At 39.0% G+C, this 57,671-nt stretch carries 42 protein-coding genes and 1 tRNA gene (1 of these 43 only partly in view); 18 read left to right on the top strand and 25 right to left on the bottom strand.

The genetic code is table 11. The features are described from left to right. Positions 1–1,478: the 3' portion of an OmpA family protein gene (locus ADHAQ_RS0113530; RefSeq protein WP_051359917.1), read on the top strand. It extends 502 nt beyond the left edge of the window; only the last 1,478 of its 1,980 coding nucleotides appear in the window; the start codon falls outside the window, past its left edge; the stop codon is at positions 1,476–1,478. A gap of 347 nt (positions 1,479–1,825) precedes the next feature. On the opposite strand, the gene ADHAQ_RS0113525 is transcribed toward ADHAQ_RS0113530, so the two are convergent. From ADHAQ_RS0113525 to ADHAQ_RS25675, 6 genes are all read right to left on the bottom strand, one after another. Next, entirely contained in the window at positions 1,826–2,377 is a 552-nt protein-coding gene (locus tag ADHAQ_RS0113525; protein WP_026463389.1) for a DUF4136 domain-containing protein, read from the bottom strand. Positions 2,378–2,585: 208 nt separating this feature from the next. Further along, positions 2,586–5,510: an aminomethyl-transferring glycine dehydrogenase gene (gene gcvP / locus ADHAQ_RS0113520; RefSeq protein WP_026463388.1), complete on the bottom strand. Its 2,925-nt coding sequence runs from the start codon at positions 5,508–5,510 to the stop codon at positions 2,586–2,588. Between the two features lie 594 nt (positions 5,511–6,104). Next, positions 6,105–7,046, bottom strand: a complete 942-nt coding sequence (locus ADHAQ_RS0113510; protein ID WP_026463386.1) for a J domain-containing protein — start codon at positions 7,044–7,046, stop codon at positions 6,105–6,107. A gap of 152 nt (positions 7,047–7,198) precedes the next feature. After that, positions 7,199–7,393 carry a hypothetical protein gene (locus ADHAQ_RS0113505; RefSeq protein ID WP_026463385.1) on the bottom strand — a complete coding sequence of 65 codons (195 nt, stop codon included), beginning with the start codon at positions 7,391–7,393 and terminating at the stop codon, positions 7,199–7,201. A 183-nt stretch (positions 7,394–7,576) separates the two neighbouring features. After that, positions 7,577–7,804, bottom strand: a complete 228-nt coding sequence (locus ADHAQ_RS0113500) for a hypothetical protein (RefSeq protein WP_026463384.1) — start codon at positions 7,802–7,804, stop codon at positions 7,577–7,579. 222 nt (positions 7,805–8,026) lie between these two features. Continuing rightward, positions 8,027–8,260, bottom strand: coding sequence for a hypothetical protein (locus ADHAQ_RS25675; protein ID WP_051359916.1), 234 nt, complete (start codon positions 8,258–8,260; stop codon positions 8,027–8,029). 253 nt (positions 8,261–8,513) lie between these two features. Between ADHAQ_RS25675 and ADHAQ_RS0113485 the strand changes: the two genes are divergently transcribed. Next, the gene (locus ADHAQ_RS0113485; RefSeq protein WP_051359915.1) at positions 8,514–9,863 is read left to right on the top strand and encodes an amidohydrolase; all 1,350 of its coding nucleotides are present in this window, start codon (positions 8,514–8,516) and stop codon (positions 9,861–9,863) included. A gap of 155 nt (positions 9,864–10,018) precedes the next feature. On the opposite strand, the gene ADHAQ_RS0113480 is transcribed toward ADHAQ_RS0113485, so the two are convergent. Together ADHAQ_RS0113480 and ADHAQ_RS0113475 are read right to left on the bottom strand one after the other, a co-directional pair. After that, complete coding sequence (locus ADHAQ_RS0113480) at positions 10,019–11,383, bottom strand: hypothetical protein (RefSeq protein WP_026463381.1); 1,365 nt, start codon at positions 11,381–11,383, stop codon at positions 10,019–10,021. Positions 11,384–11,426: 43 nt separating this feature from the next. Further along, the gene (locus ADHAQ_RS0113475; RefSeq protein ID WP_026463380.1) at positions 11,427–14,204 is read right to left on the bottom strand and encodes a TonB-dependent receptor; all 2,778 of its coding nucleotides are present in this window, start codon (positions 14,202–14,204) and stop codon (positions 11,427–11,429) included. 235 nt (positions 14,205–14,439) lie between these two features. On the opposite strand from ADHAQ_RS0113475, the gene pncA reads away from it, so the two are divergent. From pncA to ADHAQ_RS0113455, 4 genes are all read left to right on the top strand, one after another. Further along, entirely contained in the window at positions 14,440–15,045 is a 606-nt protein-coding gene (gene pncA, locus ADHAQ_RS0113470; RefSeq protein ID WP_026463379.1) for a bifunctional nicotinamidase/pyrazinamidase, read from the top strand. A 138-nt stretch (positions 15,046–15,183) separates the two neighbouring features. After that, positions 15,184–16,806: a glycerol-3-phosphate dehydrogenase/oxidase gene (locus tag ADHAQ_RS25670; protein WP_051359914.1), complete on the top strand. Its 1,623-nt coding sequence runs from the start codon at positions 15,184–15,186 to the stop codon at positions 16,804–16,806. Between the two features lie 26 nt (positions 16,807–16,832). Beyond that, positions 16,833–18,371 (top strand): glycerol kinase GlpK, encoded by a 1,539-nt coding sequence (glpK, locus tag ADHAQ_RS0113460; protein WP_026463378.1) that lies wholly within the window; start codon positions 16,833–16,835, stop codon positions 18,369–18,371. Then, positions 18,368–19,099, top strand: coding sequence for an MIP/aquaporin family protein (locus ADHAQ_RS0113455; protein ID WP_026463377.1), 732 nt, complete (start codon positions 18,368–18,370; stop codon positions 19,097–19,099). Before glpK ends, ADHAQ_RS0113455 begins: the two co-directional genes overlap by 4 nt. A 175-nt stretch (positions 19,100–19,274) precedes the next feature. Here the strand turns inward: ADHAQ_RS0113455 and ADHAQ_RS0113450 are convergent, their stop codons facing one another. Beyond that, positions 19,275–20,618: a UDP-glucose dehydrogenase family protein gene (locus ADHAQ_RS0113450; RefSeq protein WP_026462953.1), complete on the bottom strand. Its 1,344-nt coding sequence runs from the start codon at positions 20,616–20,618 to the stop codon at positions 19,275–19,277. Positions 20,619–20,823: 205 nt separating this feature from the next. After that, positions 20,824–21,891 (bottom strand): Gfo/Idh/MocA family oxidoreductase, encoded by a 1,068-nt coding sequence (locus ADHAQ_RS0113445; RefSeq protein WP_026463376.1) that lies wholly within the window; start codon positions 21,889–21,891, stop codon positions 20,824–20,826. A gap of 133 nt (positions 21,892–22,024) precedes the next feature. On the opposite strand from ADHAQ_RS0113445, the gene ADHAQ_RS0113440 reads away from it, so the two are divergent. Further along, positions 22,025–22,576 (top strand): cupin domain-containing protein, encoded by a 552-nt coding sequence (locus ADHAQ_RS0113440; protein WP_026463375.1) that lies wholly within the window; start codon positions 22,025–22,027, stop codon positions 22,574–22,576. Positions 22,577–22,763: 187 nt separating this feature from the next. On the opposite strand, the gene rfbA is transcribed toward ADHAQ_RS0113440, so the two are convergent. Further along, positions 22,764–23,624 (bottom strand): glucose-1-phosphate thymidylyltransferase RfbA, encoded by an 861-nt coding sequence (gene rfbA, locus ADHAQ_RS0113435; RefSeq protein ID WP_026463374.1) that lies wholly within the window; start codon positions 23,622–23,624, stop codon positions 22,764–22,766. Positions 23,625–24,212: 588 nt separating this feature from the next. After that, positions 24,213–25,292: a mannose-1-phosphate guanylyltransferase gene (locus ADHAQ_RS0113430; RefSeq protein ID WP_026463373.1), complete on the bottom strand. Its 1,080-nt coding sequence runs from the start codon at positions 25,290–25,292 to the stop codon at positions 24,213–24,215. Positions 25,293–25,648: 356 nt separating this feature from the next. On the opposite strand from ADHAQ_RS0113430, the gene ADHAQ_RS25665 reads away from it, so the two are divergent. The 4 genes from ADHAQ_RS25665 to ADHAQ_RS25660 all read left to right on the top strand — a co-directional run bounded on the left by ADHAQ_RS25665 (position 25,649) and on the right by ADHAQ_RS25660 (position 30,908). Next, positions 25,649–26,392, top strand: coding sequence for a DUF4184 family protein (locus ADHAQ_RS25665; RefSeq protein ID WP_071781113.1), 744 nt, complete (start codon positions 25,649–25,651; stop codon positions 26,390–26,392). Between the two features lie 472 nt (positions 26,393–26,864). Continuing rightward, positions 26,865–27,977 (top strand): GDP-mannose 4,6-dehydratase, encoded by a 1,113-nt coding sequence (gene gmd, locus ADHAQ_RS0113420; RefSeq protein ID WP_026463372.1) that lies wholly within the window; start codon positions 26,865–26,867, stop codon positions 27,975–27,977. A gap of 17 nt (positions 27,978–27,994) precedes the next feature. Beyond that, the gene (fcl, locus tag ADHAQ_RS0113415) at positions 27,995–28,936 is read left to right on the top strand and encodes a GDP-L-fucose synthase (protein ID WP_026463371.1); all 942 of its coding nucleotides are present in this window, start codon (positions 27,995–27,997) and stop codon (positions 28,934–28,936) included. A gap of 475 nt (positions 28,937–29,411) precedes the next feature. After that, positions 29,412–30,908 (top strand): capsule assembly Wzi family protein, encoded by a 1,497-nt coding sequence (locus ADHAQ_RS25660; protein ID WP_034256812.1) that lies wholly within the window; start codon positions 29,412–29,414, stop codon positions 30,906–30,908. A 382-nt stretch (positions 30,909–31,290) separates the two neighbouring features. Here the strand turns inward: ADHAQ_RS25660 and ADHAQ_RS0113405 are convergent, their stop codons facing one another. From ADHAQ_RS0113405 to ADHAQ_RS0113365, 9 genes are all read right to left on the bottom strand, one after another. Further along, positions 31,291–32,091 (bottom strand): WecB/TagA/CpsF family glycosyltransferase, encoded by an 801-nt coding sequence (locus ADHAQ_RS0113405; protein ID WP_245590615.1) that lies wholly within the window; start codon positions 32,089–32,091, stop codon positions 31,291–31,293. A 483-nt stretch (positions 32,092–32,574) separates the two neighbouring features. Next, on the bottom strand, positions 32,575–33,672 hold the full coding sequence (locus ADHAQ_RS0113400; protein WP_026463369.1) for a glycosyltransferase family 4 protein: 1,098 nt from the start codon (positions 33,670–33,672) through the stop codon (positions 32,575–32,577). A gap of 188 nt (positions 33,673–33,860) precedes the next feature. Further along, entirely contained in the window at positions 33,861–34,346 is a 486-nt protein-coding gene (locus ADHAQ_RS28880) for a serine O-acetyltransferase (RefSeq protein ID WP_026463368.1), read from the bottom strand. Then, on the bottom strand, positions 34,346–36,694 hold the full coding sequence (locus ADHAQ_RS0113390; RefSeq protein ID WP_026463367.1) for an O-antigen ligase family protein: 2,349 nt from the start codon (positions 36,692–36,694) through the stop codon (positions 34,346–34,348). The genes ADHAQ_RS28880 and ADHAQ_RS0113390 overlap by 1 nt, the downstream gene beginning before the upstream one ends. Positions 36,695–36,713: 19 nt before the next feature. Continuing rightward, positions 36,714–37,571: a UDP-N-acetylmuramate dehydrogenase gene (murB, locus tag ADHAQ_RS0113385; RefSeq protein WP_026463366.1), complete on the bottom strand. Its 858-nt coding sequence runs from the start codon at positions 37,569–37,571 to the stop codon at positions 36,714–36,716. Beyond that, a complete protein-coding gene (locus ADHAQ_RS0113380) occupies positions 37,568–38,899 on the bottom strand; it encodes an oligosaccharide flippase family protein (RefSeq protein WP_245590614.1) in 1,332 nt (443 codons plus the stop codon). The genes murB and ADHAQ_RS0113380 overlap by 4 nt, the downstream gene beginning before the upstream one ends. Next, the gene (locus ADHAQ_RS0113375; protein WP_026463364.1) at positions 38,871–40,172 is read right to left on the bottom strand and encodes a UDP-N-acetylglucosamine 1-carboxyvinyltransferase; all 1,302 of its coding nucleotides are present in this window, start codon (positions 40,170–40,172) and stop codon (positions 38,871–38,873) included. The genes ADHAQ_RS0113380 and ADHAQ_RS0113375 overlap by 29 nt, the downstream gene beginning before the upstream one ends. 192 nt (positions 40,173–40,364) lie before the next feature. Next, positions 40,365–42,740 carry a GumC family protein gene (locus ADHAQ_RS25655; RefSeq protein ID WP_034256810.1) on the bottom strand — a complete coding sequence of 792 codons (2,376 nt, stop codon included), beginning with the start codon at positions 42,738–42,740 and terminating at the stop codon, positions 40,365–40,367. 11 nt (positions 42,741–42,751) lie between these two features. Then, entirely contained in the window at positions 42,752–43,537 is a 786-nt protein-coding gene (locus ADHAQ_RS0113365) for a polysaccharide biosynthesis/export family protein (protein WP_026463363.1), read from the bottom strand. A 673-nt stretch (positions 43,538–44,210) separates the two neighbouring features. On the opposite strand from ADHAQ_RS0113365, the gene ADHAQ_RS0113360 reads away from it, so the two are divergent. Next, positions 44,211–45,623, top strand: coding sequence for a DUF5723 family protein (locus tag ADHAQ_RS0113360; RefSeq protein WP_157433414.1), 1,413 nt, complete (start codon positions 44,211–44,213; stop codon positions 45,621–45,623). A gap of 26 nt (positions 45,624–45,649) precedes the next feature. Here the strand turns inward: ADHAQ_RS0113360 and ADHAQ_RS0113355 are convergent, their stop codons facing one another. The 4 genes from ADHAQ_RS0113355 to ADHAQ_RS0113340 form a co-directional block, all read right to left on the bottom strand. Then, entirely contained in the window at positions 45,650–46,798 is a 1,149-nt protein-coding gene (locus tag ADHAQ_RS0113355) for an acyltransferase family protein (protein WP_026463361.1), read from the bottom strand. Between the two features lie 353 nt (positions 46,799–47,151). After that, positions 47,152–47,225: transfer RNA gene (locus ADHAQ_RS0113350), tRNA-Asn, on the bottom strand. A 126-nt stretch (positions 47,226–47,351) separates the two neighbouring features. Next, positions 47,352–47,768, bottom strand: coding sequence for a Rieske (2Fe-2S) protein (locus ADHAQ_RS0113345; RefSeq protein ID WP_026463360.1), 417 nt, complete (start codon positions 47,766–47,768; stop codon positions 47,352–47,354). 144 nt (positions 47,769–47,912) lie between these two features. Beyond that, entirely contained in the window at positions 47,913–48,926 is a 1,014-nt protein-coding gene (locus ADHAQ_RS0113340; protein WP_026463359.1) for a phenylalanine--tRNA ligase subunit alpha, read from the bottom strand. 295 nt (positions 48,927–49,221) lie between these two features. On the opposite strand from ADHAQ_RS0113340, the gene ADHAQ_RS0113335 reads away from it, so the two are divergent. The 6 genes from ADHAQ_RS0113335 to ADHAQ_RS0113310 all read left to right on the top strand — a co-directional run bounded on the left by ADHAQ_RS0113335 (position 49,222) and on the right by ADHAQ_RS0113310 (position 57,609). Further along, positions 49,222–49,836 carry a TetR/AcrR family transcriptional regulator gene (locus tag ADHAQ_RS0113335; protein ID WP_026463358.1) on the top strand — a complete coding sequence of 205 codons (615 nt, stop codon included), beginning with the start codon at positions 49,222–49,224 and terminating at the stop codon, positions 49,834–49,836. 12 nt (positions 49,837–49,848) lie between these two features. Beyond that, the gene (locus tag ADHAQ_RS0113330; RefSeq protein ID WP_026463357.1) at positions 49,849–51,225 is read left to right on the top strand and encodes a TolC family protein; all 1,377 of its coding nucleotides are present in this window, start codon (positions 49,849–49,851) and stop codon (positions 51,223–51,225) included. Between the two features lie 32 nt (positions 51,226–51,257). Beyond that, complete coding sequence (locus tag ADHAQ_RS0113325; protein WP_026463356.1) at positions 51,258–52,394, top strand: efflux RND transporter periplasmic adaptor subunit; 1,137 nt, start codon at positions 51,258–51,260, stop codon at positions 52,392–52,394. A 138-nt stretch (positions 52,395–52,532) separates the two neighbouring features. Then, positions 52,533–55,925 (top strand): efflux RND transporter permease subunit, encoded by a 3,393-nt coding sequence (locus ADHAQ_RS0113320; protein ID WP_026463355.1) that lies wholly within the window; start codon positions 52,533–52,535, stop codon positions 55,923–55,925. 11 nt (positions 55,926–55,936) lie between these two features. Next, positions 55,937–56,194 carry an acyl carrier protein gene (locus ADHAQ_RS0113315; RefSeq protein WP_051360192.1) on the top strand — a complete coding sequence of 86 codons (258 nt, stop codon included), beginning with the start codon at positions 55,937–55,939 and terminating at the stop codon, positions 56,192–56,194. A 470-nt stretch (positions 56,195–56,664) separates the two neighbouring features. Beyond that, on the top strand, positions 56,665–57,609 hold the full coding sequence (locus ADHAQ_RS0113310; RefSeq protein ID WP_051359912.1) for a hypothetical protein: 945 nt from the start codon (positions 56,665–56,667) through the stop codon (positions 57,607–57,609). Positions 57,610–57,671 lie beyond the last annotated feature (62 nt).

The raw sequence follows: 57,671 nt of genomic DNA, 5'->3' as shown, positions 1-57,671 counted from the left end.
ACAAAGATGGTATAATCTTTACCTCTGATAGAAGCACAGGTGAAAAAGACGAAAAAATTTATGGTTGGACAGGTCGCCCGTATTTAAAGCTTTTTTCCAGTACCAAAACCGGAGATACCACTTATAGCAGCCCGACTATACTTCCGCAAAGTATAAATGGCGAGTACCACAATGGACCTGCTATTTTGCCTGCCGACAATAACCGGATGTATTTTACCCGAACCAAACAAGTCCGGAAGAAAAGCAAATACGTTAATAACGATCCAACCAGTTGGGTAAGACCAGCGAATGCAAGTGATTTCATCAATAGATTAGAAATTTATTTTGCTGACCGCAAAGGAACGGAGTGGGAAAATTTAACGGCTTTCCCTTATAATAATGTAGAAGAATATTCAGTTGGTCACCCAACTTTGTCGCCAGATGAACAGTTGCTTTATTTTGCTTCTGATATGCCAGGAGGAAGTGGCGAGACAGACATTTATTATTGTGAAAAACAAAGTGATGGATCGTGGGGTAAGCCTGTAAATGCCGGACCAGTTATTAATACTGCTGGTAAGGAAGAGTTTCCTGCCTTTGGACCAGATGGTACGTTTTATTTTGCTTCTGACCGTCACCCTGGATTCGGTGGCCTGGATATATTTTCCGCTAAAGGTGCAAGAGCTAGCTGGACGAATGTAGCCAACATGTATGCGCCTTTAAACTCTTCTAAAGATGATTATGGTATTCTGATTGATTCAACCGGGAAAGCAGGCTTATTTTCTTCTAACCGGTCTAGTGATATTGGAACCGCCGATATTTTCTCGTTCCGTTTATTGCAAAAACCGGCAATTATTGCCGTTACGACTTTAGAACGTAAACAAGCTACTGTTAAAACCAAAGTTACCTTAGTACCGCTGCCAGAAGTTAGGTTAAAGTTAACCCGTCAGAACTTAACAGATTCTACTATTGCTTTATCTGATGTAAATGGAAAACACAATTTCTCTGTAACCAGAGGCTTTAACTATACGGTGGTTGGATCTAAGGAATTATTCTTAACCCAATCAAAAGTAGTGGCTGTAGATACCACTTCTCAATCAGATACTGTTCGGGTAGAGTTGATATTTGACCGGAGTGATTTAAATAAACCTATTGTTTTAGAAAACATTTATTTCGATTTAGACAAATATAATATTCGTCCGGATGCCGCTGCTGAATTAGATAAATTGGTTCAGGTATTGAAAGATAACCCTAGAATCAGAATTGAAATGGGCGCCCATTGTGATAGTCGGGAAGGTTTAGGATATAACCAAATATTATCAGAAAATCGGGCTAAAGCCACTGTAAATTATTTAGTATCGAAAGGAATTAGAAGAAACCGGTTAACTGCTAGAGGTTACGGAGAAACAAGACCGATCAACAGATGTACAGATGGGGTACAATGCTCAGAGGCTGAACACCAGATGAACCGGAGAACCGAATTTAGAATTATCGGTAGATAGGAACCTAATAACTATAAATAAAAAAAGGCTGCAACATTTGCAGCCTTTTTTTATGCCCTTACCCAGTCAGGAAATATGTTGTTATAATAACAGACTTTATAGAAGAAAAAATTAGTTCTGGTTAGCCTGCACATTAATCAAACAACCATTCTTAAAAAAGAAGAAGGAGCAGGAAAATAGGTAACTTCTCCAGATCAGGCACCATATTAATGTTTGGGGAAAGGAATGGCTAACAGGTGCTGGTAATTAAAGCTTTTTAGTTTGTATAAAATAAAAAGCCCTTGCCAATTAAGAGGCAAGGGTTTTTAGTTTACCAGTTACGCTGGCTAATGGGTAATATCAACTTATTACTTATTAGCTACGTTGTTGTTATACGCCGGATATTTCCGCATAATGCTAGTCACAATTGTTTGGATTTTTTCTTCGCTAATATTGGTGCTCTTAACTTCCGTTTCAGCTACCCCACGCCAAATCATTTCTTTTTTACGGGCATCTACAAAGTCAACTGTAACAGTTCCTTCTTTGTATTGCTGTGCGGTATTACCAAAAGGATAACCATAATAATAGCCAAATCCATATGGAGAGAAATTACGGTTCAACCGGGTTTCACTTGAGAAACCAACGTTATAAGCCACATAAATATCCGGATTCGAATTGGAGTAGGTTAACCCTTGGGCGCTTAATTGAGTTTGTAAAGCACGTTTCATTCTTTTGTCAAAGAAAGTATCATAGTGTACAGAATCAGTTTTACCCTTATTAGGGTTCGGATACCAGCTGTAGGTCTTTAAAGCCCTAAAGTTAGTGGCTGTATCATAGTCGGTGCTTACAAAAACTCCTGGAGCACAGGAGGCCAAGCCAAGTACCAATAAAGTTACTAATAAATATATTGAGCGTTTCATCTGTTTTATCTTTTAAGTACAACTATAATAGCAATTATCAGGCCAATTTAGAGTGTTGGTTTCTGTAAAAACTGCTATTTGTAATATGTATTATTTACGAATAAAACACTTGATTTGGATGCAATAGCAACCAGGTTGAATAAAAAAGAGGGTTTGGTAAATGATAAATTTACCAAACCCTTGGTGAATATTGTATATTTGAATTATGCTATTCTATCCCAGTTGCAGTTTGGGCTGTTTCAGGATGCTCATAAGCCTCAATTGGCGTGCAACTACAGATAAGGTTTCTGTCGCCGTAGGCATTATCTACCCGGCTTACAGCTGGCCAGAATTTGGCCTGACGGGCTGGTGCATACGGATATACGGCTTTCTCTCTGGAATAAGGCTTTTCCCAATTTTCAGCTAAGGCTATTTGGGCTGTATGCGGGGCATTTTTCAATACATTATTTTTTTGGTCAGCCCGTCCTTCTTCTATCTCCCGTATTTCTTCCCGAATTAAAATCATGGCGTCACAAAAACGGTCTAGTTCGGCTTTGGGCTCGCTTTCTGTTGGCTCTACCATTAATGTACCTGGTACCGGGAAAGAAACCGTAGGTGCATGGAAGCCATAATCCATTAGCCGCTTAGCAATATCTTCCACCTCTACGCCTGCTTTCTTAAAAGAACGGCAATCCAGAATCATTTCGTGGGCACAGTGGCCATTAGTACCGGTATATAAAATAGGGTAATGGGTCTGTAACCGGACCTTAATGTAATTGGCGTTCAGAATGGCAATCTTGGTTGCTTCCGTTAAACCTTCGCCGCCCATCATCGAAATATAGGCATAAGAGATAGGCAAAATACTGGCGCTACCCCAGGGAGCCGCCGAAACTGCCGAAATAGCTTGTTCGCTGCTGATAGGTACTACCGCATGACCCGGTAAAAAGGGTACCAAGTCTGCCACTACACCAATTGGGCCTACGCCAGGTCCGCCGCCACCGTGCGGGATGCAGAATGTTTTATGTAAGTTCAGGTGACAAACATCGGCGCCAATGGTAGCCGGACTGGTTAAACCAACCTGCGCATTCATGTTCGCCCCATCCATGTATACCCGACCACCGTGCTGGTGAATAATTTCGCAGATTTCGATAATGCTTTCTTCGTACACGCCGTGGGTGGACGGATAGGTTACCATCAGGCAAGATAAATCTTCTTTGTGCTCCTCGGCTTTGGCCTGTAAATCGGCGACATCAATATTACCGCTTTCATCACATTTTACCAACACAATCTTCATTCCGGCCATGGCTGCGCTAGCCGGGTTAGTCCCGTGTGCCGAAGTCGGAATCAAGGCTACATTCCGGTGGTGATTGCCTTGGGCTTCGTGATAGGCCCGAATCACCATCAAACCGGCATATTCGCCCTGGGCCCCGGAGTTTGGTTGTAAAGAAATACCAGCAAACCCGGTTACCTCACACAACCAGCCTTCCAGGTCTTTAAATATCTGCTGATAGCCTTGCGTCTGGTCTAGCGGTGCAAATGGATGTAAGCTACCTATTTCGGGCCAGGTAACCGGCATCATTTCGGCCGTGGAATTTAGTTTCATGGTGCAGGATCCTAGCGGAATCATGCCATGGGTCAACGAAAAGTCTTTATTTTCCAGGTACTTCATGTACCGTAAAATTTCACTTTCCGAATGGTAACTGTTAAATACGTCGTGCTCTAAATAAGTAGATTTACGAATCAGGCTATCTGGCCAGGTAATATTAGTTTCTCTTGGTAATTCTTCTAAATCAGCAACAGCAGTCTGCTTGTTCATTACCTTTGCAAAAACAGCCAGTACATCCTGCAGGTCCGCTAAATCAGTATTCTCATTAATAGAAACTCCAATAAAGTTATCCTCGAAATAACGCAGGTTTATTTCGGCTGCTTCTGCTTCCTGCCGGAAAGCGCTTTTCAATTCAGCACTTTCAACCCGGATTTTCAGCGTATCAAAATATTGTTTATTTACCTGCTCCAGGCCTAATTCCTGTAAACCTTGCTCCAGGAGCTGTGTAAGTAAATGAACATTTAAACCAATATATTTTAAACGGCGCGGACCATGATACACGGCATACATACCAGCAATTACCGACAGTAATACTTGGGCCGTACAGATATTTGAAGTCGCCTTCTCCCGGCGAATGTGTTGTTCCCGGGTTTGTAAAGCCATCCGGTAAGCTTTATTGCCATGCGCATCTACCGATTGCCCGATGATACGGCCCGGGATAGTACGTTTATAAGTTTCTTTGGTGGCAAAGTAGCCGGCATGCGGGCCACCATAACCCATAGGTACTCCAAAACGCTGACTGGAACCTACTGCTACATCAGCCCCCATTTCGCCGGGGGAGGTTAATAAAGTTAAGCTTAATAAATCAGCCGCAACCGCAACCAGCACATCCTGAGCATGCGCCTGACTAATAAAACCAGTGTAATCAAAGATTTCACCATCGGCAGCAGGATATTGCACCAGAGCTCCAAATAAATTAACATCAGCTAAATTTACCTCCTGGTGGTTGCCTATTACTAATTCTATTCCTACCGGAGTAGCCCGGCTTTTTAATACATCAATCGTTTGGGGTAAAACCTGCTCTGAAACAAAAAAGCTTTTTGCATTTTTGCGGGAGTTTTTCCGCTGGCTGTAAAGCATAGCCATGGCCTCAGCAGCAGCGGTTGCCTCATCCAGTAAAGAAGCATTGGCAATTTCCATTCCCGTCAAATCTATGATCATGGTTTGGTAATTAATAAGTGCTTCTAATCGGCCCTGAGCAATCTCGGCCTGGTAAGGTGTATAGGCCGTATACCACCCCGGATTCTCCAGAATATTACGTTGAATTACTGGTGGTAAAATAGTATCGTGATAACCTAAACCTATATAAGATTTATAGATTTTGTTTTGTTGGGCTATCTTCTTAAACTTCTTTAGAAAATCGCGCTCAGAAAGGGCACGTGGAATATTTAAAGGTTTTTTTAAGCGAATGGCTGCCGGTACCGTTTCGTCGATTAACTGATCTATAGATTCAGCACCAATGGCTTTCAGCATTTCCTGCATCTGATTTTTAACCGGGCCATTATGGCGTTCTTTAAAAATATCTGCAGGTTTGGTTTTAAATAACATATATGAGAAGCTAATATTTTAGATTGCTGCTAAAGCGGCTATAAATTTTAAACACAAAAATAAGGCGAATAATTTAGAAACTGAGGAGAAATTTATGGCGCGAGAAACAGAATTTACGATTGCTCAGAATTTGGTTATGCAGCTGTAAGTTATAGGCTAAACAGTACCAGAAGGCAAAGCCTTTTTTGATAAATAAACTAGGTTTATTATTACCCGGTTCTCTGAATACCAATGCTAAATTTCTGGTGAGGGGAAAAGGTATTTTTTGATTGTTTGGCCTCTTGTTGTTGTATTCAATAATGCCGTAAATTAACCTCCTGCCGCAATTGGTCAAGCCCATGCCGCATTTTCAGGATTATTCTAGGCACTCTTTATTTACTTCTCATTGAGTAGCTAGAGGCAAGGTACGCTCCAGTTACCAAATATATAAATTAGGTATTTAGGCGCCGTTAGTTAGAATTGTGCCAGGTCAAAATTTGCATATTGCTGAAGCATGGTGGATGCTAAGGCATGGGAGTGTCGAAGTTCCTCTCTGGCTAACAGTTTCCTACTGATTAAAAGTTATAAGCCAGTACATCCTGCCTTTCCTGCTTCTTATAAGAGGTCGTTTCGTAGTGCTGCCAGTTGCTGGAATAAATTTTTTTCTTGGTCCGTCAGGTTTTGAGGTAGTTGCAGGTTAAGCTTTATATATAAATCGCCAAAATTACCTTCCTGATTATAAACAGGAAACCCTTTTCCTTTTAAACGTAAGGTGGTTCCGTTTTGTGAACCAGGTTTCAGTTTGATTTTAACCTGACCGTTCAAGGTTTCTACTATTGTATCCCCGCCCAGGGCGGCTTTATACACCGGAACCAGTGCCTCTACATATACATCATGGCCCTGGCGGGTATACCTGGGGTGGGGCGGGATTCTAAAAGTTAGATATAAATCCCCGTTTTCTCCGCCATTCATACCTGGGCCTCCATTGCCCTTCAATCGGATGGTTTGTCCGTCTTCTACGCCGGGTTTAATAGTAATGCGTAAATTTTTGCCGTTTACCGTTATGGTTTTTTTGCCGCCGGTAAAGGCTTCTTCCAGAGGTAATGTTATATCAGCTCGTAAATCCTGCCCTTTAAACGAACTGGAATTTCTACGTCTGCCGCCTCTGCTACCAGCAGCAGCTCCCCCCATTTCCCCAAAGAAGGAGCTGAAGAAGTCAGAAAAGTCACTGTCATCGAAGTTGCTGCTATGGGTTTGATAGCCGCCTGCTCCGGAAGTACCCTGAGCGTATTGGCCCCAATTAAATCCGCCACCTGCTCCGGTTTGTTCATAGCGTTTCCAATCGGCGCCTAAAGCATCATATTTCTTACGTTTTTCGTCGTCGCCTAAAACTTCATGGGCTTCATTTAGTGCTTTAAATTTTTCCTCGGCTACTTTGTTGCCCGGATTTACATCCGGATGATATTTACGGGCCAGCTTCTTGTATTGCTTTTTAATTTCTTCTTTCGAAGCGGTTTTATCTACCTCGAGTACTTTGTAGTAATCTTTATATTCCACAGTATCGGTAAGTTTTCTTAAGGATAAGAATTGGATACTTATACGGCTATACGCTAAATCGAAGGTTTTCTTATAGGCAGAAGCCTGTGCTTTTAAGATGCGGGCTTCTGCCTATAAATATCTAACCCTGGCAGGTATACCAGATAGCGGGTTTACCTGGATATGGAAGTAGTATCGTCCGCTTCCGGAAGTTCTAAGGAATCGAGTGAAGCGCCTGCACCATCCACCATATCTTCTGTTACAGTATTGCCGGTTGTTTCGGCAGGCTCGGTATTAGAATTACAAGAGGTAAATATTAAAAATAAGGCAGTACAAGCCGGAATGATCATTTTAACGTAGTTTTTCATAGTTATATAGAATAAGTAGCATTAAATAATAACTATAAGTTATACGAGGAAAACGGAAATAAAGCAATTTGTTAGATCAGATAAAGGTAAGCTATGGAGTGTTATAAATATAAGGCAGATGAGAAAAGGCAAAAAAAAAGACCAGCTTTACAAAAGCTGGTCTTTTAAATATGAATTAGAAACTTATTTAGTAGCAGTAGAATCTACTAATCCATCTTTTACTGGTTGATCCTGGAGTACTGCTGTATCTCCTTCTGTAGGGGTAGTAGCAGCATCAAGTTCAGTTTCAGCAGCATCCGTTGTTTCTTCAACAGCATTTTCTGCGTTTTCTGCCTTTTTAGAATCACATGAAGCAAATGCAAAAGTTATGGTAGCAAGAGCTAAAAAGGTAAGTTTGGTTAAGTTTTTCATTATTTCCTGTTGTTAGATTTATTGTCTGTTTTAACTTAATCCAAATACTTGGAATAGGTAACCCATACAAGTAAGGATAAATGCAAGCGGATAAATAAGTTAAACAAGTGGAAGGCAGTATAATCTGTGATTGCCAGTCTAGCTATAAAAAATAAAGCCTTTGCTACCATACGTAACAAAGGCTTTATATAATCAAATCGGGATATCGCTATCCTGAAAAAACTAGTGAGCAGCAGGAGCAGCAGCGTCAGCAGGAGCAGCAGCGGCGTCAGCTGGAGCAGCAGCAGCAGTTGTGTCAACTGGAGCAGCAGTAGTGTCAGCTTCTGTAGCAGAAGCATCCATTGTAGTAGTTTCTTCAGTAGTAGTAGTTTCTTCAGCTTGTTTCTCACCGCAAGAAGCAAAAGTTAAAGAGATAGCAGCGAAAGCGAATAAAGCGATTTTAGATAAATTTTTCATTTTGGGTTTAATTAATTAGGGTTTTGTTTCTGATTTTGCTCTTAATACCGAAGCAGCAGGAAGGTAACCCCCGATTTTATAAATATTTATTAAATTTTTGATGGCGTGTTCCAAAGTGTTATAAATCAGTAATTTAAAATTTAAAATTTTTTGAAAATTTATTTAAAAAAGGCAGATAACTACCTTGGTCAATGGCTAAAACTTCTTTTTTATTTAATTTTCATACTTTCACAAATTCTAAATATATCTAGCTATGCTTAATGGCCGTAGTTTAAAATTAATCTGTTTATGTGCTGGTATTGGCTGGCTGCCTCATGCAAGTTTTGCGCAGCAACCCCTTACCAATGGTAAGTCTGTACAACAATTTATAGAGAAGGCTTACCCGGATTTGTTCAGGCTGTACCAGGATTTGCACCAGCATCCGGAATTATCTTTCCAGGAAATAAATACGGCAGCTAAAATAGCAGACCAGCTTAAGAGTTTGGGTTATACCGTCACAGAAAAAGTAGGCGGTAATGGGGTGGTAGGAGTTCTGAAAAATGGGAAAGGACCTACCGTTTTAATCCGGACAGATTTAGATGGGTTACCGGTTTTAGAAGAAACGGGCTTGCCTTATGCCAGTAAAGCATTGGGCAAAGCGGATGATGGAAAAGAAGTTCCGGTAATGCATGCTTGCGGGCACGATGTGCACATGACGGTTTTTACCGGGGTAGCCAGAACCCTGGCGCAGTTTAAAAATAACTGGCGAGGTACAGTGGTCTTGATTGGGCAACCAGCCGAAGAAAGGAGCGGCGGTGCCAAAGCCATGCTGAAAGAAGGACTGTTTACCAAATTTCCAAAGCCCGATTATGCGGTGGCGCTGCATAACCATGCGGCCTTAGCGGCCGGCACCGTTGGTTATACCGAGGGCAATATTATGGCCAATGTAGATGCTGTAGAAATTACGATAAAAGGAGTGGGTGGCCATGGGGCAGTGCCAGATAAAGCCAAGGATCCTATTGTTTTAGCCTCCCAGATTGTGTTGGCGCTGCAAACTATCGTAAGCCGTGAAATTTCGCCGTTGCAACCGGCCGTAGTTACAGTTGGTTCTTTCCACGGTGGGGCGTCTTATAATATTATTCCGGAAGAGGTAAAACTACAATTAACCCTGCGTTCTTACAGCGATGAAGTGCGTAACCTTACCATAGCCAGTATAAAACGGATTTGTGAGGGTATGGCTAAGGCAGCCGGAATGCCCGACAGCAGCATGCCGGTGGTAACGGTAAGAGATCAATTTAATCCGTTTACTTATAATGACATTACGCTTACCCGACGTATGGTTTCTTCTTTTAAGAAAGTATTAGGCTCTGGCAAGGTAGTGGATACGCCTCCCTCTATGGTGGGAGAAGATTTTGCTTTTTATGGCCGCACCGAACATAAGGTTCCGATTAGTTTGTTCTGGCTGGGTACTGCGGAGCCAAAAAAAGTAGCTGAAAGCAAGGAAAGCGGTACGGCATTACCTGGTCTGCACTCTGGTAAATTTGCGCCGGTACCCGAACCTACCATTAAAACGGGCGTGCTCACCATGGCCACGGCTGTTATGGATTTACTAAAAGAAAGATAAGAAAATAGCTGTTTATTTGTTATTGATATTTAATGAAAAAGCCTGCCAATTGGCAGGCTTTTTACCGTAAGAGCAGGAGACTAAGCTGCTCTCCGGTTTAATTGTAGCATCCTATTCTCACCCAATACGATGTACAATTTAATTATTAGTTATGCTTAGTAATCAGTGTTGTTTGGATCAAAGTTAGTCCAGCCAGCAGTCCAATCAGTAGAGCCAAAAGCACCTTTGTAAGAAACTTGCTCAAAGAATGGATCCATACCAGTGAAAGAAGCACCAGTTAATAAAGTGGAGCCAGCACCCGGTACAAAATTAGGACCTGTTTGCTTAAAGGCATCAGCAATGTTTAAACCTGCATAATCTGTTTGCGTGGAGTTGTTTTTGCCCATAGCATTAAACCAGGCGGCTACATCGTAAGTACTGCCGCTTTGTACTCTTAGCTGGTTATTAGCTGGTGTACCCGCAATTACTACGTTCTGCATTTTTAATGTACCGGCAGTAGCATTTGCCTGCGATCTGTCACCGTCTAATAATAATCCGGTTGGCCAGCCAGCAAATACTGAGTTATGTACCGAAATATTGCTGTTCCGGCGAATGTGCATAGCCCGGGCATAATTCGGATTAATAGAAGTAGTTGGTGTTGCTAAAGGACCGTAAAGCGTTACGTTAGAAAAAACAGCTGAAGTTAAAGGTGTGTTTGTGCTACCTTGGGCGTCGCCGTCAGACTCGAAACCATTTGAGCCAGAAGCATCGGCTACAGATGGGGCACTTTGGCCAACCAGGAACTGTAATTTACCAGAGTAGCCATTGTCAGTATCAAACATATCATCTACTGTTTTGTAAGCAATTAAATGTTTCGCGTTTACTGTACCGCCAAAGAATTCAAAAGCATCATCACCGCAGAAAGATACCTGTATGTAATCAATCGTAGTACCGGCACCAACACCGCCTAAAGTAAGACCATTAATTTCATTGTCTGGCTGGAAAGCTATACCCGGATATTCCAAACGTACATATTTTAATACACCTGAATTATCGTTTGCATCTGTTCCACCATATTCACGGTCTACACCGCCTTCAATTTTAGCAGTTGCACCTAAGTTAGTAGGCGCATTACCTAAGATAATAAGGCCACCCCAGTTACCAGCTGTACGCATAGTTTTAGGCTTGATAGAAGTAAATACAATAGGTTTAGCAGCAGTACCTTCTGCCATAATTTTGGCGCCTCTTTCAACAATTAAAGTACCGTTTGAAGTTTGGTCTCCTTTAATAATGGTTCCTGCCTCTATAGTTAAAGTAGCTGGTGCTTTTACATAAACAAAGCCATGTAGCATATATTTTTTAGAAGCAGCAAGCGTCACATTTTCATCAATGGAGCCTTTGATAACTTCTAATCCGGATGCGGCATCAGTAGTTATGGTGTAGCTTTTTTCTGCAGCCGGAGTGGTTTCATCATCGTCTTTACAGCTAAAGGTTGCAAAAGCTAACATGGCGATTACGGCCCAACTTTTTAAGTTTTTCATAATTAAAATAGTTACTCTGGTTTAATGGTTTGTTTTGTATGCGTTAAAATTTGTAAGAAATTCCAATGGTGCTGTAAGAGCCTCTGCGTACTGTTTGCACGGCCTCATCTACTTCGGTAATTTTGTTGTTGTAATCAGAATCCTGGATCAGGCGTATTTTTTGATTTAATATATCCTGGATACCACCTTTTAATTCGAAATGCTGGCCTAATGATTTAGTAAAGCTTAGGTCTATAATGTTGCGGGGCATTTCATAAATAGTTGGGTTTTGATAGCTACCGATTACAAAAATCCGCTTGCCTACTACGTTGTACAATAAGTTAAACTGAAGGCCTTTGGCATTGTCCTGGTAATAAATACCGGTATTAACAATGTAAGGTGACTGGCCGGTTAAGGCTCTGGTTTTCATTAATCCGTCTGCTTCGTCTTTAAATTCTACCTGACTCTTAATCAGGGAGGCGTTCAGTACCAGCGAGAGGTTTTGTATAAACTTAGAAGAAGAATAATTCAAAAGTGATTTCCGGATTTCAGTCTCCACACCGTAGTTACTGGCTCTGTCTGAATTCTGGAAGCTGATAGAGTTACCAATGTTGGTATTCTCGAAATAACGTTCAATGGAGTTTACAAAATACTTTCCAAATACACCAAATGATATAATTTCAGTAGGGTTTGGATAAAACTCGTAACGCAGGTCAGCATTGTAAATTTGGGCAGTTTTCAGGTTGGGGTTACCTTTAATTTCCCACAGGTTCTCGAAATCAAAATAAGTAAATGGTGCCAGTTCTCTAAATTCCGGACGATTTAAGCTGATGCTGGAGCCCAGGCGTAATAACGACCGTTGGTTAAAGTTGTAAGAAAGGTTAACCGATGGTAATATCCGGGTTACTGGCTTGTCTACATTAACAGTGGAGCGTAAACGTTGCACGTTGTGTTCTACCCGAACACCTCCCGAAGAAATAAAACGTTGTCCAATTGGTAACACGCCCGATATAAAACCGGCTAAATATTGATTAGTTGCTTTATAAGTATCAGATGGGTTGGTTCCTTCGGTAATGGTCCAGCCGTTGGTAGTATTAATGTTTTCTACAGCAAATACCTGATCTAAAGGCAGTGCCGTAATGCTGGTGTTAAATTCAGATGGCGATGCCGGGCTGTAAGAAAAGTAACGGGCAGAAAAGTCGCGGTTCTTTTGCTCCGCGTAAAAGCCTGCTTTAATAGTTGGGGAATTACCGGTAAGGGAATCATTAGCTACAAATTTGTGCTCTATCTGGCCATTAAGGGCTATATTGCTCTCCGTTAGCTTCGAGTAAAAGCGACCGGCATCAGCTAAACTAGGCGTAAATTTGTAGGCTACTAAAAATGGATCATCGGTTCCAGTAGGGCGTTGGGTTCTTACCCGGCGATAATCCGGCTCATTCCGGTTGGTGTAGGCGTAGCTACCAGTCCAGGTAAGGGTAGTTTTTTCGTTTGGTAAGCTGTGAGTGCCTTGTAACTGGCTGGAGTACATGCTGCGGCTTTCGTAGCGCAACGAATAGTTGCGTTGGTCTAAGCCGTTAAAGGTCTCCACCCCGGTACGGTTTAAGATTTGGCTGGTTCCTAACTGGTTAAACAGGTTCCGAAACTCAATCCGGTTGTTGTTATTAATGCGGGCTGACCAGTTGTGTACTACACCCAGGCGAACATTAGAACTAGATAAATCATCAATGTAATCGAATTGTTTATCGCTGCGTTGTACATCCGGGTTAAAATTCTGGTATTTGGTACGGGTACCGCTAGTGTGCAAACGGGTATTGCTGTACGAAATAGCTGTAATGTTGCTGAAATCAATATTTTTAAAATCAAACCTTCTGTTTATACCTAAAGAAAGTCGTAAATCCGGTAGGGCTTTGGTTTGATTTATGTTCCAGGAATTTGGTAAAGTACGGGCCAGATTTACAATTTGGCTCGTGGTGCCACTATTAATATTTTTTGGAAAGGAACCTGGTAAGGTACGGGTACCATCGTCAAAACCAAGCATATCAGTTTTGCCTACATTATTGGAATTAAAATTTTGCAGGGTGGTATTGCCACGGTAAGAAGTGGAAACGCCTAAGGTGGTACTATTTTCGTTAACTAAATTTTTAGTATAAACTTTTATTACGCCGCCACCAAAATCACCGGGCAGTTCCGGAGAACCAGATTTATAAATCATTATCCGGTCAATTACACTGGTAGGTAATAAATCAAAAGAGAAAGACTTAACATCAACTTCGGTACTGGGCGTAAAGGCATCGTTCAGCATTACCGTATTATACCGCTCGGCCATCCCCCGGATTACAATGTATTTGTCGTTCATCACGGTTACGCCGGGTATCCGCTTCACGGTTTCAGCAGCATCACGATCTAATGATCGGGTAATTTGTTCCGAAGACATACCACTTACCACCACATTGCTCCTTTTAATATCAGAGATAAGGGCTATTTCGGTATTGGTTTGTTTAGCGCCTACCACCGTTACTGCTTCCAGGGCATTAGAAGATTCTTCCAGCGTTACATTCAGATTAGTTTTCTGACCAGGCTGTATTTTTACATTATCTATGTTCTGCGTTTTGTAAGCTACATAGGTTACGGCTACTTTATAAGTGCCTGCATCCAATGTCAGGTTATAATTCCCGTCTACATCGGTTACGGTACCTTTGCCGGTGCCGGTAATGGCAATGGTGGCACCAATAATAGCTTCACCGGTGGTTTTGTCTTTTATTTTACCGGAAAGTGTGCCTTGTTGGGCAAAAGCGAGAGAAGAAGTACTAAGAAGGGTGAGTAAAAATACTAAAAATTTCATCTAATAATTATTGTTTAGTCTCGCTGCAAAAGTAGACGTACCACTTTATTTCAAGATTAACGCAGTGTTATTTAATGGTTAACAAAGCCCTCGGTTTGTTAAGGTTATGTTAAGCTTATTGCCTAAAATTTTATAAGTACCGTGAAAAAGCTTATAAAAGTGCTATTTTGGGTTTACCAGGTAACCTGGAACTTGATAGATTTAACTCGTACAACAGCTTTAAGCAGCAAAAACTATGAAAGCTTTATTATTAATAGATATTCAAAACGATTTCATTCCGGGGGGCTCCTTAGCCGTGCCGGAAGGTGATCAGATTATTTCGGTCGTAAACCAGATTCAACCTCAATTTGATTTAGTAGTAGCTACCCAAGACTGGCACCCGGCTAACCATAAAAGTTTTGCTTCTAACCACGCCGGTAAGCAGGTATTTGAGCAGATAGAACTACAGGGGTTAGCGCAGGTGTTGTGGCCTGACCATTGTGAACAAGGTTCGGCCGGGGCAGAATTTTCGCCGGATCTGGACATGACCAAAGTAGAAGCCATTTTTAGAAAAGGAACCGACCCCGAAATAGACAGTTATAGTGGCTTTTATGATAACGGCCGCTTAAAGTCTACTGGCTTAGCCGATTATTTGCGGGGTAAGGGAATAACGGATGTTTACCTGGTTGGTTTAGCTGGTGATTATTGTGTGTATTACTCAGCCAAAGATGCCTTGCAGGAAGGTTTTAACACCTATTTGATCGAAGACGGCATCCGGGCTATTAACGCCGATGATTTTGCTAAAGTAAAAGAAGATATACAGCAGCGGGGAGGGCAAATCCTGCAAAGTACTGCCTTGTAATGCCTCTGTTCCGGTTCTACTATTCTGATCCGGAAATCATAAATAATACTGCAGGTACTCCTTTAGTAATTTAATTCCATTGCTTTTCTTTTAAAATCAAGCTTGCCATAAATACCATAAAGCCCTAGAACGATTCATATGAATCAGGAAACCAAAAGGAATTACCAGCTTAACCGGGATAAATTTTTAAAAGAAGTAAGCGAAACCTCTTTATGGGACTTTGTGGTAATTGGCGGGGGCGCCACCGGGCTAGGAGTAGCCTTAGATGCGGCCTCGCGTGGTTTTAAAACCTTACTTTTAGAACAACATGATTTTGCTAAAGGTACTTCCAGCCGGAGCACCAAACTGGTACACGGGGGCGTGCGTTATCTGGCACAAGGAAATATACGCTTGGTTTTGGAAGCTCTCCGGGAGCGAGGACGTTTGCAACGCAATGCCCCGCACCTGGTGCAAGAGCAGTCTTTTGTAATTCCCTGCTATACTATTCTTGACAAGCTATTCTACGGCCTGGGCTTAAAGATGTATGATTGGTTGGCGGGGAGTTACCGCTTTCCGAAAACAGCCTGGCTCTCCCCAAGCCAGGTGCTAAAGTTATTGCCTACCATTAAAGGAATAAAGCTGCAAGGCGGTATCGAGTATTTCGACGGCCAATTCGATGATGCCCGGCTGGCCATTAACCTGGCGCAAACATGTGCGGAACAAGGTGGTACCCTCCTGAATTATATAAAAGTTACCAGTCTATTGAAGGATGAAGCGGGGAAAGTGTCCGGGGTAAAAGCTTTAGATGTAGAAAGCAACCAGGTATTTAGTTTGAAGAGTAAAGTAATCATAAATGCTACCGGGGTATTTGTAAATGAAATCATGCAGCTGGATACACCCGGAGCTGCTCCATTGGTCAGGTACAGCCAGGGGGTGCACCTGGTACTGGATAAAACATTTCTGCCTGGTGCAAGCGCCCTAATGATTCCGAAGACGCCTGATGGGCGAGTATTGTTTGCGGTGCCCTGGCACGAACACCTATTGGTTGGTACCACCGATACACCTATAGAAGAAAATAACCTGGAACCAATTGCGTTAGATGCCGAAATCAAATTCATTCTGGAAACAGCGGGACAATACCTGGTCCGGAAACCAACTCGCAGCAATGTTTTGAGTGTTTTTGCCGGGTTGCGGCCTTTGGCAGTACCAAATCACCATAGCAACAGTACCAAAGAAATTTCCCGAAGCCATAAATTAGTAGTTACCAGTTCAGGACTTATTACCATTACTGGTGGCAAATGGACAACATACCGGCAGATGGCCGAAGATACGGTAACTGCGGCACTTCTAGCTGGTGGTCTGCCCGCCCAAAAATGTGTTACCGCTGGTCTTAAAATTCATGGTTCCGGTAAATTGGCAGCGGATAACGATCCGTTGAAAATTTATGGCAGTGATGCTCCTGAAATCCGGAAACTGGCAGAAAAAGAACTTGGGCTTGGACAAAAATTACACGAAAAATTTCCTTATATTATAGCCGAAGTAATCTGGGTAATCCGGTACGAAATGGCCCGAACAGTCGAAGATGTGTTGGCCCGCCGGCTACGGCTTTTGTTTTTAGATGCCAGAGCTGCCATGGCGGTAGCCCCAAAGGTAGCCCGGATTTTAGCGGCCGAGCTGGGGCATGATGCAGATTGGATTCAAAAACAAGAGCGGGAATTTGCTCAGGTAGCCAATAATTACCGGTTAACCCCGGAAAGGTTTACCATATCCGATTCTTACTAAACCAGTTGTTCTGCAAAATTTAAGTTATGGCAAAATACATCCTTGCTTTAGATCAGGGTACCACCAGTTCGCGGGCTATTGTCTTTAACCAAAAAGGAGGCATGGTTTCGTTGGGGCAAAAAGAGTTTACACAAATTTACCCGGAGCCGGGTTGGGTAGAACATGATCCGAACGAAATCTGGTCGACGCAAGTGGGAGTAGCTACCGAGGCTGTTTTAAAAGCCGGTTTAGGAGCTGCCGATATTGCCGCTATTGGAATAACCAATCAGCGCGAAACTACTGTGGTCTGGGATCGGCAAACGGGACAGTCGGTTTATAATGCTATTGTCTGGCAAGACCGGCGTACCGCTGATTACTGCAACCACCTGAAAGACCAAGGGGTAGAAAAAAAAGTCCGGCAGAAAACAGGCTTAGTGCTGGATGCTTATTTCTCGGCTACCAAAGTAAAATGGATTTTAGATAACGTACCCGGTGCCCGGGCCAATGCCGAAGCCGGCAAGTTGGCCTTTGGTACAATTGATTCCTGGCTTATCTGGAATTTAACCAAAGGCCAGGTGCATGTAACGGATGTAACTAATGCTTCGCGCACCTTATTGTTCAATATTACTACCCTGACCTGGGACGATGAATTACTCCGTTTATTTGGGATACCAGCTAGTCTATTACCGGAAGTGAAATCGTCTAGTGAAATAATAGGGCATACGGCTAATACGCTTTTTGCTACCCAAATTCCTATTGCGGGTATAGCCGGTGATCAACAGGCGGCGTTGTTCGGGCAAATGTGTACTAAGCCTGGTATGGTAAAGAATACCTACGGCACGGGCTGCTTTATGCTGCTTAATATTGGCGAGAAACCTATCTTATCCTCCAATAATTTAGTAACTACGGTGGCTTGGAAAATAAAAGACCAGGTGCATTATGCCTTGGAGGGCAGCATTTTTATAGCCGGAGCAGTCGTGCAATGGCTCCGCGATGGCTTGGGGATCATTTCCAGTTCGGCAGAAGTAGAAGAATTGGCCCGTAAAGTAGCGGGTAGCGAAGGTGTTTATTTAGTGCCGGCCTTTGCCGGTTTAGGCGCTCCGCATTGGGATCAATATGCCCGCGGCACTATTGTCGGCATGACCCGCGGTACTTCTGCTGCCCATATTGCCCGTGCGGCCTTGGAAAGCATTGCCTATCAAACCCTGGAAGTGTTAAAAGCTATGGAGGCGGATGCAAATATTACCATAGATGAGTTACGGGTAGATGGCGGTGCTACGGTAAATAACTTATTAATGCAATTTCAGGCAGATATTTTAGGTGCCCGGGTAGTACGGCCGGAAGTAACGGAAGTAACTGCCCTTGGTGCGGCTTACTTAGCTGGGCTGGCAGTTGATTTTTGGCCTTCCATAAATGCTATTCAGGAGCAATGGCAAATAAATCAACGCTATGAACCAACAACTTCTTTCAATTCCGATATTTTATTAAAAGGCTGGTACCGGGCAATTAAAGCAGTAAAGGCTTGGGCCGAAACAGAAAAAGAATTTCAAACTGAAAACACCGTAACTAAAGCTGAAGAATTATGACGCCATTCGCTGCCGAATTAATTGGAACCATGTTTTTAATTCTGTTGGGAAATGGAGTAGTAGCGAATGTGGTATTAAAGAGTACTAAAGGCTGCAACAGCGGCTGGATGGTCATAACTACTGGCTGGGCGCTATCGGTTTTTGCCGGGGTAGTCATTGCCGCGCCTTACAGCGGCGCACATCTAAATCCGGTGGTTACCCTGGCTTTGGCTATAACCGGTAAATTCAATTGGGACCAGGTTGGTCTGTTTATCCTGGCGCAATTATTAGGCGCTATGTTGGGAGCCTTTCTGGTTTGGCTGCTTTATAAACCGCACTTTGACTCCACCGAAGATTCTTTGTCGCAATTAGCAGTATTTAGCACCGGACCGGCCATCCGGCATCCGGTTTCCAATTTATTCAGCGAAGCAGTAGGAACCTTTGTGCTCATTTTTGTAATTTTTTCCTTTACCAATCCCGAAATAGGAAATGAAAAAACGCCTATTGGTATGGGCGCTTTGGGAGCTTTACCGGTAGCCTTTCTGGTTTGGGGCATTGGCTTATCACTGGGTGGTACTACCGGCTATGCTATTAATCCCGCCCGCGATTTAGGTCCGCGTTTGATGCATACCTTGCTGCCGCTAAAAAATAAATGCTCCAGCGATTGGCAGTATGCCTGGATTCCTATTCTGGGTCCTGTTTTAGGTGCCTCAGCTGCTGCGTTGCTTTATATGGTATTACAGAAGTAGGAAAGCAACAGCGAAAGGGTTAAGATAAAAGTTCTGATTTTTTAAAAAGCAATATTTAAAAGCAAAATAATCTTCAATAAAAAAGCCGGTAATTGCTCACTGCAACTACCGGCTTTTAAGTATAGAATATATTTGAAAGTAGAACTAGTGTAATAGGTCTTGCAACCAGTCGTCCTTACGCAATATCAATAGTAGAGTGGTGAGGTTTAACACCAATACCATAGTAGTTGAAGCCAGCTTCTTCCATTTCCTGCAGGTCATAGATGTTGCGGCCATCAAAGATGACTTTGTCTTTCATCAGCTTGCCTACCACCTTCAGGTTCGGGGAGCGGAACTCCGGCCACTCGGTAATGATCAGCAAAGCATCAGCATCAATCAACGCATCGTACTGATCTTTGGCAAATTCTATAGAATCTCCTAAAATATGCTGCGCTTCTTTTATGGCTACCGGATCATACGCTTTCACCTTACAACCTGCTGCCAGCAGCTTCTCGATGATCACCAGCGATGGCGCTTCCCGCATGTCATCAGTTTTAGGTTTAAAGGAAAGGCCCCACAAGGCAAAAGTCTTACCGGCTAATGCTCCTTCAAAGTGGCGGGTCACTTTGTTAAACAGCACCGACTTCTGGTTCTCATTTACCGACTCCACTGACTTTAAGATCTGCATCTCGTAGCCATTCTCCGCTGCTGTTTTAATCAACGCTTTTACATCTTTAGGGAAGCAGGAGCCGCCGTAGCCGATACCAGGGTAGATGAACTTGTTGCCAATCCTGGCATCCGAACCTATGCCTTTGCGCACCATGTTTACATCTGCGCCCATGATCTCACATAGATTAGCAATGTCATTCATGAAGCTGATCTTAGTTGCCAGCATGGAGTTAGCCGCATACTTGGTCATTTCTGCCGATGGAATGTCCATGAAGATGATGGGGTGGCCGTTCAACAGGAATGGCTTGTACACCTTCTGCATGATGTCTTCGGCTCTTTCGCTTTCCACGCCGATCACAATGCGGTCTGGCTTGAGGAAATCTTCTATGGCTGCTCCTTCTTTCAAAAACTCAGGATTAGAAGCCACATCAAACTCAAATGCACCTTCTCTTTTAGCTACTTCTTCTTCAATAGCCGCTCTTACTTTCTTAGCTGTTCCTACGGGTACGGTACTCTTGGTAACCACTACCATGTAGTTGTTCATGTGCTGGCCGATGCTGCGGGCTACGGCTAACACATACTTCAAGTCAGCACTGCCGTCTTCTCCCGGAGGAGTACCTACGGCAATAAAAGCAACATCCGCTCCTTGTATGCTTTCGGCTATGCTGGTAGAAAAGTTCAGTCGCCCTTTCTGGGTGTTGCGCAATACCATTTCTTCCAGTCCTGGTTCATAGATAGGTAAGATGCCCTTCCGTAGGTTCTCGATCTTCTTTACATCTATGTCTATACAGGTTACATCCATGCCTACTTCCGCTAAACATGTCCCCGTTACCAGGCCTACATAGCCCGTGCCTACTACTGCTATTCTCATTTTCTTGTATTATTGTAATTCGAATAAAATGTAAATTTAAAGCAATTTAAAACTTTGCTAACAAAGAAGCTAACAATTTGTAAAAAATTTATTTAAAAACTGTTATGGTTGTATTTATTATAAATATACTGTTGTTTGCTTTTATAAAGAGGAACGATAAAATATAACTTTTCCACTTTTGCTACTGCTTCCAGCTTTATTATGGTTACCGATCCATATAGGGCACCGTGCGTTTCTCCGTATGGCTCTGCATGGCCAGTTCAATTATTCGGATGGTATTGCGGGCTTGCTCCGGGGTTACGTCCAGTTCTTCCTGACCCAGAATAGCACCATAAACATTTTGGTATAGCCCGCGGTAATCGCCTACCTGGCTGGCTACTTTGCCCATTATATGTAAGCCGTTGTATTCGGTATTAATTCGGCCCCAGTTAGCTTCCGGCTCCACGCCCCAGTTAGGCGTATTGCCCGGGTGTAAGCCAGCTTTCAGCGCTTCTTCCTGTACATCCAACCCATATTTTATAAACGAGCCATGGTCGCCGAGCAGCAGGTAATGTGGCGTAGGCTCTTTTACCAGCATGCCGCTTTTTAAGGTAACTTTCAGACCAGGATAATGCAGGATTACTTCAAAGTTATCGATAATCTTGCCGCCCGTTCGTTGGGTGCGTAAATCGGCGGTAATTTCTTCAGGCAAACCAAATAAAACCTGGGCGCCATCAATCAAATGGGCTCCTAAGTCATATAAAATACCGGAGGCTTCCGTGTCTTCTTCTTTCCAGGTGCCCGGTTTAATAAAGTTCCGGAAACGGTCGAAATGAACTTCGTATTCCACCAGGTTACCGAGCATTTTACTCTGGATAATTTTCTTTACCGTTAAGGCATCACCATCCCAGCGGCGGTTGTGGTACACCGTAATTAATTTGTTTTGCGTTTTCGCCAGCTGAATGAGTTCATCGGCTTCGGCCGAGGTGGGCGTAAAGGGTTTGTCGACTAACACGTGTTTACCAGCCAGCAAAGCTTCCCGGGAAAGTTGGTAATGGGAGGTATTCGGCGAAGCCACTACTACCAAATCAATTTCCGGATCATTAAAGATAGCCTGCACATCCGGTACTATTTCGGCTTGGGGGTAGCGCTCCCTGGCCAACGCAATGTTGCCGGCGTTAGTGGCCCGTATGGTCTTTAAATTAAATCCGGGTACATTGGTAATAAAAGGAGCATGAAACATTTGTCCGGCCATGCCAAAACCAATTAGTCCTACTTGTAAAATCTGGCTCATGTCGTGTAAGTCTTTTAATTTTCAATATTAAAAATTCTTTTGCAATTAGTGCGTAAATAAAATTAAGGTATCCCAAAAATAACTTATCACCCAACTCACAGGGTAAACTGCTAGAGTGAATGAGAATAAATATATGAATCAGCGTATTTTTAAAAATCCTAATGTAAAGGATAAAGTTACCTTTCTGAAAACGGCCGCTGAAACAAATGGGGAATACACATTGCTGGAAGTAGAACTGGCTCCGGGAGGTGGTAATCCTTTACATTACCACCTTACCTATGCCGAAACCTTTACCCCTGTAACCGGAAATTTAGGTGTCCAGTTAGGTAATCAAACAAGATTGCTGAAACCCGGAGAAGCTTTTACCGTTCTGCCTAAGCTCGTCCACCGCTTTTATAACCCCGGTGCGCACCCAATTACTTTCCTGACTGAGTTGAGACCGGCCAGTATTGGGTTCGAAAAGTTTATTAAAATTTTGTACGGTTTAGCTTCCGATGGATTAACCACGGAAAAAGGAATTCCTAAAAATTGGTTTTATGCAGCGCTTATAACCTCCCTAGGCGATACCCATGGGGTAGGAGTGTTACGGTTGACAAAGCCGGTAATTGAGTTAGTGGCTTTTGGCGCCCGAAAAGCAGGTTTAGAAGAAAAGCTTTTAAAAAAGTATGCTAGGCATAACTTATGAAGAACTGGCAGGGATTTTGCCTTACAGATCATACTGTTTTCATAGCTTTTTTAACATTACAGGGCAGGCGTTAGATTAAAACGTCTGCTCTGTTTTATGATAAGCTGTTGGTACAATAAAGGAAGAATCACGTCTTCGTATAAAAAGCAACTAGTTTCTCTGAATAGTGAAGTTTTACAGCTTTGCTTTATTTTAATATATTGAGCAAATAGGTGCCGTACCCGCTTTTTCGTAAGGGTTCGGCCACTTTTCTAAGCTGTTCGGCATCTATAAAGCCCATGCGGTAAGCCACCTCCTCAATAGAACCGATTTTTAATCCCTGGCGCTCTTCTATTACCTGCACGAAGGTAGCAGCCTGCATCAAAGATTGAATGGTGCCGGTGTCCAGCCAGGCCGTGCCCCGGTCCAGTATACCTACTTTCAGTTTGCCGCGGCGTAGGTATTCTTTATTCACATCCGTGATTTCGTATTCGCCCCGTGGACTAGGTTTTAGGTTTCGGGCTATTTCCAGAACATCATTATCATAGAAGTAAAGGCCGGGCACCGCAAAATTAGATTTAGGTTGAGCAGGCTTTTCTTCAATAGATAGCGCGTTCATGTTTTCATCAAAATCTACTACCCCGTATCGTTCCGGATCCAGTACGTGATAAGCATAAACAACCCCTCCATCCGGATCATTATTCGCCTGCAGCAGTTTGCTCATACCAGAGCCATAAAAGATATTATCACCCAGAACCAGGGCTACTTTTTCTTTCCCAATAAAGTCAGCGCCTATTATAAAAGCCTGGGCTAAACCATTGGGTTCTTCCTGAACTGCATAACTGAAACTGCAGCCAATGCTACTGCCATCGCCCAGAAGCCGCTCAAACAGGGGCAAGTCGTGGGGCGTTGAAATAATCAGAATTTCCCGGATACCCGCCAGCATCAGCGTTGAGAGCGGGTAATAAATCATCGGTTTATCATAAACGGGCATTAGTTGTTTGCTAACCGCTAAGGTTAATGGGTGCAGCCTGGTGCCGGAGCCTCCGGCAAGAATAATTCCTTTCATAGTTTAGGGAGTGTTAACTTTCTTATAATCGCCCTTGCTCATGATATTTTGAGCGTTAAAACATGCCAATTAATAGCTTGATGTTCCTTGATTGGGCGAGTTTCTTATATAGGTATAAGGTGTTTAATAAAACAAAATCAAATTTATTTGCTCTAAAAGTATTGGTTTTTCCTAAAAGCAAATTTCTTCTATAGAATTGGCTAAAGTAAGAATTTTGATTTATACGCAAAGAAATAAATATGGTAGAAAACCTGATCCTGATAAAAGGTTAATGATAGATTGGCTTTGTAAGAGGTTTTAAGTTTTAAAATAATATTAATTAAAATGCAGTTATTTTAATTTCTTAGATTACACCCGACGCTTTTGGTTATAGCTTATATAGCGGTAATATAGATTAAATATTAACAAATCTTTATTGTTGTCCGTGTATTGGTCAGGCAGAACGGTAAAAAGCAAGTTGTAAATATATTATTAGGAGACTGTTAGTGTTGGTATAGAGTCAATTTTTCATAACATAAAATTAAAAAGGGTCAGAACCGCTTGATTAGTTCTGACCCTTTTTGATAATTATGCAATTAATTTTTTAGACTAGGAAAAATCACTGCCATATTCCGCAATTACTTCCTGCGAAACACTTTTTATTTCCTGCTCATTATCTTTCGGATAGATCAGCAATACGGAACCATCATCCACCACAATAAAGTTTTGCAAGCCTTTTATTACAGCGGCCTTATTTTGCGGCAGATGAATGACGCAGTCGGTAGTATCGTATAACTTAATTTTCTGACCGGCAATTACATTGTTCGCTTCATTCTTGTCCGCGGCATCGTATAAAGAAGCCCAGGTGCCTAAATCCGACCAGCCAAAATCTGCTGGTACGGTATAAATATTATCGGCTTTTTCCATAATGGCATAATCCACCGATATATTAGGCGATTGCGGGTAATACTCCCGAATAAATACTTCCTCTTCGGGCGTGTTGTATACGGAATTGCCTTTTTGGAAAAGTTGGTAAATTTCCGGGCTATTTTCTTCTAAGGCTTTCAATACCGTACTTACTTTCCAGATAAAGATACCGGCATTCCACAGGTAATCGCCGCTGGCTAAAAACTCCTGGGCTTTGTCCAGGGATGGTTTTTCGGTAAACCGAATTACCTTGTGAACCCCTTCTGTACCTGCTTTATCAAAATTAATGTAACCATAACCGGTATCCGGACGGGTAGGGGTTATGCCCAAGGTTACCAGGGCCTCATTTTGTTGACTAAATTGCAGGGCTTGCTGCAGCTTCTGAATAAATACCTCCTCGTAAAGAATAAAATGATCAGAAGGCGCTACCACAATATTTGCCTCCGGGTTTAAGTTAGCTACTTTAAAAGAAGCATAAGCAATACAAGGAGCCGTATTGTTACGGGAAGGTTCACAAATAATATTATCAACCGCTATGCCGGTTAACTGCTCCTGAATAATCTGGCTGTATTGGCCGTTAGTAACAATAAAGATATTAGTGGCCGGGCAAAGTTTCAGAAAGCGCTCGTACGTTAACTGCAGCAAGGATTTTCCAATGCCGAGTATATCTATAAATTGTTTCGGAAAGTTATTACGGCTCTTAGGCCAAAACCGGCTGCCAACGCCACCAGCCATAATCAGGACATAAGTATTATTGTTCATGAAGGTAGATATAAAGAAATAGACGGGTTTCTGAGGAAGATTTAAACTAACTGCGTGTAGTTAAATTTTAACTTATTTAATATTAACCAATTAATGTTCTTTGACAAAGATTAAAAAAAATATCTAAACTTCCTTAAATTTGTTTAAAAAATTTTAATCATTAGTGCTAATATTGAATATATTCTATGTAATTTGAGCAATATAGTAGATAGTAAAATAGAAAAATGATTTTGAAATTGGAGTTTTCTAATGCTGCCTGATAACCTTTATTTATTAAAAGTAGAAGAAACCAATGCTAAAAGGTAAATAAATTTACCAGAGGTGTTTTGTAATTATACGGATAGATAAATTAACCAATGCCATTCACGTTTTCCCATCCAATTGCGATTTTACCGTTCTGCTACTTGCCTAAAAGGTTTCGATCTGTAACGGGCTTAGTCGTAGGAAGTTTGGTGCCGGATTTTGAAAAATTTATCCGGATGCGGATTTATGATTCTTTTAGCCATACCTGGCCCGCTATTTTTTACTTTAATTTGCCCTTAGGTATTTTGTTAGCCTTCCTCTTTCATAATATTGTTAGAGAGCCTTTAGTAGATAACTTACCGCTAAGCTTAAGAAAGCGCTTAGTAGCTTTTAATGGTCTTAATTGGAATAAAGCATTTAGAGAAAATTATCCGATTATTATTTTCTCTATACTAATAGGAGTTATATCCCATTTTGCATTAGATAGCTGTACGCATCCTTATGGTAAAGTTGTGCAACTAGTTCCTGCTCTTTCCACGCGCTTGCTGTGGAAAGAGCAAACATATGCTATATTTGGCATTCTGGATCGGGTAATCTCCTTGGTGGCCATTTTAATATTTTTCTTTTTAGTAATACGTTTACCTAAACATGAAGCAGGTATAAGAGCGGAGTATAATTTTAATGGTTTCTGGTTGTTTTTTGGCGTGCTTGTTCTGGTTATTATTTGGGTAAGGCTTCAATATAAACTAGAACCACAGCTTTATTTTTATGATTTAATCAGTACAACTATAGCGGCTGTTCTTTTAAGTTTATTACTAGTTTCTTGTTTCGTTAAAGTTACAATTTTAAGGAGTTGATTTAAAGATATATCTATTTGCCTATAAATTTCCTTCGTCAGATGCATGACTTATTGGATTTTCACAAACCATTTACAAAAATTTATTAGGGTATATATAAATAAAGACGGAACTGGTAAATGATTTAGTTAATAATCGAAAAAAGATACCTTTTATAGGTATCATATTATGATGTTTTTTATAATAAAATCGGGGAAAAACACGAATTTTTTTATAAAAAATATTAAAATAACAAAGGCTATAACTGATTGAGTAGAATTAATAATTGTTTTAATTGTAATGTTTTAATGTTTTTTTTAAAAAATTGTTAATGTTTTTAACTTGGCTTTGCAACAATATTTTTTTTTATAATTTTGTAAATCAAACTAAAAGGAACTTTTTTAATAGACATTATCTTTAAAGTTTAAATTTTTACAATTTCACTTTTCCGCTCCAGCGTGGAATAAATAAGGAAAAAATACAAATATATAACATGAAGAAAGCTTTAATCACGGGAATTACAGGGCAGGATGGTGCCTATTTAGCAGAGTTTCTATTAAAGAAAGGATATGAAGTACATGGTATCAAGCGGAGAAGTTCTTTGTTTAATACTGATCGGATTGACCACCTGTACCAGGATCCGCACGAAGAAGATGTACGGTTCCACCTGCACTACGGTGATTTAAGTGACTCTACCAATATTATCCGGATTATTCAGCAAGTACAGCCCGACGAAATTTATAACCTGGGGGCTATGAGCCATGTGAAAGTGAGCTTCGATACACCTGAGTATACGGCTAATGCGGATGGTATTGGTACATTGCGGATTTTAGAAGCGGTTCGTATCTTAGGTTTAACCAAAAAGACCCGTATTTACCAGGCATCTACATCTGAATTGTACGGTTTAGTACAGGCAGTACCACAGTCTGAAACAACTCCTTTTTATCCACGCTCGCCATATGCGGTTGCTAAATTATACGGCTACTGGATCACTGTAAACTACCGCGAAGCGTACGATATGTATGCCTGCAACGGTATCTTGTTCAACCACGAATCACCTTTAAGAGGCGAAACCTTTGTTACCCGTAAAATTACCCGGGGCGCCGCTAAGATTGCGCTAGGGATGCAGGATAAATTGTATTTAGGTAACCTGGATGCTAAACGCGACTGGGGACATGCCAAAGATTATATAGAAGCTATGTATTTAATCTTGCAGCAGGATGTTGCGGAAGACTATGTAATTGCTACCGGTATTACTACTACCGTTAGAGATTTTGTAAAAATGGCTTTCTCGGAAGTAGGTATTGAGTTAGCCTTTAGTGGCATTGGGGTAGAAGAGAAAGGCGTGGTAATGTCCTGCTCTAACCCAGACTTCCAACTGGAAGTGGGTACTGAAGTGGTAGCCGTAGATCCACGTTATTTCCGCCCTACTGAAGTAGAATTGTTAATTGGTGACCCTACTAAATCGAAAACCCAGTTAGGTTGGGAGCCAAAATACGATTTGCCTGCCCTGGTAAAAGACATGATGGACGCGGACGTAGAGCATTTTCAGAAAGAGAAAATGTTATTGGAGCAAGGTTATCGGGTGAAGAACCAATTTGAATAGGCATTCACTTATAATAAATGAATAAAGAAGATAAAATATATGTAGCCGGCCATCGGGGGATGGTCGGTTCTGCTATTATCCGGCGATTAGAGCAGGACGGCTATACCAATATTATTACCCGGGTTTCTAAAGAGCTTGATTTACGGAACCAGCAACAGGTAAATGAGTTTTTTCAGGAAGAAAAACCGGATTATGTATTTTTAGCGGCTGCTAAAGTAGGCGGTATTGTAGCTAATAATACCTACCGCGGCGAGTTCCTGTATGATAACCTCATGATCCAAAGCAATGTGATTCATGCGGCTTATTTGCAGGGTGTTCAGAAGCTGATGTTCTTAGGTTCTTCCTGTATTTATCCAAAGCTAGCTCCGCAACCTTTAAAGGAGGAATATTTGTTGACGGGGCCTTTGGAGCAAACTAATGAACCATATGCCATTGCCAAAATTGCCGGTATTAAGTTGTGTGATGCTTATCGGGATCAGTATGGTTGTAACTTTATTTCGGTAATGCCAACGAACCTTTATGGGCCTAATGATAACTACGACCTGCAAAACTCACATGTGTTACCAGCATTAATCCGGAAGATGCACGAAGCAAAGGCCAGGGGAGAAGAACAGGTAACTATTTGGGGAACAGGTTCGCCGAAACGGGAGTTTTTACATGCCGATGATTTAGCAGATGCTTGTTTTTATTTGATGCAGACTTATAATGAGCCTGGATTGGTAAACATTGGTGTAGGTGAAGATATATCCATCAAGGATTTAGCTTATCTGGTGAAAGCTATTGTAGGTTTTGAAGGCGAACTAGTGTTTGATACTGCTAAACCTGATGGAACGCCGCGTAAATTGATGGATGTGTCTAAGCTGAATTCTTTTGGTTGGAAAGCTAATATTGGTTTAGAAGAAGGAATTAGAGGCGTTTATGAAAAAGTAAAAGAAGCTGAATGGGCAATTATTGCTTAACTTCTGTTTAATAATATAGCCTAATAAGCTTTATTATATTTCTAGAAAAGCCACTCTTGCACATAAAAGTAGCAGGGGTGGCTTTTTCGTGTCACATAAAAAAAAGTAACTTAATTTTAAAGAAAAAAATAAAGATGATAGTTTTCAGCGTCAGTCTTTCTATTATTTTATTGAGATAAATTGGTATTAAAAATTCATAGAATAATAACTTCCTTAGTATTAAAATACTGCATTTAAGTAATTTATATAAATTTTTCCTTAATTTTACATTAATATATATATTTGGATTTTTAATTGGTTTTTACTAGGAAATTAATTTAATAAAGCCTTATTTATAATTACAATTAGATATTCCTTTCAAACTAAAAGGTATCAAAGCATATACTACTTCTAAAAGTTTAATGCTACTAGTTGTGAAAATTTATTTATTCAATAGGTTATTCCATTAAAGCCCCTATTTTTCTTATTCTATTATATGCCAAAATTTTACTTTATTCTATTATTTTCTTTAAGTTTTATTTCTGGGTTTGGTCAAATTCGAAATGTACATTATGGTTTAGAAGGCCAGGGAATTGTTACTACTTCAGGTCAGGTTCCATTTTGGTTAAGATCAAACCAATTTGGTAGCGTTCCCCTTTCCGGCCCATCTGTAAGTTTTATCAGCCGATTGCGTAAAGATTATGATAGTACCCAAACTAAATTATTTGATTGGGGAGTAGGTTATGAGGGAAGAGTCAATGTAGGAAAAACTTCACAATTTTTACTAGTAGAAGGTTATGGAAAGGCACGTTTAGGTATATTTGAATTAAAGGCTGGCCGTGCAAAGGAAATAATGGGTTTAGTAGATACCACCCTATCATCTGGAGCCTTTGCAATTTCTGGTAATGCCTTGGGAATTCCAAAAGTTCAGCTGGCAATTCCTGGATTTTATACTTTGCCTATTTTTAAAGGAATGTTTGCTTTTAAAGGTAACTTCGCCCATGGTTGGGTTGGGCAGCTTCCTTTAGGTATCTACAATATAGGATCTACCAAAAGGGTAGATCAGGATTACGTCTATTTTCACCAAAAATCTTTGTATGGGAAGTTTGGTCGGAACGAATGGAAAATAAGGATTTATGGGGGTTTTAATCATCAAGTATTTTGGGGTGATTATAGAAGAATTTACGCTCCAGGTCATTTTAATCTTACTCCCTTGCAGGCTTACTTTTACGTAATTACAGGGAAAGCATATGGAGCTGAGGATGGAGCGCGTTATATAGAGAGATCCAAACTTGGTAATCAATTAGGCTCCATTGATTTAGGGTTGGAGTATGATATGCAGGATATAAAGGTTTTTGCTTACAGACAAAGTTTTTACGATGTGGGTGCATTATATTATCTTGCTAACATCATGGATGGGTTAAATGGAATTAGTCTAATAAATAAGAAAAATTCGGATAAAATTGTACAATGGCGGAAGGTAGTATTAGAACTTCTATATACTAAAAATCAGGCAGGAGAGACATGGTCAAAGATTACCCCTTCAGGTGATGAAGATTATTATAATAACTATTTTTATTCAACTGGTTGGTCATATAAAGGTTTAGGTATAGGAACTCCTTTTTTAAGTACAAAGGCTTCAACCAGAAAAAATTTGCCTTCAGATCCTGTAGATTATTTTAATAATAACCGGGTGCTTGCATTTCATGTAGGTTTACAAGGACAAGTTAAGGCATGGAGATTTGTAGCCAAAAGTTCTTATTCAAAAAATTATGGCACTTTTGGAACAAGTATTTCTGGTCGTTCTAGGGGCAAATTAAGGTTTCCTCCTCAAAATGGAATTTTTCCAGAAGTTAACCAATTTTCAGCTTATTTAGAAGGAAGTAGAGATTTAACCAGAGGTTATAGTATATCTTTTCTTACAGCTTTTGATTCTGGAAAGCTTCTGTATGATACAGGAGGTTTAATTGTAAAGTTTTCGAAAAAATGGTAAAACAAAGAAATTTGGTTTATAAAATTATCTAAGAGGAACTTGTAGGTTAAAAGTAACATCTGTGAGCTGGAATGTTTTTTTAGCCCCTTACTTAATTTATTAATAAAGTACCATTTTCAGAAAGAAGAAAAATAATAAAGGCTTAGCCAACGCCTAACCACAGTATTACGGTAGGGTGCTAATTACTTTTAAATTCTCTTCTTTTCATTTAATTGGTACAATTTTTAGTAATCTTGAAGTTTTTAAAAAATGATTAATTTTAAAATTACAACTGATTGAAAAAATATTATAATTTCCTTGGTCTTAACCTGTTTACCACAATTTAAACTAAATTTTAGAAAAGATAAGTATGAAAAAAGTTTATAATAAAATTAATTAATAATTATTTGGAAATTGGATAAGCACGTTGTTTAAATTTATTCCTTTTTATAGAAGAATTTACTTGTTTCTGTTTCTCTTTTAGCAAAATCCAACCAAATACAGGACCATAATATAAATACCGCTTCCACATTCTTTTTGGTTCCTTTACCAGTCGGCCTAACCACTCTAACCCAAAATTAATCCAAAAATTGCTTGGTCTATTTACTGTGCCAGCATAAAAATCAAATACTGCACCAATAGAACAGATTATTTTTGTGTCAAGTTTCTCTTTATGGAGATAAGACCATTTTTCTTGCTTAGGTGCCGTCATACCCACAAATAGAACATCTGGCTTAATATTATTAACCACTTCAATCATTATAGCATTATCCTCATTTGAAAATTCAGGCTTATAAGGGGGAGAGTAATACGTCATCTTTACCGAAGGGTACTCAATAGCAAGCCTTTCCTTTATTTTCGTTAATGTTTGTTCTGTGGAACCTAAATACATACAACTTCCACCTACTTTATTAAGTTCTCTTAAAAGATACTGGTGAATATCGGCTCCTGCTATCTTTGTTATCTTATCTCCTGTTAATAGCTTAGATGCGGCAACAATGCCGACACCATCAGGTAATAATATATCAGAATTTAATAATGCTTGTTTAAAATTGTGATCCTTTTCCGCAACTATATATGAATATTGGTTTATAGTGTTGATTAATAGTTTAGAGCGAATTTTTAAATTTTCCAATTTATCATTAAAAATTTTAAACCCTAAAAGTTCAATATTATTCTTTGAACCCATAACTTTTGTAACCATTTGAGGAAAAATAATTTTAATTATAGCAATTTAATAAATTCCAATTCGTCTTGCAAATGCCTTCATTTGTAAGAGCATAATTATAAAAAAATAGGAAGAAAAGATTTTGTTAAAGTATATTATAATAAATTAGATTAAGAATTAATTATAATAGCCATCATTAATCTGAAATATTATAAAAAGAAATTGATTAGTTTTTAAAGTCAATCTTAAATAAAACAGCTTTTTTAAATAAAACGTTCTTGCAATAATGAACTATATCTGTCAAATAATCAAAAATGTTAATTTTAGTTTTTGATTATTATATTGAAAAAAACATTTTCCACTTATAGAAGTTCTATTACCGATGCAGTCACCTTTTTTAATGTTAATGTTTTTTATTTAACTAAAATAAATTTTTTATAAATAGAAGCCCTTGATAATTAAATTTATAATTGCTGTAGAGTTTCTTTAATTAGGCTCTTTATATAAATATTTTAAGGTCTAAGTTGGTTTAGCTATTTTGTAAAAAATATTAAGGTTGTTGATATAGTTAGTTATATCGAAATTATTTTTTACATAATCCCTTGCATTATTTGATAGAAGTAAACAAAAGTTTTCATTAAAAATTAAAGTTTTTATTTTCTCTGCTAAATCTATAGGATTGCTTTTTTCAACGATTAAACCATTCTTACCATTTTCAATTAAATATCCCATTGATCCATCTGTGGTAACAATTGGAACTAAGCCATAGGCCATAGCCTCAAGAAGTGCAACAGGTAAACCCTCTCCATGTAAAGAGGGAAGTAAAAAAATATCACAGGTAGATAAAATTTCTATTTTGGCTTTACCCCCAACTATTCCATGAAATTTAATATTTTCGATTTCTTTTTCTTCTGAAAATATAAATTCTTCAAGAGGCCCTTTACCACATATGTTTAATTTAAACTTGGTGTTATACCCATTTATATTAAGAATCTTTATTGCATTAATAATCACTTCTAAACCTTTTGATTCATGAAGCCGACCTAAAAAAAGGATATTTACAACTTTGTTATTTATCGTAGGCCTATTTATGTTTTCAGGAAAATTAATTGTATTCTTTAAAACCTTAACAGAGTTTATATTATATTCCTTTTTAACAGTTTCTTTTTCTAATTCACTTAAAGCTAAAACAATCTTCGAATTTTTTAATATAAATTTAATTATTTTATTCAGTATGTAAGGGGCCTTTTCAATTAAGTACCTGCCTCCATGTAAATGAGTTAGTATTGGTTTTTTTTTAAAATAGCATAGTAAGAAGACTACAAACTCCCGTAATATAGATTTTGTATTTAATGGAAGATTAAGATGTAGAATATCAAAATTGTTAGTTTGTATATGTTTGTAAAGTATCCTGTAGCTATCAAATACATTAGTAAACCTTTTAAGCGTATTTCCCTCATTATCTTTCTTACCTGATAAAAGGTGGATGTATGTTACTTGAGAATTATTTTTAATTATAGTGTTTACTACTGATGAAATTCCACTAACATTTTCAGTAATTTCTAAGCTTGGTGAAGTAATTAAAATTTTTAAAGATGATTTTTGGTTAACCGACATGCAGTTTATTTGTTAAAATGCCCTTTGCTAATTAAATTAATAGTTTTGTATTAAAATTTAATTATTTTACAAGATTATTATAAATGGAGATTTGTTAATTTTAATTTTAAAAAAGTATAATTAATATTTTTTGTAAAAACATTAATTAATTCCGCTATTGGTTATTAATGATTTACATATTTTATTAATTAAATTTTTAAATTTTTAACAACCCTGGCAGGGTTTCCTGCTACAACTGAAAAAGAAGGAACATCTTTAATAACAACCGAGCCAGCACCTATTATAGCATTATCTCCAATATTGATTTTTCCTATAATTACAACATTAGCACCTATTTGAACATTATTCCCAATACAAGGAACATCTTTTTCTGATTTTCCATTACCTATTGTGGTATTATGCCTTAAAGTTACATTCCTACCTATAACAGAATCTTGGTGTATAACTGTACTTTGTCCATGAAATAAATTGAAACCTCTGCCTAATTTCACTGTATCTGGTATATCGATACAAAGTAGCCATTGAACAAAAAATTTGTAAAAGATTCTTATTGGTAATCCTATTATCTTAAAAAAGGAGTTTTTTGTAAAGAATGAGCTAATTCTAAAGATTAATATAAAAAATGCGCCCTTAGTATTTCCTCTTAGTTTTATTATTTCCTGAATAAGGTTCATTATTTATGATTTTCAATTAAAATCTTTTTGTTAAAATTAAAATTTAATTTTGGATTATCTTCTTGTAGAAGAATGTATATTAATGCTAAAAGCACTTCCATTATTGAAGAAATTACACCTCCTTGAACCATTTGGTAAAACAAATAGGAAAAACTTACGGCTAAAGGAAGTAATTTAACTGGAGATTTTGATCTTATTGATTGGATAATTAAACTGTAGATAAATAAAACATAAAGAATTAACCCGATTACTCCATCTTTAAGGAAATAGGTCATGAAACCATTATGTGCATAAATTCTGAGGCCAACTAGTTTCTCCATTTTCTCCATGTAGGGATCTAAGCCTAGTCCTAATACTTTTTCTTCAAAACTTGCATTAATCCATATATCTATCGAGGCAATTTGAAATAAGATTCTACCAGATCCTAAATCTTTAGTAGCATCACCAGAGGAGTATTCTTGTGAATCTAGTAACCTTGCTTTTAAAGTCTCATCCTTATTATATAAATAAAAAAATATGCTAAATGAGAAGATTGCGAGAATAATTGAAGGTAATATGTTTTTGATCCTAAAGGTTTTTATATAAAAAACAAGAAGTCCAACAATTAAGGTAAGATAGCCCGTTCTAATATAGGTTTTATAAATAACATATAACCCAAACAAAATTGTTAAAAGTAATACCCTTCTAAAATTTTTATTTATGTATATAGGTTCTTTGTTTACTAAAAGAAAATAAATAAGGCATAATAAGCATAAACTAAGGGTAACGCTTGCGCTATGTGAATTTTCAAACATTCCTATAAAACCGGAAGAATCTTCCCCAAAAATAGAAAGATTATACCCTGTATTTATCGGTTCAAGAATGCCTAATAAAAAGAAAGAAGAAGAGGAAATTATTACAAAAGAAAAAAAGATTAAAAAATTTATAATTTGCTTTTTATCAAACCTATTTAAGGCAACTATATAAGTTAATGGAAATATTAACGACCTTAATGTATCTATTAGTACAGTTGAAAAGCTATAATAGGTCCCCGTCGAAAAAAAGGTTTTTAAAGCTGATGCTATACTAGTTTTTCCAATTTTAGTTATTTTAAAACTATTTTTCTTAAGTAAGTATAAAATGCTAAAAACAATAAAAGATCCGTTTGTTAATGCTGATATTTTTATTGAGCCCATTGTTATGGGTTGGACATACAAAATGCTATTGACCAATTTATATTTAAAATAAATCTCAAATTTTATTTTTTCTAACAGGGGAAGTGAATAAGGTTTGGTGAATGAAATTTCTTTGTAAATATCTATATATTTATATACAACTTTTTCTACATCAAAATAATCTTTACATATCCGTCTCGAAAATTCTCTCTTTTGTTCTTGTAAAGGTGCATTATTCAATATTTTTTTAAATTGAGTTAATCTTTCTTTATCGTCAGAATTATCAATCACTCTTTCTGAGAAATTCTTTTCTAAAAAGTTTGTCAGATTTAGCTCATTTAATAAAATAGGAAAACTATGTGAAGCTGTGTGGCCTGCTAATATTTTACCCATAAATGAAGCCTCCATTAGGCTTCTTCCGCTACCAATGTAGACTGTGCATATATCTATCAATTCTTTAGGATTAGATGTATATTTTTTATCTGAAATAAATATAATATTGTCAATCCCTTTAGTTAAAGAATTTAATTTTCTAAAAAAAGTTTCTTCTTGAATGAACCCAATAATTAATAGCTTGATGTTTTTTCTCTCTTTAGATAATTCTTGAAATAATTTTATAGTTTGAACTATAGATTTTTCATAAAACGAGGATATTCTAGTAATTTTTAATAGAACCTCTTCTTCCTCTTTTATTGAATATTTTGCTCTCAACTCTTTTATAGCTAAATAATTCTGTTGGAATGATTTAATTCTATTAGGAATTAACCAAATATTACTTGTAGAAAATTTTTTGTTACTTTTAAAATGGTCTAGGTTTTCCTGGGAGAAAAGGCATAAATATTTTGAATATGGGTAAAATTTTGGATTTTCGCCTCCACATTTAGTAACTAATACTTTATGAGTTCTTTTTCTTAAATAATAATAAGATAATTCATCAAAACAATGAATGCAGTCATATTCATTACTCAGTAACAGGTTTTCAATTTGTTTAATAATAACTTTTTCTGGTTTATAGCTTTCTATATAGTGGTAGTAAAGTGACGTTCTTGTTATAATAGGACTATTATTTTCTCCTATGCATAACACCTCTACTTCAACTCCAGCAGATTTTATTGCATCAGCAATTGTAACTAGGCTTTGGAAATGCCCACCTATACTTTCTTTAAAACCATATATTGCATAAAGTATTTTCACTTGAATTTTATTAAAAAACTTAAATGATTCTTTGTTCTACTTCTAATTCAATTTGAAACTTTACAAGAACTTTTTCCTTAACCTGCTCTATTAAGTTTAGTATATCTGCTCCTTTAGCATTATTAAAGTTTATTATAAATCCACTATGCTTCTCAGAAACTTTAGCTCCTCCAATACTATAACCTTTCAATCCTAATTCATCAATCATAGGACCTACAAATTTCCCGGGCGGTCTTTTAAAAACACTTCCTGCATTAGGAAAATCTTTAGGTTGTTTTGCGCAACGTGCCTCTTTTATAGAATCCATCTTCTGGCGAATTAGTGCTTTATCCTTAGGTTCCAATCTTAAGGTAGCATTAGTAATGATCATTCCAGGATTCCGCTGAAAAAAACTGTTCCGGTACTCAAAATTTATTTCTTCTTTTGTAATTTCGTTAAACGTATTGTTATGAGGATTATAATATCTTACTTTTACCAGAAGGTCTTTGATTTCTTCACCTCCAGCGCCGGCATTCATTACAACGGCTCCCCCCACAGAACTAGGTATGTCATAAAACATTTCTAACCCTGATAAGCTTTTTTCATAAGCCATTTCGCTTAACTGTAATAAGGTAGCTCCTGCTTCAACTGTAAAAGTGGTATCATCAAGGAAAATAATACTTTCAAAGTTTCCAGAAAAAATAATAAAGTCTTCTTCGTAATATTCTTTGGATAAGATTATATTATGGCCACTACCAATTAATATTAAATTATTAGTTTTGCCTTGGTATATTTCTCGTATATCTTCTTCTGTATCCGGGAAAAAAGCTCTTGCACAAATAGCTTTAATTTTATAAGAATTATAATTTGTTAAGTCAAAATTTTTAAAAACTTTCATAAAGACTTCTGTATTTTCTGTTTGCCAGAAATAATAAATTGTTTGATAATATCAAAATCACTATTACTATAATATAATATGTCACTAACCCTTACCTTAACTTCTTTAGCGTAAAAGTAAAGGAATAATAAGGCAGCCATGGCATAACTTATTGTAGACGAAAGCGCAGACCCATTAGCCCCATATTTAGGTATGAATAAGAAGTTAAGAACAAGGTTTAAAATAAGGGCAGGAACCATGGCCTTCATGGAAACCCATGGTTTTCCTTTTCCTGCTAAATCCATATTTAGAACTTTGAATATGGTTAATAAGAGAACACCAGGCAGTAATAAAGTTAACACTTGAGCACTTGGTAAGAATGCTTCACCAAATAATAGCTGAATTATAAATTTAGATAGTAACATCAAAATAATGGAAATACTACCTATGGCTATTATGGACAACCTTAATAAGTGCCCGACTTTTTTTGAAAAAGCCTCTCCATCTTTTGAAACCGCACTTCTGGCAAATATTATAGTACTAAAAAGCATGGGTATTTCCCAAAGATATTCTATAAGAGCTACTCCTTTTGAATATATCCCTAATTGGTAAGGCGTAGATAATTTATCAAGTAAAACTACATCGGCTTTGTAATTTAAATTGATAATTAATAAAGAAATAGCATATACTACGCCTAATGAAGCCAATGATTTGATTACCTTATATTCAATTTTTAAAGAAAATGATTTTATAAAGTCATTTTTTAAAAAAAGGTAGCTAGCCATAAATAATGGACCGGCAACAGCCGCCATCAGGGCTCCATAAATGCTATATTTAAATACTATTATTAAAAGAACTGAAAAAATAAATATAAAAAATGCGGGTAGCCAGTTTATTTTGTTGTAGCTGCTTATTTTATTTTGACCCAAAAATAAACCAGAATTGTAGGTGTTAAAAAGATTAAAAGGAATAGGTAACGTTGCAAGTAATATAAGAATTATATTATTTCCAGCGCTACTAAACTCTTTTATAAGAACGAAGCATACTATAAAACTAAAAATTGTTGAAAAAAGCCATAACTGGGCAATACCTCTTTTTATGGATTCTATGTTAAAGGTTCCTTTTCCTATATAAAACGTAGTAGCTTGGCTAACTCCTAACGAGCCTATAGTCATAAAAAGGGCTGGATATACAGCCAAAGCGGTTATGGTCCCATTTAATTCAGGTCCTAACCACCTGGCTGTTATTATTGCCCGGCCTAAGCTAAACAATATTATCCCTGCTTTGCTAAGCATTACACTTAGCAAATCTTTTATAAACTTATGCATTAACAACTTCTTGCTCTTCAATTTCAATTGAAATGCCTAAACCTTTAAGTTTTTGTTGCAGGTTATTATATCCTCTTAAAGCCATTTCAACATTATAAATTTCTGATTCTCCTTCTGCCAATAATGCTGCCATCACTAAAGCCATGCTACCTCTAAGATCTGTTGATTGGGCGGAAGCAGCCTGTAGTTTAACACCTCCATGGGTGGTAATAGCACCTTTAGTCCATTCTAAGCCACCAGGGTAAAATTTGCTTAATTCTTCGCAATATTTCATCCTTTCTGGGTACCGGTAATCATAAACTCGGCTGATTCCATCTCCGTGTAGACCTAATAATACATAAAAAGGCTGCATATCTGAAATTACTCCGGGGTGGGTGCCACAAGCTAATTCGAATGGCTGGATGTTACCATTTATAAGAGAATCAGGAGAAACAATTACATTTCTGGTATTTCTGTAAAAGTCGATACCTGCTTCTTGTAAATGGATTAAGGGGATTTCCATAGTTGAAAAAGGAACATCTTCAACTACTATTTTGCCACCGGAAATAATGCCGTAAACCATCCAGGTTAGGGCTTCAATCCGGTCTGGCATCACTCTATAGATGGAGCCCCGTAAGTAATCGCTACCAATAACCCTTACAAAGCTATTTCCAACTACATCTATTTTAGCACCGAGGGTTCTAAGGAAATCTATTAAACTTTCTACCTCAGGTGAGATATAAGCATTTTTGATAGTTGTTTCTCCTTTTACTATTGCTGCAGAAATTAAGGCGTTTTCAGTTCCTCCAATTGTTGATATAGGAAAGTTTATTTCACCGGGTTGGAATCCATTGGGAGCAGATACCTCAATATAATCAGGTGTTTCAGTTACTTTTGCGCCAAGCTTTTCCCAAACCATTATATGCAGGTCATAGCCTCTGCTGCCAATCTTACAACCACCTGGGTAGGGAATACGGGCGACTCCAGAACGTTTAATTAACCCTGCTACTAATAAGTAGGTGGTACGGATTGGGTAATCATAGTTTAGCAGTAATGTATCGGAATAACCAGTAGCATCTATATTTAAGAATTGTTCTTCTTCGTTAATTAAAACTTTGCCGCCACTTTTATTAATGAAATCTACTTTGTACCGGGCATCTACTAATTCTGTTGGAAAATTCTCGAGCTTTACAGGTTCATCAGCTATTAGTGACGCGGCTAAAAGCCGGGTTGCCGCATTCTTTGCTCCGCTTACTCTAACAGTACCTTCAGGTACCTGGCCTCCTTTGATTCTTGCAAGTAAGTTACTTTTCATGCTTGATAATTGAATTTAGAATTTATTTTTGTTTGGGAGTTTTTAATAAACCCCGTGTTTTATTAAGTTAATATGTTAAATTTAATACTTCCACTGCTATTCTAGAGCAGAATAAAGCTTAACTTTTTAGAAAATATATTTTCAGGTGGTTTGCATTTCATTAGTGAAGTCAAAAGGACAAGCTATATGAGTTTACACTCCTACTTTACTTTTCTTTCCTTTTTCTTCATAACCATAACCATAACCATAACCATAACCATATCCATATCCATAGCCATATCCATTTCCTTTTTTAGCATCATTCATTACTATCATCGGATGGTTAAGCTTTTTATTTTTATAAACATCATTATTGATTGACTGTAACTGCGCCTTGAATGTGTAATTATAACGAACAATAAATATGCTGGAATCAATATAGGGAGCTAGGGTAAAAGCATCTGCTACCTGTCCTACAGGCGGGGTATCCAGAATTACATAATCAAAAACTTCTTGTAATGTTTCCAGTAAATGCTTCACCTTAGGACTTAACATTAATTCGCCTGGATTTGGAGGTATTGGACCAGAGCCTATCACAAAGAGGTTCTCCATAATTCGAGATGGTTGTACAATATCATCTAACATAATATTATCAGAAACAAGATAATTAGCTATACCGGGCTCATTAGGCAAACCTAAAGTTTCTAATAATTTTGGTTTCCGTAAATCAAATCCCAATACCACTACTTTTTTACCAGTTAAAGCCAGACTTGCACCTAAGTTAAGACTAAAGAAAGTTTTACCCTCCCCACTCATACTGGAAGTAATCAATACAACTTTATTGGGTTTTCCTAAGGTTGCATATTTTAAGTTAGCCCGAATAAGACGGAACATTTCCGCTGTTGAGGTTCTGTTCTCCTCCGTTACTACCACAGCACTGCCAGACTTGTCATGCGGCAACTCTCCCAGTATAGGCATAGAAGTAACCTGCTCTACTTCTTTTTTCTCCTGTACCTTATCGTTTAATAATTCTTTAATAAACAAAGCAGCAAATGGAACACCAACTCCTGCCAACATAGCGATCAGGTAAACCAGCATCTTTTTGGGATTTACCGGGTCTTTACCAACTTTTGCGGGGTCTAATACCCTGGAGTTAGATACCGCTGCGGCCAATGTAACGGCTGATTCTTCTCTTTTTTGAAGAAGATATAGGTAAAGACCTTGTTTTATACCTTGCTGCCGTTGAATTTCCAGCAATTCACGTTCAATGGAAGGGACATTATGAATTCTGGATTTGAAAGAAGCCATATTGGCTTTGAGTTTATCACGGGTAATTTTTAACCCGTTTTTTATATTTTTTAAATTTTCCAGGATATTTACCCGCAAGTTTGCTAGCTGGTCATTTATATTTTGCACCAATAAGCTATTGGCTTGCGTAGTACGGAGCATTCGCTCCCGTTCCTGCTGCAGTTCATTAAACTTGCTAATTAGGCCCAGTAGGGTAGGGTCCTGTACACTTAAAGTACTCGGTACTAACTGATAATTTTGACCGGATTTATTTAAATAAGTTTCAATTGACTCCAGAACATCCAGTTGGATATCAAAATCAGCTAATTGCTTATTATACTGGCTGGCACTTTCCACGTATAGTTTGGCTTCTGAGCTTACATCTGTTAGTTCATTGGATCTTTTATAACGCTCAACATCTTTTTCGACATCTGATAATTCCGCTGTAATAAACCGTAAGCGTTCGTCTATAAAATTGATAGTATTGGATGCAACTGCATTTTTATCTTCTAATGCTTCTTTGTTATAAACCTCTATTAATTTGTTTATGATATCCTTTCCTTTTTCCCGAACCGGTTCAGTGAGGCTAATTAATAAAACGCTTGCTTTTTTATTAGCAGGGGTAATTTCTATCTTCTGATTGTAGTAAAGGGCTAGTTCTTCAATATCATTAAATTTAATATTAACATCTTGAGGGCTTTTTGACCTGTTGATTATTGTTTTAGCTACTACCGTAAAAACACCATAAGGCTTTTTTATCTGCTGCCCAAAATTATAAACAGTTTTTACCGGATCACCATCCTTGGTGCTTTCTTCCAGTACAAAGCTTTGTTTGTCCTTAATGTGAAGTGCTAACCTTGTTTTATAAGCTTCATCAGTCAATCTTTTAACAATAACTTTTACAGGTACTTCTTCTCCATAAATTTCTACATCATGAATACGACCTACTTTAAAAAACGAGGTTTCTAAAGAAAGCTCTTTTAGTACCCGTTCCATTAAACTGGAAGCCGTTAAGACTTCTATTTCGTTATCTATAATCTTGCTGGATTGAAAGATGTCCAGATCGCTAAAAGCTGAACCTCCCAGGAGCCCGGACCCTTTTTGATCGTCTTTGATTAATAATTTACTCTTAATATTGTAGTGTGGCGTCGCATATCGTAGGTAAATAAAGGCCAAGGCTAAGCTCAAAATAATTCCGATCAGGAATAAATACCAATAATGCAGATACTTGAAAAGCAACGATTTTAAATCTATTTCTTCCGTGGCTTCCGGTTTAAATTGTAAAAATTCTTTTTCTGTCATGGAAATATAATTTATAATAATCTTGAGGCAACAACTATGAGCAATGTGGTCAATGAAGCAATAATAGATATTGTTCGGGTATTCGTACTCGCCTGCACCTGTTTCATCTTATCCGGTTCTATATAAATCACATCATTTTGCTGCAGATAAAAATAAGGTGAATTTAGAATTTCCTTGTTATTCAGGTTAAGGCGTGTCATCTTACGTATTCCATTTTCCTCACGTATTATTAATACATTTTCCCTTTTTCCAAAAGCTGTCATGTCGCCGGCCATACCCAATGCTTCGAGGATATTGATTCTTTCGGAAGGAATGCTAAAAGTAGCCGGTCGATTAACTTCACCTACTACAGTTATTTTGAAATTCAGAAAACGTACATTTATTATAGGATCTTTTAGATGAAGTTTTAGCTGGTTTTTTAACATTTCTGTAGCCTGAGTTTTGGTAAGGCCTACCAGTTTTATCTTTCCTAAAACAGGAAAATCAATACTACCGGTTTTGTCTACTAAGTAACCTTCTCTGGCCAATTCACTATTATTACTTCTGGATAAACTAAAATCTGTAATTGTTTTGGCTTGGGCTGCCACCCCTGTATTAAACAATGCATTTGCTTCAGGGTTTAAACTGGTTACAGTTATGCTTAGCAAATCATAAGTTTGAATCTTAGGATCTATATCGTTTAATATTGCTTCTTCGTAAGCCGTATTTTGTTTTAAGTCACTAAAGTAAGCCAGATTTCTAGGCGTACATGAAAAGTTGAAAATAATGGCAACTAACAGAAAGTAGTTTAATTTCATTTTGTAATACAAAGTATACACCAGACTTAGTTTATAATAAAAAATTTATATTTTTAAAACCTTATTAGTTAATAAACGTATTGCAATTTATAAAAAAAAAATTAGTATAAAAAAATTAAAGATTTAGTTAAAAATATATAAATCTTATAATTAAGTTCTTTCTTTATAGAAAAAAATTTAAAATTGCACCTTTTGCTAAGCGTAGTATATACAATTGTAAACCTCATTAAATTCCATTTGTTAGGAAAAAATTGACTTCTCAAGTCCTTTTTTTTATGCTCATTAAGTAGCCTTACTAGAGGTAAATAAAAAAGGAGAAAAATCTAAATTATTTGTTTATTGTTTCTCTCTATGAAGAAGTTATTTTCTTTTAAGCTGTTATTATGTAGGCTTGACTCAAAGAAAGATTTTATACCTATTAAATTTTCACTCATAAAATAAATTTTATTTTTTATGAATTTGCTCCTCATCAAATTTATTATGTTTTATAGGGGTATTCTGAGCTAAGGTGTTATTTCTTACTTAAAATTTTTACATTTTTCTAAAAGTCCTTAAGTAAGGAAGAATATGAAGTTCGTATTTAATTATCGCTTCATTCATACTAGTTACGGATAATAACAGGTAAATTTGCATAATTAAAATGGTAATCCATTTTTTCTGAACTAATAAATCTGTGAATATAGCCTCATCTTATATTAGGCATCCCCATATTAGTATGCATTATGTAGCTTCTTTACTACTAATTCTATTTTTTATTAATAGATCGTATGCCCAAAACTTTGCTGGAATTCGAACTAGTAATAAAGTAGGATTTGTAAAACAATTGGTTAATCCTGCTTTTAAGGCTGATATGCCGGATAAGTGGTCCGTTCATATTTTCTCATTTCAAGGAAATCTGGCTGGTTCTAATGCATCTTTAAATTGGAGCAGTTTACCTAGGTTAACAACAGAAACCCTTAAAGAAAAATGGGTAAGTAGTTCCAAAAATACTTTTGTTTTTGCTTCTGCAGAAATGCTTGGGCCAGCGGTTATGTGGCGTACTCCCAAAATTGGAGTACTTTCTTTTTCTACTCGTTCGCGGCTTTATGTAAATGGATACAATCTAGATGGAAGAATCATAGCCGATATTGATGATCATGGAGTAGAAATGGTTTCTCACCCTTATACGGTTGGTCCTAAATTATTTATGAGGGCTAATAATACAATGTTAAATGAGTTGGTTTTAGGTTGGGCAGATAAAATATGGGAAAAAGGGGCGCATCAATTAAGAGGAGGAGTAAATGTTAAGTATATTTCGGGTGTTAGTAATGCCAGCTTGGCAATAGAGGAGTTCAATGGAACAGTAAGGTATAATAAGCAACTGCCGGATTCCTATTTAACAGATGCTAGTGGAGTTTTAAGTACAAGGACTGCTGGTAAATCTTTGAACCATATAGGATTGTTTGATCTCTTTAAAATGAGAAAAGGAGGTCTTGGGGCTGATATAGGGTTTAGTTACGAATTTCATTCAAGAGAAGAAAAGAAGACTTATCTGCTAAAATTTGCACTTGCTCTAAATGATATAGGTGCAGTGGCTTTTCAACCCGATTCTAAATATAGTATAAATTATGATGTAAGTATACCCGCTAATAAACAATTTTACTTTCACGAAGGATTAAGTGGCTCAGAGTTTAACAAGGCGGCGAGTGTTTTTGATAAATATCCGGCTTATTTTAAAGAAACAGCCGTAGCTACAACGTCTTATAGAATTGGTTTGCCCACTACCTTGAATTGGTCTGTTGATTATAATCTTGATAAAGGGTTCTTTGTAAATTTCGAGGCGCAGGAAAACTTGCGAAAGATAGGATCTCCTGCAGCCATTTATACCTATAGCTTTTATGCACTTACGCCTCGGTATGAAAATGATAGAGTAGGTGTTTTTCTGCCTTTAAGTTATAATCCTTTAAGTAAAATGCAGGCTGGCTTAGCTTTGCGTTTTGGACCCGTATTTATTGGGTCCGGGAGCTTATTTACGGCATTAGGAAAGAGTAAACAGCTGGACGGCTTCTTTGGCGTAAGCTTTAGTAAAAAAGCCACTAAGCCTTAGACCGGCAGCTATTCTTCTGAAGATCACTAAATAGCTTTGGCAACCTCAGGCTTATTTACCTCATATCGCTTTTTCAATTTTAGAATAGGTTGCTCTAAATACCGGTAGGACAACTCAGCGGCCACAATAGAAGCTACGAAGCGGAGCAGGGTAACTGTAAGCAGGTTGCTCACATTGCCGGGCTCTCGCAGGTTTTCGAGTACCAGGAAGATAGGGAAGTGGTACATGTAAATACCATAGGAGCGTTTCCCCAGCCACCGAAGTACTTTGTTGGTTAAAAAGGAATGATTGGGCTTCTTTACTGCTATAAACACGGTAAAGGCACAGATGATATTGGTCAGGATAAAGCCCCCATTGCGCCAGTACAGGTTGGTTTCGCCGACAGCCACCAGAATCGTGATAAAAAAGATAAATAATCCCGCTAAAAATAAGGTGGCAGTAGTGTTGGGTAAGGTGGTATTTTTATACTTTGGTTTGTTCAGGATTACGGATAATAAAACGCCTAGTAAAATGCCATCTATCCGGCATAAGGTAAACCGGTAAGCATCCACGGTAATTAAACCATTCAAAAGCTGAATTTCGGAATTAAAGGCATATATCCGAAAAGCTACTCCGGCTAGTATTAAAGCCGATAAAAATAGAATACGGTTGCGCCGGGAGGTTTTAAAGAAGAACCAGGCAGCAATAAACGGCCAGACCAGGTAAAAATGCTCTTCCACGGATAAAGACCAGATATGCGTTAAGTTACCCGCTACTTTATCCGGAATAAAATTTAAAAAGTACAATAAAGCCGATAGGGTAGCAGTGCTTTGATCGGCACCCGGATAATGACTGGTGTAAGGCCAGAAAATATTGGCTAATAATACGACTAACAAGAGGGGTGGCAGGAGTCGTAACGCACGGCGGGCATAAAACTTAGAAATGGATATTTTACCGGTAGTGTTGTATTCGTTCTGCAGTAAAGAGGTAATGAGGTAGCCACTTAAAACAAAGAAAAGATCTACGCCAATCCAGCCCCCATGGAAAAAGCCATAGCTGCCGTGATGAAGCAAAACCAGAAAAGCGGCAAAGCCTCGGATGCCATCGAAGCTTGCAATGTGCTGAAAGGTATTGTCCTTTTGAATTTCCCGGATTGTAGTCGATTCTAATTTGGGAGGGGATGGAGAAAGTAACACAATCTTTTTCTGTTTGAATAAATTTATTTCCGGCCAATAATGCTCAGTTATTTAAATAGAATACTGGTTTAAAAGTTCCTTTTACCATTTAATCACTGACCTGTTTTTGTTATCAGGTTCATTATAAGAGCATTAAATTTTAGTTTAGTGAAGCGCTTTTACAAATTTACTTATTAGATAAGTGACTTGTAGCCTTTAAATGAAGCAACTCTTACAAAATTAGCGAAGGAAACGGTTTTTAAGTATTCCTTTAACCAGTTGATACGCTTTCTTTTTTAGGAGCAGCACGCTTGCCATTGGGAATAAAAAAAAGCCACTTACAATTTATATTTGTAAGTGGCTTTTTTGTTTTGCTCCCCCTCTTGGGCTTGAACCAAGGACCCCATGATTAACAGTCATGTGCTCTAACCAACTGAGCTAAGGAGGAGTTTACTTTTCAGTTTTGCTACTGCGCTGCTGAATTGTGATGCAATATTACGGCAGTTTTCGGTTCTACGCAAGTATTTGGCATAAAAAAATTAAATATTTTTTTCGAAGCGGAGTAAGATTATTCTTAGTTGTTGATGTACAGTAAATTGCCGTTGAGGCTGGTGCCGTACAATCTGAGCGGGTAAGCAGCCGGTCCACCGGTTACCCGGCCGGTTAAATCGAATTGGGAGTTGCAGCAGCCACACTTCAGAAATAAACCCGACGGATCTACGCTCACCAGGGCACAGGCATCAGCGGGTTTATAACTGCAGGTGCGCTCAATGGCCAGGTAGTGATTAGCATTTTGTCGGATAACAATAAGGCCGCGTAAACCACCATTAATATACACGTAGCCGTTGTCTCGTCGCAGTTGGTTGTATTGGATGTTGGTTAAGTTGAGTTGTTCGTTTACGGGCACATAAGGGATTTGGGGGGCTACCGTATCTTTGCCGCAAGCAACAGCCGTTAGTAAACTGATAAAAAAGAAGAGCCTACGGAGCATTAGTTAGAGCGGATAAAAGTTTTGATTTAAATACCGGTCAGGTGCTGTTTAAGTTTTAACCTGAACCGGTTCCTGTATAAACGATAAAAGCCAGCCGTTATTTTGAATATACCGGCTGGCTTTTTATTTCTTAACTTTTATCACCTATAACGACTCAAACTGCCGCAGGAAGCGAATGTCGTTTTCGGTGAATAAGCGTAAATCTTTAATCTGGTATTTCAGCATGGTGATGCGTTCGATACCCATTCCAAAAGCGAAACCAGAATATTTCTCCGGATCTATGTTACAATTTTTAAGCACTTCCGGGTCTACCATGCCGGAGCCGCCAATTTCTACCCAGCCGGTATGCTTGCAGATATTACAGCCCGTTCCTTTACAGATAAGGCAGGAAATATCTATTTCGGCACTGGGTTCAGTAAATGGGAAAAAGGAGGGCCGGAAACGGATTTTAGTTTCTTTGCCAAACATTTCCTGCACAAAGTAATATAGCGTTTGTTTCAGGTCGGCAAAGCTGACGTTTTCATCAATAAACAAACCTTCTATCTGGTGGAAAACGCAGTGTGCCCGGGCTGATATAGCTTCGTTGCGGTACACCCGTCCCGGGGATAAGGTGCGGATAGGCGGTTTCTCGTTTTCCATGACCCGTACCTGTACACTGGAGGTATGCGTACGCAACAACATATCGCCTTCTACAAAGAACGTGTCCTGCATGTCGCGGGCCGGGTGGTTCTCGGGGAAGTTCAGGGCCGTAAAGTTATGCCAGTCATCTTCTATTTCGGGACCTTCGGACAAGTTGAAGCCTAAGCGTTCGAAAATGCGGATGATTTCTTCGCGCACGACCGAAAGCGGGTGGCGGGTACCCATGGTATGGGGTACCGGTGGTAAGCTGAAATCAATGGCTAATTCGAAATTGCCCACGGAAGCATCTAACTGCTCCAGGGCCTGGGTGAATTTTGCCTGAGCCTGTTCTTTTAATTTATTTACTTCCTGGCCGTAAGCTTTTCGTTGGTCAGGCGCAATATTTTTGATATCGTCAAACAGGTCGGCTATCTGGCCCTTGCGACCGGTATATAAAATGCGGAACTGCTCCAGTTGCTCTTTATTGCTGATGTCAAAAGCAGCAACTTCTTGGGCTATTTTCGTTACTTTCTCAAACATAATATGCAAATATAGGCAGTAATCCGGTTTTATCCAGAGCCTAAGCGGTATTGGTGCAATTGATATATTTTTCCCTGATTTATTTTTCGTGGTTCATCCGCCCATTTCGGTCATTCAGGGATAAAATTTACCTTTTAAAGGATTTTTATTTTTCCTAAAGCAATCTGATAATCACATTTGTGCCTGCGTAATCTTTGGAATAGTATGGTTTTTCTTTAAAAGATATAAAAATTTTGATGGAAACTTGGGAAACAAAAAAAGTTTCTATAGTTTCGTGCTGAGATTTTAAAGCTGGATGGAGATCAAGGAAAAAATTTTAGTTGAGTCCTTTAAGTTGTTTTTGAACAGGGGCATCAAGAGTGTATCGATGGATGATATAGCCTTGAAACTGGGGGCCTCAAAAAAAACGATTTATAAGTGGTTTCAGAACAAAGATGAAATTGTAGGGGCAGCCCTGCAGGCTTATTTAGGTGATATGAACCAGGATTGCCAGCAATTTTCAGTGGAGGCACAGAATGCGGTGGAAGAACTTTTTAATATCATGGGCATGATGCGGAAGCGGTTAGCCGGGGTTCATCATTCGGTTTTTTATGATTTACAGAAGTATCACCCCAAAGCTTACCAATTGTGGGTTGATCATAAAAATAACGTCCTCTTTCAGCAGATAGTAGCAAATTTAAAAAGAGGCATAGAAGAAGGTTTATACCGCAGCGATATTGATATAGAGATTTTGGCCAGACTGCGCTTGCTGCAAACCGAGCATAGCTTTAACCCGGAGTTTTTTCCGCCTGACCAGTTTAACATGCAAAAGGTGCAATTAGCCATACTGGATCATTTTATGATGGGAATTGCCTCTTTAAAAGGGCATAAACTAATAAATAAATACAAAGAAGTTACCGAAGTAGAATAAATAGTAAAGAAAATGAAAACCACTAAGTACTTCCTGGTTTTACTGGTGTTATTAGCCAGCCTCTCTGTTGCTTCGGCCCAGCAGCAGGGTACACCCCAGGCTTTTAGCTTGCAACAAGCCATCCGGTATGCTTTGCAAAACCAGCCCACTATAAAAAATGCCCAGATTCAATCAGAAATTGCCAGGGCGAAAGTAGGGGAAGTAAAAGCTACCGGTTTGCCCCAGATTAACGGCGCTATTGATATTGGTAATAACTTAAATATACAGACAAGCTTTTTACCCGGTATAGTAGCGGGTCAGCCGGATGTGCCTTTTATTCCGGTGCAGTTTGGGACCCAGTACTCCAGTGCGCTGGGGTTTAGCGGGAGCCAGATGGTATTTAACGGGTCTTACTTATTAGGCTTGAAAGCGGCCAATGTGTATACTGATTTGGCTACCAAACAAGTGCAGCAAACCGAGTTGGATATACTTGAAGGTGTTACCAAAGCTTATTACAGTGTGCTGGTATCGCGGGAGCGCTTAACCTTGCTGGACCGCAACCTGGCCCGGTTAGAAAGTTTACTGCGCGAAACTACCCAGATTCAGCGGCAGGGATTTGCTGAGAAAATAGATGTAGACCGGATGCAGGTTTCTTATAACAACCTGAAGGTAGAAAAAGACAAAGCAGAAAGACTGGTAGCATTGGGCGTAGATTTATTACGGTTTCAGATGAGCCTGAATTTAGCCCAGCCTATTGAACTTACGGATAAACTGGATAATGTGGTAGTGGAAACCCAGCAGGTAGCAGCCGAAAAATTTGATTACCCGCAACGCATAGAATATTCCATTTTGCAAACCCAACGGGACCTGGCTGTGCTGGACCTGCGAAACCGAAAAGTAGGCTATTACCCAACCGTATCCTTAACGGGTAGGGTGGGCTGGAATACGGCCGGCAACGATTTTGCTAAACTCTTTGCCTTTGGCGAGAAGAATATGTTTGGTCATGGCCCTTACTACAACTACTCTTTTGTGGGGCTAAGTGTTCAGTTTCCGGTATTTGATGGTTTACGAAGACATTACCAGATTAAACAAGGAAAGCTAGCCCTTCAGTCCCTGGACCAGGGAGCCATTACCTTGCAAAACAGCATTGATTTACAAATCCGGCAGTCTAACACCAATCTGCAGAATGCTTTACAGGTATTGCAATCGCAGAAAGAAAGTTTGGCGTTGGCGCAGGAAGTGGCCCGGGTAGCTAATGTTAAATTTAAGGAAGGCGTGGGCTCTAACCTGGAGGTAATAACCGCCGAAACAGATTTACGGCAGGCCCAAACTAATTATTACAGCGCCCTGTACGATGCCGTGATTACCAAAGTAGATTTGGAGAAAGCTACCGGTACGCTGAAAAGATAAAGAAGAGCCTTACTATGGAAATAAATACTAGAATGAAAAAACAATTATCAATAGCTTTATTGATTGCCCTGGTTAGCTTTTCGGCTTGCAACAAAGAAGGCGGGAATAAAGAAGAGCAATTAACAAATCTGAAAAAAGAGCAGGCCGACATACAGGATAAAATTGCCAAACTGGAAGAAGAGTTAAAAGCGGAAGGCAAAGGCGTAGCGCAAACCGCTACACCGGTTTCGGTAGTTTCTGTTCAGCCGCAGGCCTTCGATCATTACCTGGAGGTGCAAGGCCGGGTAGATTTCGAGCAAAGTGTAGCAGTGAGCCCTCGCATGGCGGGAGTACTGACGAGTGTGCGGGTAACGCGCGGCGACCGGGTACGCAAAGGCCAGGTATTAGCCGTAATTGATCCTTCGATTATGGAGCAAACCATACAGGAACTGCGCACTAATTTAGAACTGACCAATACCATATACGAAAAACAAAAACGGTTATGGGACCAGAAAATAGGCACGGAAGTGCAGTATCTGACGGCCAAAAACAACAAAGACGCATTAGAGCGTAAACTGGCTACTTTGCGTCAGCAGCTGGACCAATATTACATAAAAGCACCCATTAGCGGGGTAGTGGATGACTTTATTCCTAAAGTAGGTGAAGCCGTTAGCCCTGCCTCGCCGCAGCCAATCGGGCGGATTGTAAACCAGGATGGCATAAAAGTAGTGGCGGAAGTTTCGGAAGCTTATGCCGGTAAAGTAAAAGCGGGCGATCAGGCAAAAATATTCCTGCCTGATACCAATACTGAACTGGATGCTACGGTAAAAGTGGTAAGCCAGGTAATTAACGCCAATAGCCGGTCTTTCCCGATTGAACTGGTTATTAAAAATAAGGCTAATAACCAGGTGCCTTTACGCCCTAACATGATAGCGGTGGTGCGCATTAAAGATTACCAGAAAGAAGAAGCTACGGTGGTACCGGTAAACCTGGTACAGAAAGATGAAAACTCGACTTTTGTTTATGTAGCCGAGCCGAACGGCAAGGATTATGTAGTCCGGAAAAAACCGGTAACGACGGGCATGACCTACAAAGGAAAAATTGAGATTGTGAACGGGCTGGCCTCTAATGATAAAGTCATTACCGTAGGGTACCAGAGCCTGAACGAAGGGCAAACCATTACTTTTTAAGCAAAGGTTTAGGCTTACGGGATTAGCAGAAAAGCTCTAGGGCTTTATTATAGAGCTTATTTTGAATAGCGTTTATTGCCATTGAACAAGTTGAAAAAAGCTTTAGGCCTGTTGCTGTAGCTTATAGTTATTAAGAATATGAAAGAGTTCAAACCAACCAGTTGGGCCATTGATAACCGGACCAGCGTTTACATCATAACCCTTATCCTTACCCTGGCGGGATATATTGCCTATAACCGGTTGCAAAAAGAAAACTTCCCAGACATTGTGGTGCCAACCATCTATGTGGGTACGCCTTATCCGGGAACGTCGCCTACGGATATGGAGAACCTGGTTACCCGCCCTATTGAAAAGCAAATTAAATCGCTGAGCGGGGTAAAGAAAGTTACTTCTAATTCTATCCAGGATTTTTCGGCTATTCAGGTGCAATTTAATACGGACGTTGAGGTAGAAGAAGCCAAGCAACGCATAAAAGATGCGGTAGACAAGGCAAAAATGGATTTGCCTAACGATTTGCCGGATCAGCCGAGTGTACAGGAAATTAACTTCTCGGAATTTCCCATCATGTTTGTAAACTTGTCGGGGAACTACAGCCTGGACCGGTTAAAGAAATATGCCGAGGACATAGAAGACCGCATAGAAGCTTTGCCAGAAATTACCCGGGTAGACATTGTAGGGGCCTTGGAAAAAGAGGTACAGGTAGATGTGGATCTGTATAAAATGCAGGTAGCCAAAGTAACGTTCAATGATATCGAACGGGCGATTGCTGCTGAAAATGCTACTATATCGGGCGGCAGCATCCGGGTAGGGGAAATGAAGCGGGCCGTGCGGGTAGTAGGTCAGTACCAGGATCCGAATCTGCTGGGAGAAATAGTAGTTAAATCGTTGCCCGGAGCTAACATTTACCTAAAAGATATTGCGACCATTACCGATGGTTTTAAAGAAAGAGAAAGCTTTGCCCGCCTGGATCATCAGCCGGTAATAACCATTAACGTTATTAAGCGCAGTGGCCAGAACCTGATTGATGCTTCCGATAAAATTGAGGCGATCTTAAAAGAAATGCCGGGTACCACCTTGCCCAAAGATTTAAAGATTACCATTACCGGCGACCAGTCGGACCGCACCCGGAATACCCTGAATGACCTGGTAAACAGTATTATCATTGGTTTTATCCTGGTTACGGTTATTCTGATGTTTTTCATGGGCACCACCAATGCTTTGTTTGTGGGGCTTTCGGTGCCGCTTTCTATGTGCCTGGCTTTTATTGTGATGCCTACGCTGGGTTTTACCCTGAACATGATTGTGCTGTTCTCGTTTTTGCTGGCTTTAGGTATCGTGGTAGATGATGCTATTGTGGTAGTGGAAAATACGCACCGGATTTACAATACCACTTCCATGAATATACGGAAAGCCGCCAAATTTGCCGCCGGTGAAGTATTTGTGCCGGTTTTTGCGGGTACCCTTACTACATTGGCGCCCTTTCTGCCCATGTCTTTCTGGCCGGGTATAGTAGGTGAGTTTATGTTCTACCTGCCTATCACCCTGATTGTGGTCCTGGTATCGTCGCTGATTATAGCCTTTTTGATAAACCCGGTATTTGCGGTTTCGTTTATGCGCCGGGATAATGAAGAGAATAATTCCCCCAAAGCCCGCAAGACCTTTTACCTGGTGTTAGGGGTTATAACGTTGGTGGCATTGGTATTTTATGTAGCCGGATCGGTGGGCATGGGTAATTTGCTCATCTTCCTGGTGCTGATTATTGTACTGAATAAATATGTATTCACCAAGTGGATTCATAGTTTCCAGACCAAGGCTCTGCCGCGGTTTATGAACCAATATGAGCGGTTGCTGCGCTGGATGCTGGCCGGTAAAAAACCTTATTTTGTACTGGGTACCGTAGTATTTCTGCTGTTCTTTTCTATTGGTCTTACCATTGTCCGGGCGCCTAACGTGGTGTTTTTTCCCTCCGGTGATCCTGATTTTATTTATACCTATATAAAAATGCCGGTAGGTACCGACCAGACCGTTACCGACTCGGTAACCCAGGTAGTAGAGAAGCGGATTGAAAAAGTATTGGGTGCTGATAATAGAGATGTGGAATCTATCATTGCGAACGTGGCTGTTGGTGCAAGTGAAGGCAATCAGGGATCTATGGGGGCACAATCTAACTTAGGGAAAGTTTCCATTGCCTTTGTCGAGTTTCAGCAACGCAAGGGCAAAAGCACCAGTGAATACATACCATTGGTACGCGAAGCGGTAAAAGGTATTCCAGGAGCCGAAATAAGTGTAGATCGGGAGGCCAATGGCCCGCCGGTAGGTAAACCCATCAGTATTGAAATAGCCGGGGAAAACTTCACCGAATTAATTAAGCTATCGCGCGATGTAGAGAAGTTTATAGACGCGAAAAACATTGCCGGTATAGAAGATTTACGGTCAGACTTAGAAGATAATAACCCGGAAATTCAGATTAACATTGATCGGGTACGCGCTAACCGGGAAGGTTTAACCACCGGCCAGATTGGAATGGAACTGCGTACGGCCATTTTTGGAAAAGAAGCTTCTAAGTTTAAACTGGATGAAGAAGAGTATCCTATTCAGATTCGTTACAATGAATTGTACCGGAAGAATATCGATGCCCTGGCTAATATGAATATTACCTTCCGGGAAGCTTCCGGTGCCATTAAACAAGTGCCGCTTTCGTCGGTGGCTAATATTAGTTATTCCAGTACTTATGGTGGGGTAAAACGAAAAGATTTGAAGCGGGTAATTACCCTTTCTTCTAATGTGCTTACCGGTTATAATGCCAATGCCATTGTGGGCGAAATAACCGATGCCCTGCAAGATTATAAAGTGCCGCAAGGATTTGAGATAAAAATGGGCGGCGAGCAGGAAGATCAGAAAGAAACGTCTGATTTCTTAGGCTTGGCTTTGGCTGCCTCCTTTATGCTGATATTCCTGATTCTGGTAACGCAGTTTAACTCGGTTTCTAAAACTGTTATTATCCTGTCGGAGATCCTGTTCAGTATCATCGGGGTGTTACTAGGGTTTTCTATTTTTAAAATGGATATCTCGATTGTAATGACAGGGGTAGGCATCATAGCCCTGGCCGGTATAGTGGTAAAAAATGGTATTCTGATTGTGGAATTTACCGACCAGCTTTTAAAGGAAGGGCTGGAATTAAAGGAGGCCATTGTACAGGCGGGTAAAGAGCGCTTAAACCCGGTAATTCTGACGGCTGTTTCTACCACCTTAGGGTTGATACCGCTAGCTATTGGTCTAAACATTAACTTCTTTACTTTGTTTACAGAGTTTAACCCTAACTTTTATGTAGGCGGCGAAAGTATGGCATTCTGGGGGCCTCTGGCCTGGAGTATTATCTTCGGACTGACCTTTGCCACCTTTATTACCTTGTTAGTGGTGCCGGTAATGTACCTGCTAAATGAAAAAGTAAAATTTAAATTATTTCCGAAAAGAGGCTTGCAACCTTCCGGTAAAATAATGGATCATCAATATGAAGAACAAATTGCTTAATGCTTATTAATATGAGAGTACACCCTACCCCCGCAATCAAAAATGAAGTAATAAATATAATTAGCAAAACAAAAGAAATCAGGGCAGCGCGCTTGCGCCCTAAAGCTAATTTAAGCCAGGAGTTTGGCTTTGATACTGTAGATGTAGTAGATATTATATTAGAATTAGAAAAGAATTTTAAAATAACGATACCCGACGAAGTACCTATTGATACGGTTGGCGATTTTGTAGATTATGTGTATACCCATACCTTGTCGCAAGCCAGTTAAAATTTTCCTGTTTTCTATTTAGTGGAGAGGTTATCCGAAAGGGTAGCCTCTTTTTTTGTTAAATGGAACGTGCTCTGGTAATGCTTTAACTACTTCTTGTTCTGGCATAAGACCATAAAAAAAGGAAGACGCGGTAAAAATTTTTATTATAGGTAAGGTCTGTATTAACCCCGTTTTAAGGTGTCTTAACTAAAAAGAGTTAAAAAATAGAATATTAGTCAGAGCTCAGAAGTAAGCTCAATGTAAATAGTGGAAAAATTATTGTGCTTTAGTAAGGCAAGAAAGTAATATTAACGTAACTTAATTAATGGCTTAAGCTGGTTAGTGTGAGCTGATTGTGAATTATTAATTGTAATTTGTAATGATAACTTAAAATGTAGCTGTCTCCATCTGCTGACTTAAAATAATCCTCAAGTATATTATATTTTGAATTTTGTTTTCTTTATTTTTTGAGCCTTGCCCTTACTATCATGAAAACTCCTTTTCTTTCTCTTTTCGGTGCTGTTTTCCTGCTATCCTCTCTTCAGGTAGTTGGGCAAGGTGTTGTTACGGATACAACTAAATCACCAGCGCTTGCTTTAATGCCCTTATCTCCAGCCCCTGGTTCTAGTCAGGAAAAGCTAGCTTCAGTTTCTGCTCAGGAGCCTGTTACACCAACATCAGCTACAAATCAAACTCCATTTACAAATCAGGAGCCAACAATTATTCAATCAGCAACACCGCAGCCTTTGGCAACTAGTATTAAAAAAAACGATAACATACAACGTAATTTATTTAAAATTAACCTGCCTGGAATTGCTTTAAGAAATTATTCTTTTCAATATGAGCGGGTATTAACAAAGCGGTTTTCTGTAGCATTTTCTTATCGGAAAATGCCGAGTGGTGAATTACCTTTAAAAGATGTATTAGCGGATCAGATACCTTCTGGGTTAAGTGATCTTAAATTAAAAGGCACCGCCTTTACGCCAGAGATTAGATTATATGTAGGTAAAAAAGGGTACGGCCGTGGGTTTTACTTAGCTCCATTTTACCGGCAAGCTACTTTTGCCACCGAAGACTTAATTTATACTTACGAAAATGAAGACGGGATAGAGGAGTCGGTAACGCTGGCGGGTAAACTTACTGGTAAAACAGCTGGATTGTTAATGGGTGCTCAGTTTTCGCTTGGGAAATACGTTTGCCTGGATTGGTGGATAGTGGGTGCTCATGGAGGATCGGCGAATGGAAATCTTAATGCCGTTTCAGACAAGATTTTAACGCCTGATGAGCAGGAAGACCTAAGGGAAGAATTAGAAAACCTGGATATTCCTTTTGTAACTAAAACGGTTACAGTAAATGCTAATAATGCTTCTGTAATCCTGAAAGGGCCATGGGCGGGGATAAGAAGTGGTTTGTCCTTAGGCTTTAAATTTTAAAAATTTAAGTATTATTTATATATAACAGCTGTATGTTATAAGATATAAAAGTTTATAGAATT

It is taken from the genome of Adhaeribacter aquaticus DSM 16391 (assembly GCF_000473365.1).
Classification (GTDB): Bacteria; Bacteroidota; Bacteroidia; order Cytophagales; family Hymenobacteraceae; genus Adhaeribacter; species Adhaeribacter aquaticus.
The sequence above is the reverse complement of the archived record's forward strand: the minus strand, read 5'-3'. Positions and strand labels throughout refer to the sequence as shown.

What these genes read in the sequence shown, in the direction of transcription:
- ADHAQ_RS0113525 (WP_026463389.1), bottom strand. Translation starts at nt 2,377, where the DNA reads ATGAAACGCTCAATATATTTATTAGTAACTTTATTGGTACTTGGCTTG.
- gcvP (WP_026463388.1), bottom strand. Translation starts at nt 5,510, where the DNA reads ATGTTATTTAAAACCAAACCTGCAGATATTTTTAAAGAACGCCATAAT.
- ADHAQ_RS0113505 (WP_026463385.1), bottom strand. Translation starts at nt 7,393, where the DNA reads ATGAAAAACTACGTTAAAATGATCATTCCGGCTTGTACTGCCTTATTT.
- ADHAQ_RS0113500 (WP_026463384.1), bottom strand. Translation starts at nt 7,804, where the DNA reads ATGAAAAACTTAACCAAACTTACCTTTTTAGCTCTTGCTACCATAACT.
- ADHAQ_RS25675 (WP_051359916.1), bottom strand. Translation starts at nt 8,260, where the DNA reads ATGAAAAATTTATCTAAAATCGCTTTATTCGCTTTCGCTGCTATCTCT.
- ADHAQ_RS0113485 (WP_051359915.1), top strand. Translation starts at nt 8,514, where the DNA reads ATGCTTAATGGCCGTAGTTTAAAATTAATCTGTTTATGTGCTGGTATT.
- ADHAQ_RS0113480 (WP_026463381.1), bottom strand. Translation starts at nt 11,383, where the DNA reads ATGAAAAACTTAAAAAGTTGGGCCGTAATCGCCATGTTAGCTTTTGCA.
- ADHAQ_RS0113475 (WP_026463380.1), bottom strand. Translation starts at nt 14,204, where the DNA reads ATGAAATTTTTAGTATTTTTACTCACCCTTCTTAGTACTTCTTCTCTC.
- pncA (WP_026463379.1), top strand. Translation starts at nt 14,440, where the DNA reads ATGAAAGCTTTATTATTAATAGATATTCAAAACGATTTCATTCCGGGG.
- ADHAQ_RS25670 (WP_051359914.1), top strand. Translation starts at nt 15,184, where the DNA reads ATGAATCAGGAAACCAAAAGGAATTACCAGCTTAACCGGGATAAATTT.
- glpK (WP_026463378.1), top strand. Translation starts at nt 16,833, where the DNA reads ATGGCAAAATACATCCTTGCTTTAGATCAGGGTACCACCAGTTCGCGG.
- ADHAQ_RS0113455 (WP_026463377.1), top strand. Translation starts at nt 18,368, where the DNA reads ATGACGCCATTCGCTGCCGAATTAATTGGAACCATGTTTTTAATTCTG.
- ADHAQ_RS0113450 (WP_026462953.1), bottom strand. Translation starts at nt 20,618, where the DNA reads ATGAGAATAGCAGTAGTAGGCACGGGCTATGTAGGCCTGGTAACGGGG.
- ADHAQ_RS0113445 (WP_026463376.1), bottom strand. Translation starts at nt 21,891, where the DNA reads ATGAGCCAGATTTTACAAGTAGGACTAATTGGTTTTGGCATGGCCGGA.
- ADHAQ_RS0113440 (WP_026463375.1), top strand. Translation starts at nt 22,025, where the DNA reads ATGAATCAGCGTATTTTTAAAAATCCTAATGTAAAGGATAAAGTTACC.
- rfbA (WP_026463374.1), bottom strand. Translation starts at nt 23,624, where the DNA reads ATGAAAGGAATTATTCTTGCCGGAGGCTCCGGCACCAGGCTGCACCCA.
- ADHAQ_RS0113430 (WP_026463373.1), bottom strand. Translation starts at nt 25,292, where the DNA reads ATGAACAATAATACTTATGTCCTGATTATGGCTGGTGGCGTTGGCAGC.
- ADHAQ_RS25665 (WP_071781113.1), top strand. Translation starts at nt 25,649, where the DNA reads ATGCCATTCACGTTTTCCCATCCAATTGCGATTTTACCGTTCTGCTAC.
- gmd (WP_026463372.1), top strand. Translation starts at nt 26,865, where the DNA reads ATGAAGAAAGCTTTAATCACGGGAATTACAGGGCAGGATGGTGCCTAT.
- fcl (WP_026463371.1), top strand. Translation starts at nt 27,995, where the DNA reads ATGAATAAAGAAGATAAAATATATGTAGCCGGCCATCGGGGGATGGTC.
- ADHAQ_RS25660 (WP_034256812.1), top strand. Translation starts at nt 29,412, where the DNA reads ATGCCAAAATTTTACTTTATTCTATTATTTTCTTTAAGTTTTATTTCT.
- ADHAQ_RS0113405 (WP_245590615.1), bottom strand. Translation starts at nt 32,091, where the DNA reads ATGGTTACAAAAGTTATGGGTTCAAAGAATAATATTGAACTTTTAGGG.
- ADHAQ_RS0113400 (WP_026463369.1), bottom strand. Translation starts at nt 33,672, where the DNA reads ATGTCGGTTAACCAAAAATCATCTTTAAAAATTTTAATTACTTCACCA.
- ADHAQ_RS28880 (WP_026463368.1), bottom strand. Translation starts at nt 34,346, where the DNA reads ATGAACCTTATTCAGGAAATAATAAAACTAAGAGGAAATACTAAGGGC.
- murB (WP_026463366.1), bottom strand. Translation starts at nt 37,571, where the DNA reads ATGAAAGTTTTTAAAAATTTTGACTTAACAAATTATAATTCTTATAAA.
- ADHAQ_RS0113375 (WP_026463364.1), bottom strand. Translation starts at nt 40,172, where the DNA reads ATGAAAAGTAACTTACTTGCAAGAATCAAAGGAGGCCAGGTACCTGAA.
- ADHAQ_RS25655 (WP_034256810.1), bottom strand. Translation starts at nt 42,740, where the DNA reads ATGACAGAAAAAGAATTTTTACAATTTAAACCGGAAGCCACGGAAGAA.
- ADHAQ_RS0113365 (WP_026463363.1), bottom strand. Translation starts at nt 43,537, where the DNA reads ATGAAATTAAACTACTTTCTGTTAGTTGCCATTATTTTCAACTTTTCA.
- ADHAQ_RS0113345 (WP_026463360.1), bottom strand. Translation starts at nt 47,768, where the DNA reads ATGCTCCGTAGGCTCTTCTTTTTTATCAGTTTACTAACGGCTGTTGCT.
- ADHAQ_RS0113340 (WP_026463359.1), bottom strand. Translation starts at nt 48,926, where the DNA reads ATGTTTGAGAAAGTAACGAAAATAGCCCAAGAAGTTGCTGCTTTTGAC.
- ADHAQ_RS0113335 (WP_026463358.1), top strand. Translation starts at nt 49,222, where the DNA reads ATGGAGATCAAGGAAAAAATTTTAGTTGAGTCCTTTAAGTTGTTTTTG.
- ADHAQ_RS0113330 (WP_026463357.1), top strand. Translation starts at nt 49,849, where the DNA reads ATGAAAACCACTAAGTACTTCCTGGTTTTACTGGTGTTATTAGCCAGC.
- ADHAQ_RS0113325 (WP_026463356.1), top strand. Translation starts at nt 51,258, where the DNA reads ATGAAAAAACAATTATCAATAGCTTTATTGATTGCCCTGGTTAGCTTT.
- ADHAQ_RS0113320 (WP_026463355.1), top strand. Translation starts at nt 52,533, where the DNA reads ATGAAAGAGTTCAAACCAACCAGTTGGGCCATTGATAACCGGACCAGC.
- ADHAQ_RS0113315 (WP_051360192.1), top strand. Translation starts at nt 55,937, where the DNA reads ATGAGAGTACACCCTACCCCCGCAATCAAAAATGAAGTAATAAATATA.
- ADHAQ_RS0113310 (WP_051359912.1), top strand. Translation starts at nt 56,665, where the DNA reads ATGAAAACTCCTTTTCTTTCTCTTTTCGGTGCTGTTTTCCTGCTATCC.